Source organism: Micromonospora sp. L32 (assembly GCF_052068055.1).
GTDB classification, from domain to species: domain Bacteria; phylum Actinomycetota; class Actinomycetes; order Mycobacteriales; family Micromonosporaceae; genus Micromonospora; species Micromonospora purpureochromogenes.
The window spans coordinates 1-47,482 of sequence record NZ_JBQHDD010000020.1 but is presented as its reverse complement, the minus strand read 5'-3'; the positions used below and the strand labels follow the sequence as shown (position 1 = coordinate 47,482).

Below are 47,482 nucleotides of genomic sequence, written 5' to 3'. Positions count from 1 at the left end.
TGTACGGAGAGGGCGTTGCGGGTGGCGGCGGGGCCGCAGTAGTAGAAGTTCGGCTGGGCCTCGTAGCGCACGTTGAGTTCCCGCTCGCCGTGCGACTTACGGTCGGCCTGCATCGACGCGGTGGGGGCGGCGTGCGCGGCGAGGGCCGGGCCGGCGATCCCACCGGCGGTAGCGGCGACACCGGCGACGGTCAGGGCGGTCTTGCGGATCAGATCGGTACGCATGAGGGTGCACCTTTCGATCGGGGGATACGCGCACACCGTCGGGGGACGGCACAGGGCGAAAGGAAGTCAAGGAAGGGGATCTGCCCGGCGGCCGCACAAGGGGCTCTGCTCGGGAGTCCGGGGGGATATAACCAACCCGAGTGGCTTCGCATTCCACAAGCCCGGGGCCTGCTCTGGATGGTGCCGGGGGATGTAACCAAACGGGGTGGGCCGGCATTCCGCCGGGCCTGACTCTCCGGTTCACCGTCCGGGCCGGGGGCCACGGCGGTCTGCCATGTACAACGACCCCGCCCCGCCGGCCATTCCACCCCCGGACTGGCCCCGCCCACCCGACACCGCAGGTCAGAGCGGACATCCGGGTGGCAGCCACCGGGCCTCAATCCGGACATCCGGCACTGAACCGACGGACCGGGTGACCACCTCAGCCCAGGCGCCTACCGTCGGCCGACCGACACCCCGCGCTCACAGCTCACGGTCGGTTGTCAGCTCCCGGTCAGTTGGTGAGGTGGCGCCGATTAGTCAGCTCGCGGGCCGGTGGGTCAGATCTCCGCCGGGGAGACATGTTCGTGAGCGATATGCCTGTGAGTCATAAATATGCCTCACAGGCATATCGCTCACCGGCCCATCGACCGGCCATGCACTACTGGCAGTAGCCGATCGGCCGTGTTGCCGTTGCCGGTCGGCGAGCCCTTGGCGTGCCGGTCGCCGATTGGCCCAGCCGGTCACCCGGAAATCGGCCCTCACGCTGGTCCACCCCACCGACCAGGATCGAGGCACAACGACATTCCTGGAAGGACCGGAACGACGATGACGACGGCCGACATGTGGTTCGACCCGCGCTGCCCCTGGGCCTGGAACGCCTCCCGCTGGCTGCTGGAGGTGGAACAGGTCCGCCCGGTCGAGGTGCGTTTTCACGTGATGAGCCTCAGCGTGCTCAACGAGGGTCGCGAGGGGTTGGAGGAGTGGTACCGGGAGTGGTTGAAGCCCGGCATGGGCCCGGTGCGGGTCGCGGTGGCGGCGGAGCTGAAGGCCGGCCCGGAGGTGCTGCGAGACCTCTACACCGCCCTGGGCAACCGGATCCACCACGACCGGGCGCCGATCGGGCCCGACCTCTACCGGGCGGCGCTGGCCGAGGTGGAGCTGCCCGTGGAGTTGGCCGACGCGGCCGACTCCACCGCGTACGACGAGGCGCTGCTGGCCAGCCACCACGCCGGCCTGGAACCGGTCGGCGAGGACCTCGGCACCCCGACCATCCACGTTACCGACGACGCCGGCCGGCGCAACGCGTTCTTCGGGCCGGTGGTCGCGCCGATCCCCCGTGGCGAGGACGCCGGCCGGCTCTGGGACGGGGTGGTGCTGGTCGCCGGCACCGACGGGTTCTTCGAGCTGAAGCGGGCCCGGACCCGGCCGCCGCTCGACCGCTGACCGTTCAGCCGAACGCCGCGGCGAACGGGCCCCGGTTCGTCGGATCCGGCACCGCGAACACCACCAGGTCGAACCGGCCCGCGTACGGGCGGCCGGGCCCGAGCAGGTCGGCGAAGGCGGCGGCGACCTGGCGCGGGTCGTTGCGGAACACCCCGCAGCCCCAGGCGCCGAGCACCAGCCGCCGGTGTCCGTGTGCCAGCGCCACCCCGAGCACCCGCCCGGCGCGGCGTCGCAGCACTCCGGGCAGGTTGACCGGCTCGCGCAGCGCACCGGCGTTCGGCGCCGCCGCGGTCAGGAAGGCCACCGGGTACGGCGCGATCAGCCGCCCCGAGTCGTCCCGGAACACCGCGACGTCGGGGGAGTGGATGACCCGGTCGGAGTAGACCGGGTCCGGCCGGGCCCGGTGGTACGCGTAGAACTCTGGCGCCGTCCGCAGGCTGGCGGCCAGAGCGGAGGATCGGGCCAGGCTCTCCTCCTGGGCGTGCGCGCCGGTGGCGTACCCGCCGCCGGGTTTCTTCGCGGAGGCGAAGTTGAGGCAGGCGACCCGGCCGTCGGCGGTGCCGGCGAGCCGGCGGGTGGCGGCGAGGCTCGTCTCGTCGGTCACCTCCACCGTGGACGGTCCCGCCGGGCCGGGCTCGGGCAGCGGCTCGTCGGGCAGGTGCAGGGTGGCGGCCGGTACCGGCCCGTACCGGCCCGCGGCGACGAGCCGGTCGGTCTCGGCGGCCAGCGCCGCCCGTTCGGTACGGTCCACCGGCCCATCATGCCGGCCCGGGCCGACCCCGGCCGACCCGACCGTCGGCTCAGGTCAGCTCGACCGGCAGTGGCACCGGGCGCTTCGCCACCCGGTCGTCGCCGGAGGAGCGGCCGCGCAGGTGCCGGGCCAGCCACGGCAGCAGGTGCCGCCGGGTCCAGGCCAACTCGGTGCGGAGCACCTCGTGCCCGCGTCGCCGGGGTGCGACCGCCAGGGGTCGGGTCCACGAGTCGTCGTACCCGGGCAGGCCGGCGGTGTGCGCGAGCGCCGCGGCGATCCGCTCGTGGCCGGCGCTGTTGGCGTGCAGCCGGTCCTCGCTCCACAGCCGGGGGTCGGAGGCGACCGGGTGCGCGGCGAAGTCCAGCAGGGTGGCCCCGGTCTCGGCGGTGACCCGCCGCAGCGCCGCGTTGAGCATGACCACCCGGCCGCGCAGCGGGCGGGCCAGCGGCATCACCGGCACCGGATCGGGCAGCGTGAAGGTCAGCACGGTGGCGCCCTGGCCGACCAGCGCCCGCTGCATCGTCGCCACGTCCGCGGCGATCCGCCGCGCGTCGAACGAGGGACGCAGCACGTCGTTCATGCCGGCCACCACCGTGCACAGGTCCGGCGCCAAATCGAGGGCCACCGGCAGTTGCTCGGCGAGGATGCGGGCGGTGGTCCGCCCCCGGATCGCCAGGTTGGCGTACTCCAGACCGCCCTGCTCCCGGGCCACCGCCTCGGCGAACCGGTCCGCCCAGCCCCGGTAGCCGCCGGCGTCGTCCGGGTCGTCGAGCCCTTCGGTCGTGCTGTCGCCGATGGCGACGTACCGCTGCCACATCACGGTGGACAGCCTATGGGCGGCGGTGCCGCCGCCGTCCGCCGGGCGCGGCCGGTACGGGGGCGTGTGCCTGGTTGTTCTCGCTGGACCGGGAGCTGGCCGCGCTCGCCGAGCCGTGAGCCAGCCCCGATCCGGCCCAGATCCGGCCCTGATCCCGCTCGTCCCGTCCGCGCCGGGTCGGGCGGAGGGCGGAGGGCTCAGAGCCAGCCGGAGCGGCGGAAGAGCCGGTGCAGGACCACCGCGGTGGTCGCCATCAGCAGCAGGGCGCCGGCGTAGCCGTACCGCCAGGTCAACTCGGGCATGTGCGTGAAGTTCATGCCGTACACGCCGGCCACGGCGGTCTGGGTGGCGGCGATCGCGGCCCACGCGGCGATCTTGCGCATGTCGTTGTTCTGGTCGACGGCGAGCTGCGCGAGCCGGGACTGGAGCACCGAGTTGAGCAGCTCGTCGTACGCGGCGACCCGCTCCACCGCGCGGCTCAGCCGGCCCTCGACGTCGACGAACCAGCGGCGCAGCCCCGGCGGCGGCCCACCGTCCCGGTCGGCGACCAGCGCGCGCACCGGCTCCTGCAACGGCAGCACCGCCCGCTTGAACTCCACCACCTCCCGCTTGAGCTGGTAGATGTGCTGGATGTCCGCGCCCCGGTCGCGGGCGAACACGCTCTCCTCGACGCGTTCCAGGTCCTTCTCCAGGTGGGCCGCGACCTCCAGGTACAGGTCGACCATCCGGGCGGCCACCGCGTACCCCACCGCCCACGGCCCCTCGGCCAGCATCGCCGGGCGGCTCTCGATGTCGTGCCGGACCGGGGTCAGGGCGCCGGAGGCGCCGTGCCGGACGGTGATGACGAACCGGTCGCCCAGGAAGACCATCACGTCCCCGGTGTCGATCACCTCGGAGGTCGCGGTCAGCTCGGCGTGCTCGACGTAGCTGGCGGTGCGCAGCACCAGCAGGGTCACCCCGTCGTGCCGCTGCACGGTGGGCCGGTGCCCGTCGGCGAGCGCCTGCTCCACGACGAGTTCGTCGAGGCCGAAGGTGCGCCCGACCGCCGCCATCACCGCCGCGCCCGGGTCGTGCAGCCCCAGCCAGACGAAGGCGTTGCGGCCGCGCCGGGAGCGGGCGTACGCGTCGGCGTAGTGCGGGCGGCCGGACTCCCGGCGGCCGTTGACGTACACCGCGCAGTCGACCACGGCGTCCGGATTGGACCGCCGCGGGGCCGGCGCGGACGCCTCGGCCTCGCGGCCGAGCACCCGGCCGACCAACGACCCCAGTCGCGGAATGAGCCGTGCCGCCACCGTCCACCTCCGCCGCCCTCGATCCGGGGGCCCACCGTAGTACGGCGGTGCTCCCGCCCGTGGTGGTGGGTCAGGCCACGGCGGTGGCCCGCACGACGATGTTGTCGGAGTAGTCGCGGGAGCGCTCGTCGAAGCGTCCGCCGCAGGTCACCAGTCGCAGCCCCGCGCCCGGCCCGCCCGGTCCGTAGACCAGCCCGGTGGGAAAGCTCCGCTTCGGGTACGCCCCGACGCCGTCCACCGCGAACGTCACCGCCCGGCCGTCGGCGCGGGTGACCCGTACGGTGTCGCCGGGCCGCAGCCGCCCCAGGTTGAAGAAGACCGCCGGGCCGTCGCGGGTGTCGACGTGGCCGACGATCACGGCGTTGCCGGCCTCACCGGGGCTGACGCCCGGCCGGTACCAGCCGGCGACGGTGGGGCGGTCCAGCGGCGGCACCTCCAGGGTGCCGTTCGGGTCGCCGGCGACGGACACCAGGTCGGCGTGGACGCCGATGGCCGGGATGTCGATGCGGACCGGTTCCGAGCGGGGCAGCACCGGCCCGGGGGATCCGCTGCGGTCGGCGCCGCGCGCGCCCACGCCGGGCTGCGGCGGCCCCGCCGGCGATGCGGTGAGCCCCACCGTGATCAGGCTGAGTCCGGCGGCGCCGGCCACCGTCACCGCCGCCACCGACGCCCGGGTACGCGTGAACCACCTGCCGAGGGCCATCGCCTCACCTCCCGCGACACGGCGATGCGGTCGGGGTGCCCGTCCCGGTCGCGCCGGTGCGGGCACCCCGTCCTAGGGATGGTGTGAGGTACGGGTCAGGCGACGGGCGCGGCCGCTCGGCGTCGGCGGCGGACCATGACGGTCGCCCCGATCGCGGCGGCTCCGGCGAGCGCGCCGCCCGCGGCCAGCAGGCCGGTTGTGGTGCCGTCGTCGCCGCCGCCACCGGCCGGCGCCGCGCCGATCGGGGTGACGGTGAAGGTGGCGCTGCCGCCGGAACTGCCGTCACCGCACGTGGTGGTCACCGTGTAGGTGCCGAGGGTGAAGCCGGCGGTGAAGAGTTCCGCGCTCAGCCCGCCGCCGGCGGCGGCGGTGGTGGAGCGGACGTTCTGGTCCCGGTTCGGGCCGGTGACACGGAAGATCGCGTCGCCCGCCTTCGGGTTGCAGGTGGTCGCGGTGAGTACGACCGTCCCGCCGACCGGTGTGGTGGCCGGTGACACGATGGTCTGCGCGAGCGCGGCGGCCGGGAGCAGAAGCGTGCCGAGTCCCACGCCGAGCGCCGTCGATACGAGAACTGACTGTGCCTTCATACGCGTCTTCCCTCACTTTTCGTCCGCTGTCTGCGTGGGACGTCGTTCGGGTGGCCAACTCCGTAACTAGCACCGGTGTGGCCAACACTAGGAGGGTTGGGCGTCGCGCCCGACGTAAATGAGAAATCTTCGTTGCCGTCCCGAGTTTTCCCTCGCGCCGGGGAGCTGCGGAAATGCCCGTACAGGATCGCCCACAACGCCCTTTCGGTCGTACCTGCTCGTGCCGGTCGTCCCGTTGCGGCGGGAAGCATCCTTCCGCGCGGCCCGTCCCCTTGTGGGAAGAGCTGCCCGGGTCGACCGGTTTCTCGGCGGGCGGCGGTCGCGGCGCTGGAAGCGGTCCTTGGGTTCACGACGGAGCCAAGGGTGCCTTACCGGACGGCCGGGCACTGTTGCTGAGGTCCAGACCCATGTCGCTCCACTGTGGTCGACGATTCGGTGCGGCCGGATGGACGGCGGACGTGTGCCGCAGCCGGGCCCGACAGCGCTGGGCGGCGGGCACTGCATCCGTTGACGCTCCAATGCGGTCTTCAGGGCGGCGAGGGGGATGTCCGGTCGCAGAGGCCGCCCAGGCTCCGTCCCTTGCGGACAGCGAGGCCGTCGAGCGGTCCGCGCCCCGACCGATACCCAGCAATCAGCTAGCCTCCTAGGATGCCCTACGGGTTGTGAGGGATCGCGCGACGGGCAGCCGGACCGGTCCGACCAGGGAAGTGCTGCGGGGGAGCAGGGTGGCGTGGCCGGTCGAGCTGCCCGGCCGGCGTCGCGGGAACTACTGCGGTGCGCGTCGCCAGAACTGGCGTGGGGCGTACCCGTCGCGGCGCAGCCAGTGTTCGGTGTAGACGATCCGGTCGGCCTCGATGACGACCAGCGGCCCGCTCGGTGGCTCGTCCAGCGACCGTCCCCGCTCCGCGTGATCGGACTGCCAGCGCACCGCCGGCCACCAGTGCGCGAAGTCCGCGTCGCCCTCGTGCAACACCCGGGCCCGGCCGAACAGTTGCGCGCCTCGGCTGCTGGCCTGCCCGACGAGCGGGGCGAACACCCCGACCGACACCCGTGGGTCGGCCGCGATGTTGCGCATCTTCGGCGAGGTGGCCGCGGCGGTGAACATGACCGCGAAGTCGAGGTGGAAGTAGCGGACCGGGGTGGCCAGCGGGCCGTCCGGGCCGGCGGTGGCGAGCACGCACATGTTCTGCGACGACAGCAGGTTGAGGATCCGCTCGCCGAGGCGTTCGGGGTCCAGGCGGGCGGTGGGGGCGGGGCCGGCGAGCCAGGGGTTCGTGACGGGCATGGTGGATCGTCCCATGCCCGTCCCGGGTCCTCAGATCCGGTCGCGGACCCGCCCCGGTGCGGGACGAATCACCGCTTGCGCGCCTGGAGCGTGTACGTCTGCGCCAGCCGCCACGGCCGGTCGGCCAACCGCCACTCGCCGTCGGCGTCCTTGGTCTGCCGGCCGGGCAGCGCGTCCCAGGGCGCGCTGTCGTGCTCCTGGAGCATGGTGAGGTCCAGGCCGGCGTCGAGCAGGGCGGTGACCACCTCGCCGAGGCCGTGGTTCCACTCGTGGGTGGTGTTGTGCCGGAACGTGGCCTCGGTGCTGACGTAGGTGCCCGGCTCCTCCCAGACCAGCGGTTCCGCCCGCTCGAAGTAGGGGTGCTCCACCACCAGCAGCCCGTCCGGGTGGGTCTCGTCCAGCGCCCACAGCATCGGGTGGCCCTCGCGCAGGAAGAGCCGGCCGCCGGGGCGTAGCAGCGCGGCGACCACGCCCGCCCAGCGGCGGATGTCGGGCAGCCAGCACAGCGCGCCGACGCCGGTGTAGACCAGGTCGAAGCCGCCCACGCCGAGCACCTCCGGGGCGTCGTAGACGTCGGCCTCGACGAAGTCGACGGCGGCGCCGGCCCGCTCGGCCAGGGCCCGGGCCTGGGCCAGCGACGCGCCGGAGAAATCCAGCCCGGTCATCCGCGCGCCGAGCCGGTGCAGCGAGACGGTGTCGGTGCCGATGTGGCACTGCAGGTGCACGCCGCGCAGACCGGCCACGTCGCCGAGACGGGACAGGTCGAAGCGGACCACCTCGCTCAGGTACGCCGGGTCGGCGGCGAAGCGCTCCACCGCGTAGTCGGGCGACGCGGCGTGGGCGGGGGCGCGCTCGTCCCAGTTGGCCCGGTTGAGGGTGCGGTAGTCGGTCACCGGCGAACCGTCGCACATCCCACCGCCGCCGCTCAACGGGGATTCGTCGCCGCCCGCAGGGCTGGTAGGTTGCCTCGCCGTGACGGCGCAGCGGTGGGACGGGCGATTCGCGAAGCTGTGGGCGGCGAGCACCCTGTCGGCGCTGGGCAGTGGCATGGCCACCGTGGCGGCGCCGCTGTACGTGGCGGCGCGCACCGACGACCCGCTGGTGGTGTCCGCGGCGTCCGGGGTGGCGTGGCTGCCCTGGCTGCTGTTCGCGTTGCCGGGCGGGGTGTTGGCGGACCGGGTCGACCGGCGGCGGCTGATGGTCGTCATCGACTGGGTACGGGTGGCCGCCCTGGCGGTGCTGACCGGCGCGATGGTGACCGGCCGAGCCGGGGTGGTGCTGCTGTACGTGGTGCTCTTCGTGATCAACACGGGCGAGATCGTGTTCCGTTCGGCCAGCCAGGCGATGCTGCCGGCGGTGGTGCCCCGGGCCCGGTTGGAGCGGGCCAACGGCTGGCTGGGCGGCGGCACCACGCTGATGAACGGGATGCTGGCCGGTCCGCTCGGCGGGTTCCTCTTTCTCGTCGCCGAGAGCATCCCGTTCCTGGTCAACGCCGGCACGTACGCGCTCAGCGCGGTGCTCGTCGCGCTGGTCGCCGGGACGTACCGGGGTGGGGAGGACGTGGGGCGCCCGGCGGCGCGGTCGGTGCGGGCGGAGATCGGGGAGGGGTTCCGCTGGCTGTTGGGGCAGCGGCTGCTGCGCACCATGGCGGTGCTGATCGGGCTGCTCAACCTGACCCTCACCGCGGCGCTGGCGGTGCTGGTGCTGCTCGCCACCGACCGGCTGGGTCTGGACTCGGTCGGCTACGGCCTGCTGTTCACCTGCATGGCGGTGGGTGGGCTGCTCGGCGCGGTGGTCGGCGACCGGCTGGTCGCGGCGATCGGCGCCACCTGGACCATCCGGGTCGGGCTGCTGGTCGAGGCGGGCCTGCACCTGGCCCTGGCGGCGTCGACGAGCGCCTGGCTGATCGGCGGGACGCTGTTCGCCTTCGGGGTGCACGGCGCGCTGTGGAACATGGTCGCGAACTCGCTGCGCCAGCGGCTGACCCCGGCGGCGTTGCAGGGGCGGGTGGGCGGCACGACGTTGTTCATCGCCGCCGGCGGTAACTGCGCGGGTGCCCTGCTCGGCGGCGTGATCGCCACGACGTTCGGACTGACCGCGCCGTACTGGGTGGGGTTCGTGGTGGCGGTGGCGGTGTCCGCGGCCACCTGGCGGGTGTTCGACCGGGCCACGGTCTCCGCCGCGTACGCCGACCCGGACGACCGGCAGCCGGTCGTCCGGGTCGGTTGAGCGGTCAGCGGGCCGGGACGGCCAGCACCTCGCCCCGCTCCGCGGAGCGGTGCGCCAGCTCGATCAGTTCCACCGTGGCGACGGCGTCGCGCGGGTCGACCGGCATCGGGGTGCCGTCCCGCAGCGCCACCGCCACCTGCGCGTAGAAGTCCTGGTAGCGGCCCGGGTCGGTGGGCACCGGGCGCAGGTCGGCGTCGACGCCGAGCCGGCCGTACCGCTCGGCGGGGACCTCACCCCAGCCCGGCGCGTCCGGGCGGCCCCCGGCGCGCAGCGCCTCCTCCTGCACGTCCAGGCCGTAGCTGGTCCAGCCGGCGCGGTCGCCGAGGACGCGCATTCGCGGACCGAGCTGCGCGGTCACGGCGCTCATCCAGAGGTGGGAGTGGACGCCGCCGGCGTGGGTGAGTGCCACGAAGGCGTCGTCGTCGACCTGGGCGTCGGGTCGCCGCCGGTCCACCTCGGCGTACACGCTGCGCACCGGCCCGAACAGCTGCACCGCCTGGTCGACCAGGTGGGCGCCGAGGTCGTAGAGGGCGCCGCCGGCCTCGCCGGGGGCTGCGCTCTCCCGCCAGCCCTCCTTGATCGCCGGCCGCCACCGCTCGAACCGGGACTCGAAGCGGAGGACGCGGCCCAGCTCACCCTCGGCGATCAGCCGGCGAGCGGTCAGGAAGTCGCCGTCCCAGCGGCGGTTCTGGAACACCGTCAGCGGCACGCCACGCCGGTCGGCCTCGTCGATGAGGCCGCGACCCTCCGCCGCCGTGACGGCCAGCGGCTTGTCCACCACGACGGCCAGCCCGGCCGTGACGGCGGCCCGGGCCATCGGCACGTGCGTGCGGTTCGGCGTCGCCACCACGACCAGGTCGAGGCTGTCCGCGGACTCCCACAGCCGGTCGGCGTCGTCGAGGACGCGGGCGTCCGGGTGGTCCTTGCGGGCCTGCTCCTGCCGCTGCGGGTTGCCGGTGACGACGGCGTCCAGCCGCAGCCCGGGGGTCGCGGCGATCAGCGGGGCGTGGAAGACCTGGCCCGCCAGCCCGTATCCGAGCAGTCCGACCCGCAGTGGTGCCGGCGTGTTCGCCATGGTGTCCCCCCGGTTTCCCGTCCGTGCCCTGGTCGTTCCAGGTTGTGCCGGTACGAACCTACGCGCCGGCCCGGACCGGTGTGCCGCCCGGTCAGTGGGGAGTCGGCTCGGTCACCCAGCCGGCGACGAGGACCAGACCGGTGGGGCGGTGCACGGCCAGGAACCCGAACGGGCGGTCGACGTCGAGGGTGACCCGCCGTGCCCGTGCGCGGTGCCGGGGTGGCGCGGACCCGGGTGCCATGGCGATGGCGGTGACCGCGGCGGTGCGGAAGCCGGTGGCGCTGAACTCGGCCGTGACGGTCTGCCGGGCCTGGGAGACGTAGAGCAGCGGGGCGATGCCGGGGAAGTTGTCCGCGTCGCGGCGGGTGGCGGCGGCGAGCCCGTACAGGTCGGCGCGGTCGAGCAGGTCGTGGTCGGCGTCGACGCGGAACGCGACGGTGTGCACGGCCAGTTGCGGCCGGTCGTCGAACGCCTCGACGGTCTCCTCGGTGACGCCGGGCCCGGCGGTGTCGGGGAGCGTCGGGCCGCCGGTGAGGGCGCGGATCGCGGCCGGCAGCACGGCACCGGCCGGGCGCCCGGGTTCGCCGAGGGCCAGCACCACGTCGACGTCCGCCTCACCGGCGACGGTCAGCAGGCTCACCGGTCCGGCCGGGGTGTCGGCCACCCGCAACGCCCGGGGGTCGCCGCCGTACCGGTGCAGACCGATCAGCCGCCGCCCCTGCCAGCGACCCTGCCGGGGCTCGCACCAGCCCTCCTGGAAGGGCGCCGCCCAGCCGGTCAGCACCGACAGGGCGCTGGCCAGCACCAGCGCCGTGTCCGGGGTGACCGTGATCGGCATCTGCTGGATCTGCCCGTCGGTGTGGGTGGACGCCCAGCGGTCCAGCACGGGCTGATCCACGGCCCGGTCGCCGGTCAGCTCACCCCGCGTCGACGCGGGGACCGCGCGCAGCCAGGCCGGGTTCAGTCGCAGGTCGCGTCGGGCCCAGAAGCCCAGCGCCAGCCGGGTGGTGGGGGAGGCGGCCAGGTCGTAGGGGGTGGCGTCGGGGGCGACGGCGGACAGCTCGTCGCGGGCCGGACCCGCCGCGTGCCGGGCGAGCAGGGCCAGCAGCGGGTACGCCCCGGCGCCGGACAGGACGGTCTGCCGGTCGTCGATCAGGGCGGCCCAGCGGGCGGTGAGGGCGTTGGCGGGCGTGCTGCTCATGCCGAGGCACCGTACCGGCCGGGCGGCGCGCCGTGGGGGCTCCGCCCGGCGGGGGCCGGGGGCTGCCAACTGTTGCGGCCGGGTGGTGGCGTATGCCCGGGTGTCGTCGGCTGACCAGCGTGATGACCTGGAGCGGCAGGCCGGGCGGGTGGTGACTGGCGCGACCGAGCGGGGCCTGTCGGTCGACCAGGTGGTCACGGAGGTCGGGTCCGGGATGAACGGACACCGCCGCAAGCTGACCGGTCTGTTGTCGGACCCGGCCGTTAGTGTGCTGGTCGTGGAGCACCGCGATTGGCTGATCCGGTTCGACGTGACCGAGGTCCTCACCTCGTTGTGCGCACGGCGGTACGGGCGACGGTCGGCGGCACGCCGGGCGGCGATGGCGGTGGCGGTGGCCACCGCAAGCGAGCAGCCGTGAGCCTCACGGTTACTCAGGCGTACCGGTTCGCCCTCGACCCCACTCCCGCACAGGAGCGGGAGGTGTTGCGGCACGCCGGGGCGGCCCGGGTGGCGTTCAACTGGGGCCTGGCCCGGGTCAAGGCCGTCATGGACCAGCGCGCGGCCGAACGCTCCTACGGCATCGCAGACGAGAAGCTGACCCAGTCGATCGGTTGGAACCTGCCGGCTCTGCGCCGGGCTTGGAACGCCGCCAAGGGCGAGGTGGCGCCGTGGTGGGCGCAGTGTTCCAAGGAGGCGTACAACACCGGCCTGGACGCACTGGCCCGCGCGTTGACCAACTGGTTGGATTCGCGATCCGGCAACGTCCTGGTCGCCCGGTCGGCTTCCCCCGGTTCCGGTCGAAGCGGCGCACGACGCCGAGCGTTCGCTTCACCACCGGCACCATCCGCGTCGAAGCCGACCGCATGCATGTCACGCTGCCCCGTCTGGGCCGAATCAAGCTGCACGAGTCGGCCCGAAAGCTCGCCCGTCGCCTCGAAGCCGGCACCGCCCGGATCCTATCCGCGACCCTGCGCCCGCAGGCCGGTCGCTGGTTCGTGGCCTTCACCTGCGAAGTCAAGCGCGCCGAACGCGCCCCGGCCCGCCCGGACGCGGTGCTCGGCGTCGACGTCGGCGTGCGCCACCTAGCAGTGTTGTCCACCGGCGAACTGTTCGCCAACCCACGCCACCTGGGTAGCGCCACACGCCGGCTGCGGCGCATGGCCCGCGCGGTGTCCCGCAAGGTCGGCCCGGACCGGCGCACCGGACAGCGGCCGTCGAAGCGGTGGGACCACGCCCGCGCCGATCTGGCCCGCACACACGCCCGCGTGGCGAATCAGCGCCGCGACGCGCTGCACAAGCTCACCACCGGACTGGCCGCCCAGTACGGCACCATCGTGGTGGAAGACCTGCACGTCGCGGGCATGCTCCGCAATCGGCGCCTCGCAAAGGCGGTCTCCGACTGCGGGTTCGGCGAGATCCGCCGACAGCTCGCCTACAAGACCACCTGGAACGGCGGACGGCTCGTGACCGCCGACCGGTGGTACCCATCCAGCAAGACCTGCTCGGGCTGCGGCGCGGTGAAAGCCAAGCTGCCGCTGCACGCCCACAGATTCACCTGCGACCCGTGCGGCCTCGTCCTGGATCGGGACGTCAACGCCGCCCGCAACCTCGCCCAGCTCGTGGTCGCCGGGAGTGGCCCGGAGACCGTAAACGGACGTGGAGCCGACCGTAAGACCCGCCTCGGTGGGCCGGTGGCGACGAAGTGTCAACCCGGCACCGCCCCGGCGGGCAAGACCGGGACCGTCGTCCGGCAACGGACGACTGCGAGGCGTGAGCTTACTCATGCTCACTGACTCGCAACGGTGTGACAGCGTGGTCGGGTGGACAACGTCGACCTAGCGGTCGTCGGCGGTGGCGGCGCCGGTTCCCTGGTCCTCGCCGCGCTGGACCGGCACGACCTGCGTGGGCTGCGGATCGCCGTGGTGGACCCGGTGCGCAAGCGCGGCCAGGACCGCACCTGGGCGTTCTGGGGTACGCCCGGCACCGACCTGGAGCCGATGCTCAGCGCGAGCTGGCGGCAGGTGGAGGTGACCACGCCGGCCGGGCGGCGCCGGCTCGACCTCGCCCCGCTGCGGTACGCGATGCTGCGCTCCGCGCCGGTCTACGAGCGGGCCGCCGAGGCGGAGCGGCGCCTCGGCGCCACCCGGGTCGACGCGGCGGTCGGCGCCCTCGACGACGACGGCGGGTCGGTGACCGTCCGGGACGCCGACGGCGCGGCGCTGCTGCGGGCCCGGTGGGTGCTGGACTCCCGCCCCCGGCCACCCCGGCGGGCGGGGCGGACGAGCTGGTTGCAGCACTTCCGGGGCTGGTGGCTGGAGTCGCCCGGGCCGGTGTTCGACCCGGGCCGGGCGGTGCTGATGGACTTCCGCACTCCGCAGCCGGCGCGGGGTGTCTCCTTCGGCTATGTGCTGCCGGTCAGCGACCGGTACGCCCTGGTCGAGTACACCGAGTTCTCCCCGCGACGGCTGCCCGATGCCGGCTACGACGCCGCGTTGCGCGGCTACGCCGACCTGCTCGGCCTCGACCTTTCCGCGCTGACCGTGCGGGAGGTGGAGGACGGGGTGATCCCGATGACCGACGCCCCGTTCGACAGCCGGCCGTCGCTTAGGGTGGTGCGGCTGGGCACTGCCGGCGGGGCCACTCGGCCGTCGACCGGGTTCACCTTCTCTGCCATGCACCGACAGGCCGAGGACGTGGCCCGGGCGCTGGCCGCCGGCCGGGCCCCCGTGCCCCGGCCGGCGTACCCGCGTCGGCACCGGTGGATGGACGCCGTCGCGCTGCGGGCGTTGGACCGCGGGGCGGTCGGCGGCCCGGAGTTCTTCGACCGGCTCTTCGACCGCAACCCGGCGCCGCGGGTGCTGCGTTTCCTCGACGGCGCCACCAGCCCGGCGGAGGACCTGGCGGTGATGCGGTCCAGTCCGCTGCTGCCGATGACCTCGGCAGTGGTCGGTGACGCCGTCGGCCGGCTGCGCGCCCGGCTGCGGCCCCAGCCGGGACCCGTCGGTACGGCCCCGGACCGGGCGGGTCAGACCGGCTCGTAGGTCGCGATCACCACCCGGGTGACGGTGGTGAGGCTGCCCAGCGGGCGCGCTTCCGCCACCGGTCTTCGGCCGGCCCGGTCACCCGGGCGCGACCGGCCGGGACGGTCGGGAACGGGGACGGACATGCGGCGTGGACACCTGATCGGGCTGGTCGCCGCGACGGTGGCCGTCGCGCTGCTCTGCTGCGGCGGACTCGTGGCCGGCAGCGCGTTCCTGCTGCTGCGCCCGGAGAACGCCCACGCCGTCGCCTACGCCGACCAGCTGACCGTCGGCCAGGGCTACCGGCAACTCGCCGACTCTGACTGGAGCGACGGGACCTGCGGCTGCAACCTGCTCCGGTCGTTCGTCGGCCCTGTCGACGTCGACCCGGTGGCCGTCTTCACCGGCGGGGGACTGGTCCTCGTGCCCGACACGCGTGTGGTCGACCGGTTCTGGGAAGACTTCGCCGCTGGCGAGGGCCGCAGCCCGGAGTCCGGCACCTGTCGGGTCATCGTCACGCGGCTGCGGCACGGGGAGACCCTGGGCCACCACGAGGAGGGGCTCTCCCGGGCCGAGGTCGACGGCTGGTACGCCGGGTCGCTCGATGTGCTCCAACTCTTCGTCGACTGCGAACAGGACCACGGCGGGATGTGGTGACGCAGAGGGCCGGGACCGGCCGCCCGGGTCGCCGCCCGCCCGTACCCGGTAGGTTCTGCGGCATGGTGGAGGCGGCGGACGGCAGGGTCGTGGAGATCTGGACCGACGGGGCGTGCAGCGGCAACCCCGGCCCGGGCGGCTGGGGCGCGCTGCTGCGCTACGGCAGCCACGAGCGGGAGATCTGCGGCGGCGAGGCCACCCCCACCACCAACAACCGGATGGAGCTGACCGCCGCCATCGAGGCGCTGGAGAGCCTGACCCGACCGGTCACCGTGCGGCTGCACACCGACAGCACCTACGTGCGCAACGGCATCACCGGGTGGCTGGCGTCGTGGAAGCGCAACGGCTGGCTGACGGCGGCGAAGCAGCCGGTCAAGAACGCCGACCTGTGGCAGCGGCTGGAGGCGGCCTGCGCCCGGCACGAGGTGACCTGGCTGTGGGTCAAGGGGCACAACGGCCACCCGGAGAACGAGCGGGCGGACGCGCTGGCCAACAAGGGGATGACCGAGGCGCGGGCGGCTGCGCCGCTCAGCGCTCCGGCGGGCGCTCGCGCAGGGCGCTGACCAGGGCGGGTTCGTCGCCGAGCGCGTCGCCGGCGTAGCCGCGTACCGAGCCGTGCGCGGCGGTCGGGTCGGCCAGGAAGAGCTCGATGATCCGCGGGCGTCTCGCGCCGTCCCGCTACGTCGTCGGGCCCGGCCGGACGCCGCCGGCCGGGCCCGACCCGGGTCGGGGCGCCGTCACCGCTCGGTGGGGGGATTGACCGCCTCCTCCTGGGAGGGGTCGGCCGTGCCGGATACCGCGTCCACGTCGTAGCCGGCACGGCTGGTGTCCCGAGCCGAGAGGTGCTCCTCGGCGGGCAGGTCCGCGAAGTCGTCGCCGGTGTCGTCCGTGCTGCGCAGCGAGTCGCCCGGCGGGCGCAGGGACGCCTCGTACGCGGGGGTGCCGTCCGGTTCGTCGGAGTCGGCCCGGTCGGTGCGCTGTTCATCCGTCATACCGACCTACCTGCCCGTCTGGCCGGCCGGCAAACGCGCCGGTCAGCGGCGGGGGTCGCGCTTGCGCCGGGCGGTCGGGCGGCCCGCGGCGCGGGTCCCGCCCGGGCGGGGACGGCCGACCGGGGTGATGCCCAGCCCCGACCAGTGCGGCGGGTGGTGCAGCGCGGGCGGCAGCACGGTGCGCCGGTCGCCGCGGGCCGCGTCGAGCTGCGACTGGTGCAGGAACAGCGCGCCGGACAGGTCCGCGCCGCGCAGGTCGGCGCCGCGCAGGTCCGCGCCCGTGAGGTCGGCCAGCCGCAGCCGCACCCCCCGCAGGTCCGCGCCGATCAGGCACGCGCCGCGCAGGTTCGCTCCCACCAGGTCCGCCCCGCGCAGGTCGACGCCGAGCAGCGCCGCGCCCCGCCGGTCGACGCCGTCGTGGCCGGCCCGGGCCAACTCGCTGGCCCGCACCAGCAGCGGGTTCATCCGCCCCCGGTACGCGTCGACGTCCACGTCGCGCAGCGCGTCGGCGCCGCCGGCGCTGAGGCCGCGGGTCTCGTCCACGGCCGCCCGCAGCTCGTCGCGCAGCGCCCCCGCCGGGGTCAGCGCCAGCGCCTCGGTGAGATACCAGAGCAGCTCGTGCAGCGGGCGCACCACGGCGAAGGTGGCGAACATGGCCGACGCCGTCGCCGGGTGGTCCCGCCAGTCCCGCCCGCCGAAGGTGACCTGGGTGACGTGCTGGCCGGCGCCGAAGCAGTCGAAGACGGTGCAGCCGGGGAAGCCCCGCTCGCGCAGCTGCGGGTGGATGCCGCAGCGCGAGTCGGCGCCCAGGTTCGGGCAGGGCTGCCCGGCGGGCTTGTCCAGCGCGAAGTCCGCGGAGGCGGCGAAGGCCGGCGCGACGCAGCACAACCCGACGCAGCGGGCGCAGTCGGCGCGCAGCTCGGTGCCGCCTCGGGGTGTTTCGGACACGCTGACCGGTCTCCCACTGGTTGGTTCGTCTGCCGCCCGGGTCGCCCGGGCCGGCGTACCCATTGTCCGCCAGCGGGGTGCCCGGGCCGCCCGGGGGAGGGCTCTGATCGGTCTCGGCTTCGTCTCGTGACCGAAAGGCGCGGCGCCCGTTCCCCAGGGACGGGCGCCGCGCCGATCCGGTCAGAAGGCGAACAAGGCGCCGGTGCCGCGCAGCAGCAGGCACCGGTTCTCGTACGACTTCGACCAGGTCACCGGCCGGTCCTGCCAGAACCCCCAGGCGTGGACCGTGACCGGCGCGTAGTCGAAGGTGCAGGGGCCCGGGTCGGCCGACAGGGCGGAGAGGTCGCCGTCGACGCTGGCCAGGGTGCGGCAGGCGGCGACCGCGTCGGGGTGGGTGCCGCCGGTCGGTCCGCAGACCAGCACGGCCGAGCGGTCCTCGGCGGTGCCGGGCCGGTCGATGTCGAGCAGCAGCACCGACGGGGTCTCCGGGCCGGATCGGGGTGCGGCCTGGGCGGCCTGGGGGAGCAGGGCCGCCTGGGCGGTCATTACGGCGACGGCGAGGGCGGCCGCCGTGGCGGCGGCGCGTCGGGCGAAGGGCATCGTGACGTCCTTCCGTTGCGGGACCCCGGGTCGGGGCCGGTGGACGGCCCGTCCGTCGTGTGGCCGGGCCGTCGAGAACCCTAGGTGGACGGTGTGAACGCGAAGCGTCACGATTTGTTACACCGCCTGCGCTCCGGAGGACGTCAGGTGTGACAACCTGGGCCGGCGTGCGCCGGGAGGGCGGTGGTCCGCCGCGACATGGTCTCCGGCCCGACCCATGAGTTGCCGCGGTGTTGCCGACCACCCGCCGGCGCCGGCCGCACGTCGTCGTTCGCCCCGGCCGGGCACCCCCGGACGATTCAGACCGAGCGCCAGTCGTCCGAGCGCAGGTGCGAGCCGGCCTGCGGGCCCATCAGCAGCATGCCGCCGTCCACCGGCCAGGACGCGCCGGTCACGTACGCCGCCGCGGGCGAGGCGAGCAGCGCCACCACCGCGGCGACCTCCCGCGCGTCGCCGGGCCGGCCCACCGGTACGCCCGGACGGTCCTCGGTGAACGGGTCGACGTCCTCCTGGCCGGTCATCGGGGTGGAGATCTCGCCGGGGGCCACCGCGTTGACGGTGATCCCGTCGGCGGCCAGCTCCTGCGCCATGACGCGGGTGAGCAGGCCCAGCCCGCCCTTCGCCGCGCAGTACGCGGCCGACCCGACCCGGGGCGCGTGCTCGTGCACGCTGGTGATGTTGACGATCCGACCGCCCCGCCCGGCGGCGCGCATCCGCCGGGCCGCCCGCTGCGAGCAGAGGAACGGGCCGTCCAGGTCCACCGAGAGCACCTCGCGCCATTGCTCCCAGCCGGTGTCGACGAACGGGGCGGACGCCCCGGTGCCGGCGTTGTTCACCAGCACGCCGATCCCGTCGAGCCGGTCGGCCAGCTCGTCCACGACGGCGGCGGCCTCCGGCAGCCTGGTCAGGTCCAGCTCGGCGACCTCGCAGCGGCGGCCCAGGGCGCCGACCTCTGCGGCGGTGCGCTGCGCGCCCGCGCGGTCCCGGTGCCAGGTGATGCCGATGTCGAAGCCGGCCTCGGCGAGGGCGACGGCGCAGGCCTTGCCGATGCCGGAGTCCGCGCCGGTGACGATGGCGACCTTCGGGTAGTTCTCGTATCGCTGCGGCATGCTCGCGCACTACCCCGCCCGGGTCGGCCCAATCCCGGCAGGTGTGCCGCGCCGCGCGACGGGTAGGCGGCGGGTCATGGACCTGGTCGAGGAGTCGCCGTACCGGTTCCGCATCGACCGGCACGACCCGATGCGGGTACCGGGAGTGGTGTTCGCGTCCCGGCCTCTGCTCCCGGACGCCGGGGCGGACAAGTCGCTGGAGCAGGTGGCGAACGTGGCCACCCTGCCCGGCATCGTCGGCGCCTCCTACGCCATGCCGGACGTGCACTGGGGCTACGGCTTCCCGATCGGCGGGGTCGCCGCCACCGCCGTCGAGGACGGGGGAGTGGTCTCGCCCGGCGGGGTCGGCTTCGACATCTCCTGCGGGGTGCGGCTGCTCACCGCCGACCTGGACCGGGCCGCGCTGCGCCCGCGGCTGGACGCCGTGATGGACGGCCTGAGCGAGTCCACCCCGCGCGGCATGGGCAAGGGCGCCGTGTGGCACCTGACCGACCGGGCCGAGCTCGACGCCGTGCTCCGCGGCGGCTCCCGGTACGCCGTCGAGCGCGGCTTCGGCGTCCAGCGGGACCTGGACCGCTGCGAGGACTACGGCGCGGTGGGCGACGCGAACCCGGCCCAGGTGAGCGAGCGGGCGGTGGAGCGCGGCGCCCGCCAGGTGGGCAGCCTCGGCTCCGGCAACCACTTCCTCGAGGTGCAGGCGGTGGAGGAGGTCTACGACGAGGCCGTGGCGGGGGCCTTCGGGCTGCGCGCCGGCCAGATCTGCGTCATGATCCACTCCGGCTCGCGCGGACTGGGCCACCAGATCTGCACGGACTACGTCCGGGAGATGGAGAAGGTGATGCCCGGGCACGGCATCCACGTGCCCGACCGGCAGCTGGCCTGCGCGCCGGTCTCGTCCCACGAGGGCCGGGCCTACCTGGGGGCGATGGCCGCCGCGGCCAACTACGCCCGGGCCAACCGGCAGCTGCTCGCCCACGCCGCCCGGCAGGTCTTCGCCCGGGTCACCGGCTGCGACCTCGACCTGGTGTACGACATCTCGCACAACCTCGCCAAGATCGAGACGCACGGGGTGGACGGGACGCCCCGGCCGCTCTGCGTGCACCGCAAGGGCGCCACCCGGGCTCTCCCGCCGGGACACCCCGAGCTGCCCGACGACCTGCGCCCGGCCGGGCAGCCGGTCCTCATCCCCGGCTCGATGGGCACCGGCTCGTACGTGCTCACCGGCGTGGCCGGCTCGCCGGCTTGGGCGTCCACCTGCCACGGCGCTGGCCGGGTGCAGAGCCGCAAGCAGGCCACCAAGGCGGTCCGCGGGCACGACCCGCGCCGGGAGCTGGAGGCGCAGGACATCGCGGTGCGGGGCGCCAGCCGGCGCGGGCTGGCCGAGGAGATGCCGGCCGCATACAAGGACGTCACCGCCGTGGTGGCGGCGGCCGAGGGGGCCGGCCTGTGCCGGAAGGTGGCCCGGCTGGTGCCGCTCGGCGTGGTGAAGGGCTGAGCCGGTCAGACGTCCACGGTCACCGCGCAGCGCCAGCCGGAGTCGGTGCCGGCGAACCGCAGCTCGTGCAGCGAGACCGCCTTCGGCACCGCGCCGACCAGCTCCACCGCGTCGGTGCCGACGGTGTGCCAGCACACCCGCAGGCCGTCGGGGCTCGGCTGTGCCTCGGTGACCAGCGGCACCGTGCCCTCGGTCTCCAACCGGAAGATCACCTCGTCGAGGATCCCCACCAGCAGGTCCTCGTCCCGGTCGGCCGGCAGCTCGACCGTCGTCTCGCCGTCCGGGTGGGCGCCGGTGGTGTCGACGAAGGTCTGCACCAGCGCGGCGACCGCCTCGGCCAGGCAGCCCTCCCGGTCCGGCGCCCACGCCTCGATCCGCACGTCGGCGGTGTGCGGGACGGCGCGGTGTCCTCGGTCCATGCCCCCGATCATGCCCCCGCCACGGCTGTCCGGCGGCCGGAACTGTCGCACCGGGACGCTAGGTTGCTCCCATGATCGCCGATGACGCGGACGCCCTGGCCGTCACGTTCCACCGCATGATGCGGACCGTTCTCGCCGCCGAACGGCCCGGTGCCGACACCCTCGGCCGCACCGTCGAGCTGGCCCGCGACTGGGGCACCGGCCCGGCCGCCGACGCCCGGCTGGCCGACGCGCTGCGCCGGCTGCACGGCGAGCCCGACGAAGCTCCGGCGACGCCGGAGTCCGCCCGGGGCGCGGCGATCGGCAAGTTCGCCGCCAACGCCCGGCGGCTGCGCGAGGGGGAGATCACCCCGGCGGAGTTCCACGAGATCATGGACGACGACGGGGGCACGACCCGAGGCTGACCCCCCCGGGGGGGCCTGCGGCGTGGGTCCGCGCTACCGCCGGCCCCACCGCCGTCACGGGTTGACGAAGTCGCGCACCTGGCCGTAGATGGTGGCGTTGCTCTGCAGGCTGTTGTGTGCCACGCAGCCCGCCAGCGTGTTGCTCGCCCCGGCAAGCACCGTGCTGTCCACGGGGTTGATCACGCCGTCGCAGTTCGACCGCCAGGTGCCGTACGTCGGGACGCCGGGGGTCTCGTCGACCGAGTTGAGGTTGGCCAGGAAGGTCGAGCCGACCCGCATCTCGGTGCAGGCGGTGCTGTAGCAGGCGTTGGCGGAGCTGGTGCCGTGGTTGGGGCCGCCGAGGGAGACCCAGCGGTCCACCTTGCCCCCGCCGCCCAGGTTCTTCAGGTAGTAGCGGGAGGAGAGTCCGCCCATCGAGTGGGTGACGATGTCCACCGTCGTCGCGCCGGTGCTGGCGAGCAGCTTGTCGACCTCCTGGCCGACCTGCTGCGCGGTGGTGGCGTTGGACTGGCTGGTGTTGTAGGAGAAGGCGCGCAGCCGGCTCGACGGCCAGCCGTCGGCCTGGAACCGGCTGATCATCGTGTTCCAGGTGCTGGCACTGCTGTTCCAGCCGTGCACGAACAGGATCGGGTTGCTCGACGGGGTGTACGCGGCGGCCTGTGCGGGGGTGGGTGCGACGGCGACGGCGGCGACCGCCACGGCCACCGCGAACAGCCACCTGCTGATGTACGTCCTCATGGTCGTCTGTCTTTCTCGGATGCCCGCGCGGGAAGGGGGGTGTGCGCGGACCGACGCCCAACTGGTGGTCGGACGTCGGTCGACGGGGGTCTCGGTACTCCGATGTGACAGATGTTACTGACGGGTTGCCTTTTGATGTCAATACATCAATCTGTGCTGCTCGGGGCACGGACAGCGACGTCGAGCAGGGCTGCGGTAGCGTCCGTCCGATGCGGATCACCAAGTACACCCACGCCTGCGTACGCCTGGAACGCGACGGTCGCGTGCTCGTCGTCGACCCGGGCACCTGGAGCGAGCCGGCCGCTCTCGTGGGCGCGGACGCCGTCCTGGTCACCCACGAACACGCCGACCACATCGACGTGCTGCGGCTGGCCGGCCTCGGCGTACCGGTCTTCGCACCCGAGGGCGCCGAGCTTCCCGCCCTGCCCACGCTGCCGGTCCAGCGGGTACGGGCCGGACAGCGGTTCACCGCCGCCGGCTTCGCGGTCGCCGCGGTGGGTGGCCGGCACGCCAGCATCCACGACGGCCAGCCCGACTGCGCCAACCTCGGGTACGTCGTGGACGACGAGGTCTACCACCCGGGTGACTCCCTGCACCTGCCCGGGCAGCCGGTGCGGACGCTGCTGGTGCCGGCCCAGGCCTCCTGGCTGAAGCTGACCGAGGCGATCGGGTTCGCCCGTGCGGTCGCCGCGGCGCGCACCCACCCGATCCACGACGCGCAGCTCAACGAGCGGGGCCTGGCCAGCGTGAACGGCTGGTTCGCCGAGACGCTCGGCGACGGTTACCGCTACCTCGCGCCCGGCGAGACGGCCTGACCCGAGCGTGGCCGGCCGTGGCGTCCTCGCGGCGTCGCCGCCGGCTCCCGGCGTCGGTGCGCCCCGACCGCGCTGCCGGGTCCCCATCCGGCCCTGCCCGAGTTGCGGTGTGTCGCGGTGTCGCTGTCCCGGCTCTACGCGGATTGCGGCGTGTCGCGGTGTCGCGGGGGCCGGATACCGCGACACGCCGCAAGGGCGCACGGGGCGGTGCCGGCCACGGCGGACGGCGGCACGGGCACGTGCCGGGTCGCGGCCTGGCCGTGGCGACCCTGTTCGCGGCGCCGTGGCCGGCTCCGTCGTCGGATGACGCGCCGTCCTGGTCCGGGCCGAGGCCCGCTCCCCGCGGCGCTCCGCTGCCGGATGTCGCCGCGGGGCGGCGGACGCCGGTCCCCGCCGGGAACGCCGGGGGACCTCAGCCGGGTACGTCGACGGTCGGTGCGGCGGCCGTCAGCACCGCGCCCCGCGTGTCGACCTGCCAGCCGGCGGCCAGCTCCGCGGTCAGCGTGTCCAGCAGCGCCGGCACGTCCCGGCCGGCCGAATCGTGCAGCGCCTCGGCCACGATGAGCACGGTCCCGGTCGTGTCGCGCACCGCCGACCAGCCGCTCTGCCGGTGGGTCCACCGCCGGGAGTGCGCCCGTCCCGCCCCGTCGGCGAAGACCACCTCCCCGGGCTCCGGACGCTCGACGTCCCCGCTGAGGGTCACGTACTCCTCCTCGCCGGTGGCGGGCCGGACGGCCAGGTCGCCGTCGACCCGCGTCACGTCCAGCGCCGCGACGGGGATCGCGTACGCGAGCGACACCGCGTTGCAGAGGTCGACCAGCGGGTGGAGCCGGGGCAGCTCGCCGTCCCGGCGGAACCGGCGCAGCAGCGACTCGGCGGCGCACCGGTAGCGGGTCGGCGGCAGTCCCATCGCGGCGAAGGCGCGCCGCCAGGCCCGGATCTCGGGGAATCCGCTCTCGGCGCCGGCGGCCAACCGCTGCCGCGCCAGGCCGGCGAAGTGCGCGACCCGCCCGTCCACCGCGACGTCCGGGGTGACGCCGTCGGCGGTCAGTACGCCGGCGACCAGCGTCGGATGCGCCGACCGGACGCCAGGGGCGTGGTGGAAACGCATGGAACTCCTATCTCTCGGCGAGCAGCAGGGAGACGCCGAGCGCGACGAACGACCCGGCGAAGGCGCGGCGCAGCCAGTCGGTCAGCCGGGGCCGGGCCAGCACCCGGTCGCGGACCGTGCCGGCGAAGCCGCCGTAGGCGGCGAACACCCCGAAGGTGACCAGCATGAACACCGCCCCGTGGGTCAGCATCCGGCCGGTCGCGCCGGGCCCACCGGCCGGCACGAACTGCGGCAGGAACGCCACGAAGAAGAGGGTCGGCTTGGGATTGAGCAGGTTGACCAGTACCGCCGACAGGATCACCCGGTGCGCCGGGCGGGCGGCGGCGTCGCCGGCCGCGAAGCCGGAGCGGTCCCGCCAGGTCGACCATGCCAGGTACAGCAGGTAGCCGACGCCGAGGTACTGGACCAGGCGGAACGCCGGGGCGCTGGCGTGCAGCAGCGCGGCGAGCCCGGTGCACGCGGCGGCCAGGTGCGGCACCACGGCCACCGTGCAGCCGAACGCGGCGATCACCCCGGCGCGGCGTCCCCGGGACAGCCCGGCGGAGAGGGTGTAGACGACCCCGGTGCCCGGGGTGGCGACCACGACCAGCGTGGCCAGGAGGAACGCGATACTCACGGGTTCCACCCTGCGGCCACAATGGTCCGGTGGACAGGGCCAAAGCCAGCGCATCCGACGAGTCCATAACCGCCGGATCGGACTTCCTCCAGCTCGACGTCGGCGCCGCCCCACCCGGTGGCCGGGCCGACTGGCTGGCCGGGCGGCTGCGCGCCGCCATCGCCGACGGCCGCCTCCCACTGGGCGGGCGACTGCCGGCCAGCCGGGTGCTCGCCGACGAGCTCGGCGTGTCCCGGGGCGTGGTCACCGAGGCGTACCAGCGGCTGGCCGAGGAGGGGAAGGTCGCCGGGCGGGGGCGGGCCGGCACGGTCGTGGTCGCCGCCCCGGCCACCCCGTCGGCGGCACCGGCCAGGGCGGCAGTGCCACCGCCCGAGGCGCTGTTCGGGCCGGCCCCCGGCACCGAGATCTTCGAGGCGCTGCGGGCCGCCCCCGCGCGGATCGACCTGACGCCCGGCGTACCCGATCTGGCGGCCTTCCCGCGCGCGGCCTGGCTGCGCGCCGAACGGGCGGTGCTGCGCCGCCTCGACGCCGCCGCCCTCGGGTACGGCGACCCGCGCGGCGCTCCCGCGCTGCGGCTCGCGGTGGCGCAGCGGCTGGCCCGGACCCGGGGCATCCGCGCCGAACCCGAGGAGGTGGTCGTGGTGGCCGGGGTGTCCCAGGCCCTCGGCCTGCTCGCCCAGGTCCTGCACGCCGACGGCGTGCACACCGTCGCGGTCGAGGACCCGGGCTCGCTCGGTGTCCGCCAGCACCTGCGCAACTGGCGGCTGGACACCCCGCCGGTCGCGGTCGACGCGCACGGGCTACGGGTCGGGGAACTGGCCGCCGCCGGTCATCCCGCCGTCCTGCTCACCCCGGCCCACCAGTTCCCGACGGGCGTGGTGCTGCACGGCGACCGCCGGCGCCAGCTCCTCGACTGGGCGCGGCGCGGCGGGTTGGTCCTGGAGGACGACTACGACGCCGAGCACCGGTACGACCGCCCGCCCGTGCCCGCCCTGCGCGGCGCGCTGCCCGAGCGCGTCTGCTACACCGGCAGCGTCTCCAAGCTGCTCGCCCCCGCCCTGCGGGTGGGCTGGGTGCTGGTGCCCCCGCGCCACCTCGACGCCCTGGTGGCGGCGAAGCGGATGGCGGACCTCGGCAACGCCGTCCTGCCGCAACTGGTGCTGGCCGAGCTGATGACCTCCGGCGACCTGGACCGGCACCTGCGGCTGCTGCGCCGCCGGCACGTGCGCCGCCGGGACGCGATGATCCGGGCGATCGGGGCGTACCTGCCCGGGGCCACGGTGCACGGGGCGGCGGCCGGGCTGCACCTGACCGTCACCTTCGCCGGCGACCTGCCCGACGCCGACCTCGCCGCCGCCACGCTGCGCCAGGGGGTGAAGACCCAGCCGCTGTCCTGGCACGCGCAGCGCCCGTACCCGCCCGGACTGGTCCTCGGCTACGCGGCGAACACCGCGAGCGAGATCGACGAGGGCGTCGCCACGATCGGCGCGGTGCTGCGCGGCCGTCAGGGTCCCGCGTGACGTCAGGGACGTGGTCGCTGGCCCGGCGTCGAGGCCGCCACTTCCGGGAAGCAGGGCCCCGATGACGGGGCGGTCGCGGTCCGGTAGAGGGCGGCGAGCCCGGCCGCCGTCTCCGCCAGCAGGTCGCGCAGCTCGGTCGGGGCGAGAACCTCCACCTGGGCGCCGAGCCGCAGCAGGTCGCCGTGGGCGTGGGTCAGCGACTCGATCGGCACCACGGTGGTGACCCATCCATCGGCGTCGGGGGCGCCCGCGCCCGCCTCGGCCGTCGCGACCACCACCGCACTGCCGATGTCCCGGAGTCGTTCCCGGCCGGCGGGGGAGAGCCGGATCACCGCCTCGTCCCGGTGCAGGCGGGCACGGAAATCCATGACGTGGGCCCGCCACCAGGCCGGCAGGTCGAAGCCGGCCGGCCGCTCGAAGGTCTCCGGCAGGGCGGTCAGGTCGAGGATCTGGTTGACCCGGTAGCTGGCTGGACCATTTCCCCCGTCGGCGACCACGTACCATCGACCGCCCTTGAGCACCAGCCCGTACGGCGCCAGCACCGTCGTCCGCTCACCGCGCCAGCTGCGGTAGTGCACGCGCAGCCGGTGCTGCCGCCACACCGCGTCCGCCGTGGACGCCAGGTACGGCGAGGCGTCGCCGTCGGAGTACCAGCCCGGGGTGTCCAGGTGGAATCGCTGGCGGAGCGCCTCGGCCCGGTCCCGCAGCGCCGCCGGCAGCGCGGCGTCCAGCTTCAGTTGCAGCGCGGCGACCACGGCGCCGTAGCCGAGTTCGGCGGCCGGACCGGGCAGCCCGGCGAGGAAGAGCCGCTCGGCCTCCTCGGTGGTCAGCCCGGTCAGCCGGGTGCGGTAGCCGTCGAGCAGTTGGTAACCGCCGGCGTGCCCGGCCTCGCCGTAGAGCGGAATGCCGGCGGCGTGCAGCGACTCGACGTCCCGGTAGATGGTGCGGGTGGAGACCTCCAACCGTTCGGCGAGCGCCGCGGCGGTCATCCGGCCGTGCGTCTGGAGCAGGAGCAGGACCGAGAGCAGGCGACTGGCGCGCATTCCGCTGACACTAGTTGTCAGCAGATCGGGTCTACCGTCCCGGCATGGCTTTCCGAGACAAGGAGCTGCGGACGCCGGGACCGGTCACGGTCGCCGGGCGGCAGCTCAAGCGCTACCACATCGACCAGCCGGAGCCGCGCCTCACGCCGGAGGTGGAGCGCGCCGCGTACGCCTTCCTGCCCCGCCTGCTGCCTCCGCCCGACGGCGGCACCCCGCCGGCCGGTTGGGTGGTGCTGCACCGGGGCGCGGACACCGGCGCCTACCTGCTGGCGTACACCTGGTTCTGGGACAACGTGGTGGAGTGCCGGATCGCGGTGGCCGGGCAGCCGGCGCTGCGCTGCCCGGACGACGACCCGGCGCATTTCGTGCCGCTGGACCGGCCCGGGGTCGGCTGCGTCTGGGAACTCGGCGTGCTCGAGCACGAGCGGGCCGCCTGGGTCCGCCACGTGCTGGCCCCGGACCTGCCGGACCTGGCCGGGTACCTGGCCGACAGTCGGGCGGAAGGACCGGTGGGCCGGTGAGCGGGGACTTCGACTTCCTGGCCGGCCGGTGGGACGTCGCCAACCGTCGCCTCACCCGGCGGCACGTCGGCAGCGACGACTGGGACGAGTTCCCCGCCACCATGGTCGCCCACCGGTTCTTCGCCGGCGCGGGCAGCTTCGACGAGATGACCTGCCCGACCAGGGGCTTCTCCGGTGCCACCGTGCGGATCTTCGACCCGGTCTCCGCGCAGTGGTCGATCTACTGGATGCACAGCCAGCGCGGCCAGCTGGAACTGCCCCCGGTCGTTGGCGGGTTCACCGATCAGGTGGGCACCTTCTACGCCGACGACAGCGACGAGGGTCGCCCGATCCGGTGCCGGTTCGTCTGGTCCGGGATCACCGCCACCTCCTGCCGGTGGGAACAGGCATTCTCCATCGACGACGGGACGACCTGGGAGACCAACTGGATCATGGACTTCACCCGGGCCGGCTGAGGGGTCGGGGGCGTGGCGGCAGGGCCGCCACGCCGTCAGCCCGGATCGGTGGTGCGGTAGATGCCGGTCAGCCAGACGTCGAGCAGCACGTCCACCACGTCCCGCTCGGCCACCGCCGGCCCGTCGCCGGCGAAGGTCGCGTACCAGACCCGCTCGTTCATCGAGTTCAGCGCGATCGCCAGGTCCCGCGCGGGCAGGCCGGGTGGGGCGGCGCCCCGGCGGCGTTCCGCCTCGATGGCGGCCTCCACCGCCTGCACCCACCGCTCCAGCACCCGGGCCCAGAGGCGACGCACCTCGGCGTTGGTGCCGCGCACCTCGGCGCAGGCCAGCACCACGGCCCGGTGGCCGCCGAAGGTGGCGTGGAATCGGCTGATCAGTTCCCGCCACCGGGCCCGGGGGTTCTCGGCGAGGTGGACCAGCACGTCACCGGCGGCGGTGTCGGCCTCCTCGGTGACCCGGTCCAGCAGGGTCAGCAGCACCGCGTCCTTGGAGGGGAAGTAGAAGTAGAAGGTCGGCCGGGAGATGCCCGCGCCCCGGGCCAGGTCGTCGATGGAGATCTCGCCGAACGCGCGCTGCTCCAGCAGCCGCTCGGCGGTGGCCAGGATGGCCAGCTCGCGGTCGTCGCCCGCGGACCGTCCGGCCCGTCGTCCGCGCCCGGCTGCGGCGCCGGTGGAGGTACGGACGGTCGTCATGAACGCCGATGTTACACGCGCTCGACAGGGTGTCGGTTGCTCTCGACAGAGTGTTGACGGGCGTCGACGGTGGTGGATAGGGTCCGTCCACCGCCTCAGCCAGGGAGTTGCCATGGCCTCCGACCACGTCGACGTGCTCATCGTCGGAGCCGGCCTGTCCGGCGTCGGCGCGGCCTGCCATCTGCGGCGCAACTGTCCGGACAAGACGTACGCGGTGCTCGAGGCCCGCGACGCGATCGGCGGCACCTGGGATCTGTTCCGCTACCCGGGCATCCGCTCCGATTCGGACATGTTCACCCTCGGCTACGCCTTCAAGCCGTGGACCGACCCGAAGGCCATCGCCGACGGCGACGCGATCCGCAGCTACGTGCGCGAGACCGCCCGCGAGTACGGCGTCGAGGAGCACGTCCGCTTCCGCCACCGGGTCCTGCGCGCCGAGTGGGACAGCGCGAGCGCCCGGTGGACCGTCCACGCGCACCGCGACGACACCGGCGAGGACGTCGTCCTCACCTGCGCGTTCCTCTTCGCCTGCTCCGGCTACTACCGCTACGACGCCGGCTACACGCCCGAGTTCCCCGGGGCCGAGCGGTTCAGTGGGGAGCTGGTGCACCCGCAGCACTGGCCGGAGGACCTCGACTACACCGGCAAGCGGGTGGTGGTGATCGGCAGTGGCGCCACGGCGGTCACCCTGGTCCCCGCGATGGCCGAACGCGCCGGCCACGTCACCATGCTCCAGCGCTCACCCACGTACGTCATGTCGCTGCCCTCCCGGGACGTGGTCGCCGACGCGCTGCGGCGCTGGCTGCCGGCGAAGGCCGCGTACCCGGTGGTGCGCTGGAAGAACGTGCTGCTCGGCACGGCCAACTTCCAGCTCAGCCGGCGCGCGCCGAAACTGGTCAGGTCGTTGCTGCGCCGGGCCGCCAAGGGCCGGCTGCCGGTCGGCTACGACGTGGACCGGCACTTCTCGCCCCGCTACAACCCCTGGGACCAGCGGCTCTGCATCGTCCCGGACGGCGACCTGTTCCAGGCGGTGCGGGCGGGCCGGGCATCGGTGGTCACCGACACCGTCGACACGTTCACCGAGCGCGGCGTCCGGCTCGGCTCCGGCGAGGAGCTGCCGGCCGACGTCATCGTCACCGCCACCGGGCTCAACCTGCTCGCCCTGGGCGGGATGACCCTCGCCGTGGACGGCGTCGACGTCGACCTGGGGCAGACCGTGGCGTACAAGGGGATGATGATCTCCGGCGTGCCCAACTTCGCGTTCACGATCGGCTACACCAACGCCTCCTGGACCCTGAAGGCCGACCTGGTCGCCACCTACGTCTGCCGGCTGCTGCGCCACCTCGACGCCACCGGGCAGCAGGTCGTCACCCCGGTCCCGCCGGACTCCGGCGAGCTGGAGCCGATCATCGACCTGAAGTCCGGCTACGTGCTGCGCAGCGTCGACTCGCTGCCCAAGCAGGGTCCCCGCGCCCCCTGGCGGCTCTACCAGAACTACGCCCGCGACGTGCTGCTGATGAAGCGCGGCCGGCTCGTCGATGAGGGGATCCGGTTCTCCCGGGCCGCGCCGGCCGCCGCCGGCGCCCGTACCGCCGACGCGGTCGCCTGACCCGGGCTCCGCCACCCGCACCGCAGAAGGAGAACGCCGTGCGAAGGTTCGTCTTCCCCGCCGGAACCGCCGTGATCACCGGCGCCGCCAGCGGGATCGGTGAGGCGCTCGCCCACGGGCTGGCCCGGCGCGGCACCGACCTGGTGCTGCTCGACCGGGACGCCGACCGGCTCGACACCGTGGCGGCGGCGATCCACGCCGCGCACCCCGACCGGCAGGTCGACACGCACCTGGTCGACCTGGCCGACCCGGCCGCCACCGACCGGGTCGCCGAGGAGATCCGGGCCCGGCACCCCCGGATCCGGCTGCTGGTCAACAACGCCGGGGTCGCCCTCGGCGGGCGGTTCGACCAGGTCACCCTCGACGAGTTCAACTGGGTGGTCGACATCAACTTCCGGGCGGTGGTGCGGCTGACCCACGCCCTGCTGCCGGCGCTGAAGGCCGAGCCCGGCGCCCACCTGGTCAACGTCTCCAGCCTCTTCGGACTGATCGCCCCCGCCGGCCAGGCCGCCTACTCGGCCAGCAAGTTCGCCGTGCGCGGCTTCACCGAGGCGCTGCGCCACGAGCTGGCCGACGACGGCATCGGGGTGACCTCGGTGCACCCCGGCGGCATCGCCACCCGGATCGCCCGCAACGCCCGGATCGGCAGCGGCGTGGCGCCCGAGGAGTACGAGGCCGGGCTGCGGCAGTTCGAGAAACTGCTCTCCATCCCGCCCGCGAAGGCCGCCGAGGTGATCCTGCGCGGCGTCGAGCGGCGGCGCGGCCGGGTGCTGATCGGCTGGTCGGCGAAGCTGCCCGACCTGCTGGCCCGGGTCGCCCCCGCGTCGTACCACCGGGTGCTGGTGGCCGGGCTCAACCGGGGCGCCGCCGACCCGGCGCGCCAGGCCGGCCGAACGCCCACGGCGACCGCGCCGGAGCTGTCCACGGGGGAGCGGGCATGACCGCCACGACCGACCCGCGCCCCCGGCACGTCACGGTGAACGGGCGCCGGGTGCGCCACCGGGTCGACGGCGACGGGCCGCCGGTGGTGCTGCTGCACGGCATCGGGCGCACCCTGCGCGACTTCACCGAGCAGCACGAGCTGCTCGCCCGCGGCTTCCGGGTGCACAGCGTCGACCTGCCCGGGTACGGCGGCTCGCTGCCGATGGCCGAGCCGTGCACCCTGCCGGCGCTGGGCCGCTTCGTCGGGCACTACCTCGACGCGGTCGGCGTAGACGAGCCCGCGCATCTGGTCGGCAACTCGCTCGGCGGGGCCGTCGCGATGCGCTTCGCCGTGACCGAGCCGGCCCGGGTGGCCAGCCTCGCGCTGGTCAACAGCGCCGGGTTCGGCCAGGAGGTCGCCGTCGTCCTGCGGGTGCTCGCGCTGCGCCCGTTCGGCCGGTTGCTGCTGCACCCCAACCGGTCCATGGCCCGCCGCGTCGAGCGTTCCCTCTTTCACGACCCGTCGTTCGCCACCGAGGAGCGGATCGCCTACGCGCTGGAGGTGGCCCGCCAGCCGTACGCCGCCCGGGTGATGCTGGAGACGTGTCGCAGCCTGGGCACCTTCCGGGGCGTCCGCCCGCAGTGGCGCGAGGAGCTGCTGACCGAGGTCTCCCGGCTCGACGTGCCGACCCTGATCGTCTGGGGCGACCGGGACCTGATCCTCCCCGCCGGGCACCTTGATGCCGCGCGGGCCCGGCTGCCCCGGGCCCGGACCCACCTGTTCGCCGAGTGCGGGCACATGCCGCAGATCGAACGGGCCGAGGAGTTCCACCGACTGCTGGTCGACTTCTGGGCCGCGGCCGAGGCGGGCGACCTCGCCGACGAGGCCGCCGCGCAGCGGCCGGCGGTGACCGAGGCCGGCTGACCGAGGCCGGCTGACCGAGGCCGGCTGACCGTGTCCGGCGCCGGCCGGAGCGGAGGCTATCCGAGCTCCGTGCCGGCCGGCGCCGGCACCGTGCGCGCCACCGGTGCGCCCTGGGCGGGCACCCGCGGCGGGGCGGCGCCTTCCAGCACCGCCAGGTCCGCCTCGACGGCGGCCGGCAACCGCCGGCGCTCCCGCAGCACCCAGCCGAGCTGTCGCGCCGCGTCGAGCAGGCCGACCCGGCGCTCCGGGTGCCGCCAGGTCTGGCGGACCACCCCGGCGACCACCCGCGCCGGCCGGCGCAGCGCCGCGGTCAGCACCCGGTTGCGCGCCTCCTGCCGGTGCCGGGCCAGCAGGTCCCGACCGGCCGGCAGCGGCAGGTGGTGCACGACCAGCTCGTCCACGTACGCCAGGTGCCAGCCGGCGGCGGCCAGGTCCATCGCCAGCAGCGCCTCCTCGCCGTACGTCCCCAGCCGGTCGGCGAACCCGCCGACCTGGGCGAACGCGGCGCGGCGCAGCACCACCGCGCAGGCCAGGAAGCCCAGCACCGCCGGACCCGGCGCGCCCGCCGGGGTGCCCAGCGGCGCCCGCGCCATCCCGGCGGAGACCGGGTCGAGCCGACACTGGGCGCCGACCCGCACCTGGGCGGTCAGCAGCCCGGTACGCGGGTGCGCCCGCAGGAGCTCCGCCGCCCGGTCCAGCGCCCCCGGCGCCCAGTAGGAGTCGTCGTCGGCGAAGGCCACGAACGGGGTACGGGCCAGCGCCACCCCGGCGTTGCGGGCGGCGCCGGCGCCCAGGTTGGTGCCGAGCGGCACCACCCGTACCTCGGGGAAGGCCGCCGCGACCGCCTCCGGGGTGCCGTCGTCGGAGTTGTTGTCCACCACGATCACCGGCCCGGAGTGCCGGCGCAGCACGTCGAGCAGCTGCTCGCGCCGGTTCCGGGTGGCCACCACCACCGTCACGTCCACCGTCATGGCGGCCCTGGTACCCCGATCCGGGTGACTCACGCAATCGTGGGTGCAATTCCCACCATGGTCGGGGTACGACGCCGCCGGTGCGGGGAAGCTGGCGTCATGCCCGGCGACCAGGTGACCCTGTTTCTCAGTGGCGACGTGATGACCGGTCGCGGCGTCGACCAGATCCTGCCCCGACCGGGACCGCCGGAGCTGCGGGAGCCGATGGTGGGCGACGCCCGCGGGTACGTGGAGCTGGCCGAGCGGGCGTCCGGGCCCATCCCACGCCCGGTGCCGCCGGACTGGCCGTGGGGGGAGGCGTTGCGGCTGCTCGACGACCTGCGACCGGACGTGCGGATCGTCAACCTGGAGACCTCGGTGACCGGCCGGGGCGAGTTCGCCGCCGGCAAGCAGATCCACTACCGGATGCACCCGGACAACCTGGCCTGCCTCAGCGCCGCCCGGCTGGACGTCTGCGCACTGGCCAACAACCACGTGCTCGACTTCGGCCCGGACGGGCTCACCGACACCCTCGACGGGCTGCGCCGGGTCGGCATCACGCCGGCAGGTGCGGGCCGGGACGCGGCGGAGGCCTGGCGGCCGGCCCGGATCGACCTGGCGGGCGGCCGCCGGCTGCTGCTCTGGTCGGTGGGCGCCCCGTCCGCCGGGGTCCCGCCACAGTGGGCGGCGACCGAGGGGCGACCGGGGGTGGCGTACCTGCCGGAGACGACCGAGGCCTCCGCCGACGCGCTCGCCGAGCGGGTGGCCGGCGAGGCCGGGCCGGGCGACCTGGTGGTGGTCTCCGTGCACTGGGGATCGAACTGGGGTTACCAGGTGCCGGCGGAGCAGGTGAGCTTTGCCCGCCGGCTGGTGGCGGCCGGGGTGCACCTGGTGCACGGCCACTCCTCGCACCACCCCCGACCGATCGAGGCGTACCGGGGCGGGCTGATCCTGTACGGCTGCGGTGACCTGATCGACGACTACGAGGGGATCGGCGGGCAGGAGTCGTTCCGCCCGGAACTGCGGACGCTGTACCTGCCCACCTTCGACACCGACGGTCTGGCCGGGCTGCGCCTGGTGCCGGTCCGGGTCCGCCGGATGCGGCTGGAGCGGGCGGCGCCCGACGAGGCCCGCTGGCTCGCCGAGCTGGCCGACCGCCTCGGCACGCCGTACCGGACCCGGTTCCGCCTCGGCGACGACGGCCTGATCGCACTCGACCCGGCCGGCGGCGGCACCGCCTGATCCGGCCGGCCCGGCCGCCGGCGGTGTGGCGGGCCCCACCCCCGCCCCTCCCGCCACAGCGACCCCACGAGTCAGGGACGCATCATAGATGCATGACGCATCCCAGCTCGCCGCCGCGCGCCGCCGTGCCGTCGGCCGCGGAACGGGCCTACCGCCACCTCAAGCGGGCCATCCTGGAGCAGGTCCACCCGGGCGGGTCGCTGATCAGCGAGGGCGAGATCGCCGAGGCGGCCGGGGTCTCCCGCACCCCGGTCCGCGAGGCGCTGCTCCGGCTCGAGGCCGAGGGCCTGGTCGCGCTCTACCCCAAGCGTGGCGCGCTGGTCCGGCCGGTCTCCGCCCGCGAGATCACCGACGTCGTCGAGGCCCGGCGGCTGGTCGAGCTGCACGCCGCCGAGCGGGTCTGGCCGCAGCGGCACGCCCTGCGCCCGGTGCTCGCCGACTGGCTCGACCGGATGCGCGCGGCCCACGCCGCCGGTGACCTGCGCGCGCTGATGGAGGCCGACCGGGCCTTCCACGCCAGCGTGGTGGAGGCGGCCGGCAACGAGATCCTCGCCGAGCTGTACCACCGGCTGCGCGACCGCCAGCTGCGGATGGGGGAGGCCAGCTTCCGGCTCTCGCCCGGCTGGGCCCGGGTGGCGCTCACCGAGCACGCCGGCCAGCTCGCCGCCCTCGACGGCGACGACCCGCACGCCTGGCTCGACGCCGTGGGCGCGCACATCGACAGCGCCGCCACCGTCTTCCGGTCCCTGCGGTGAGCGCCGCCCCGGCCATCCCGCGCCGGTCCGCCGCGCTGGTCTGGGCGGTCGCGCTCAGCGCGTACGTGGCGGCCGTGTTCCACCGCAGCTCGCTCGGGGTGACCGGGGTCGACGCCGCGCACCGGTTCGACATCAACGCCGCCGCCCTGGCCACCTTCTCGGTGGCGCAGCTGGCCGTGTACGCGGCCATGCAGGTGCCGGTCGGGGTGCTGCTCGACCGGTACGGCTCCCGCCGGCTGCTGCTCGTCGGCGGCGCGCTGATGGTCGCCGGGCAGCTCTGTTTCGCCGTCGCCACCGACGTACGCCTGGCCGTGGCCGCCCGGGTGCTGGTCGGCCTCGGCGACGCGATGACCTTCATCAGCGTGCTGCGGATCGTCGCGTTCTGGTTCCCCGGCCGGCGCAACCCGCTGATGGTGCAGCTCACCGGCACCCTCGGCCAGCTCGGGGCGATCCTCGGCGCGGTGCCGCTGGTGGCGCTGCTGCACCAGGCCGGCTGGACCCCGGCCTTCCTCACCGCCGCCGCGCTCGGCGCGACGGTGCTGCTGATGGTGGCCGCCGGCGTCCGGGACACCCCGCACCGGGAACACGCCGGCGCCCTCGCCCCCGACCTCGCCACCGTACGCCGGCAGCTCGCCGCCGCCTGGGCGCAGCCGGGCACCCGGCTGGGCCTGTGGACGCACTTCGTCACCCAGTTCTCCGGGGCGGTCTTCGCGCTGCTCTGGGGCTACCCGTTCCTGGTGCAGGGGCAGGGTCTGTCACCCACCGCGGCGGCCGGCCTGCTCACCCTGATGACCGTGGCGACGCTGCTCAGCGGCCCGGTCGTCGCGCACCTGTGCGCGCGGCACCCGTTCCGCCGCTCGGTCGTGGTCTTCGCCATCACCGCCGGGACCGCCGCGGTCTGGGCCGTGGTGCTGGCCTGGCCGGGTCGCGCGCCGCACTGGCTGCTGGTGGTCCTGGTGCTGGTCCTGGCGATGAACGGTCCCGGTTCGGTGATCGGGTTCGACTACGCGCGCACCTTCAACCCGGTGCACCGGATCGGCAGCGCCACCGGCATCGTCAACGTCGGCGGGTTCGTCGCCTCGATCCTGCTGATCCTCGCGGTCGGCGTGGTGCTGGACCTGGCCGGCCCGGCCGGACAGGCGGCCCCGACGCTGGACGCCTACCGCTGGGCCTTCGCCGTGCAGTACCTGCTCTGGGCGCTCGGCGCGGTCCAGGTGCTGCGCTACCGCAACGCCGCCCGCCGCCGGCTCGCCGCCGAGGCCGTACCCGTCGACGTCGTGGCCGGCCGCTGACCGTGCGCGGCGGTCAGCGGACCAACCGGCGGTGGGTGAGCGAGTCCAGGACGAGGGTGAGGCCGGCGCCGACCAGCCACGAGTCCTTGGCGATGCCGATGCCCGCCTGGGTGGGCTTGAGGCTGCCCGGCTCGCGCAGGCCGGGCGTACGCACGTAGAGCTGGACCAGTCCGGCCCCGAACGCGGTCAGCCCCAGCCCGCCCAGCAGGGACGGCACGAACGGGGTGAGCAGGGCGGCGCCCAGCGCGATCTCGCTGGCGGACAGCAGCCGGGCGAAGCGGGCCGCGTCGATCTGCCGCAGCTGGGGGAGCGCCCCGGCGGCCATGCCGTGCAGCTGTTCGGCGGCCTCACCCTCCAGCGTCCGCTTGCCGAGCCCCGAATTGAGGAAGAACGCGCCGATGATGAGCCGCAACGGCGCATGCGTGAGCTTCATGTCCACTCCCGTCCCGCGGAGAATCGTGCCGCCGCCTACCCCGTACCGGTCCGCGATAACCCGCCGCGCGGGGCTGGGTCCGCGAGCCTGCGCGGCGGTAGGTTCGCGGGAGGCATGATCGTGGGCGCAGCCGGGAGGACACCGTGAGCCAGGAAGTCCGGGGAGTCGTGTCGCGGCGCAAGGGCGCGCCGGTCGAGGTCACCACCATCGTGGTGCCCGACCCGGGGCCCGGCGAGGCGGTGGTGCAGGTGCGCTCCTGCGGGGTCTGCCACACCGACCTGCACTACCGGGAGGGCGGGATCAACGACGAGTACCCGTTCCTGCTCGGCCACGAGGCGGCCGGCGTGGTCGAGCAGGTGGGGGAGGGGGTCACCGGCGTCGCGCCGGGCGACTTCGTGGTGCTCAACTGGCGGGCGGTCTGCGGCGTGTGCCGGGCCTGCCGGCGCGGGCGGCCCTGGTACTGCTTCAACACCCACAACGCCGCCCAGAAGATGACCCTCGCCGACGGCACCGAGCTCGCCCCGGCGCTGGGCATCGGCGCCTTCGCGGAGAAGACGCTGGTCCACGCCGGGCAGTGCACGAAGGTCGACCCCGCCGCCCGGCCCGCCGCCGTGGGGCTGCTCGGCTGCGGAGTGATGGCCGGGCTCGGCGCGGCGATGAACACCGGCCAGGTCACCCGGGGCGACTCGGTCGCCGTGATCGGCTGTGGCGGGGTCGGCGACGCCGCGGTGGCCGGCGCGGCCCTCGCCGGCGCGACCACGATCATCGCGGTGGACACCGACGCCCGCAAGCTCGAGTGGGCGCGCAGGTTCGGCGCCACCCACACCGTCAACGCCTCCGCGGACGACCCGGTCGAGGCGATCCGCGCCGCCACCGGCGGGTTCGGCGCCGACGTGGTGATCGACGCGGTCGGCCGCCCGGAGACCTGGAAGCAGGCGTTCTACGCCCGCGACCTGGCCGGCACGGTGGTGCTGGTCGGGGTGCCCACCCCGGAGATGACCGTCGAGCTGCCCCTGCTGGACGTCTTCGGCCGGGGCGGCGCACTCAAGTCCAGCTGGTACGGCGACTGCCTGCCCAGCCGGGACTTCCCCCTGCTCACCGAGCTCTACCTGCAGGGCCGCCTCGACCTGGACGCCTTCGTCACCGAGGAGATCGCCCTGGACCAGGTCGAGGAGGCGTTCCGCCGGATGCACCACGGCGACGTGCTGCGCTCGGTGGTGGTGTTCCCGTGACCGCCCGCGTCGACCATGCCGTCACCTCCGGCACCTTCTCCCTCGACGGCCAGAGCTTCGACGTCGACAACAACGTCTGGGTGGTCGGTGACGACACCGAGTGCGTGGTGATCGACGCCCCGCACGACGTGGACGCCATCCGGCGCGCGGTCGCCGGCCGCCGGGTCGTCGCCGTCCTGGCCACCCACGCCCACGACGACCACGTACGGGTCGCTCCCGAGCTGGCGAAGGCCACCGGAGCGCCGGTGCTGCTGCACCCCGCCGACCGGGTGCTGTGGGACCTGGTCCACCCCGACCTGCCGCCCGACGGGACACTCACCGACGGGCAGGGGATCGACGTCGCCGGCACCACCCTGCGGGTGCTGCACACCCCCGGGCACAGTCCCGGCGCGTGCAGCTTCCACGCCCCCGACCTCGGCGCGGTCTTCACCGGCGACACCCTGTTCGCCGGCGGTCCCGGCGCCACCGGCCGCTCGTACAGCGACTTCGGCACCATCGTCGCGTCGATCCGCGACCGGTTGCTCACCCTGCCGCCGCAGACCGTGGTGCACACCGGGCACGGCGACGACACCACCATCGGCGCGGAAGCCCCGCACCTTCCGGACTGGCTGGCCCGGGGGCACTGACCGACGCCGGTACCTGAGTCGGCTCAGCGTTCCCCAAGCCCCGCCAGCACCGGCTTGACGTCCAGCACCGGCGTGCCGTCCAGGGCCTCCAGGTCGGCCACCCGCACCCGCAGGCCGTCGACCACCAGCACCCGCACCCGGTGCAGCCCGATCGGATTGGGCCGGTCCGGGGATCGGGTGTTGAACACCCCGGTCTCCGGCCGGCTCCGATCGCCACGCGGATGCACCGCGAGGACGTCCCGGCGGGCGCGGTCCAGCCAGGTCAGCACCAGCACCTCCGCGCCCGGCCGCAGGTCGCGCAGGGCCGCGCCGACGGCGGGTGAGAAGACCAGCCACGCCTCCGGCGCGCCCTCGTCCCCCTGCTTCGGCGCGAGATCCGCCTCGGTCAGCGGGGACTCCACCCACCCGACCGGCCGCAGCTCGTACGCCCCGCTCACGCGCCCGCCAGGCGCAGGTGCAGCCGGACGGTGGTGCCGGCCGGGGTGGTGTGCACCAGCACCAGGTCGCAGAGCGCCTGCACGATGACCAGGCCGCGCCCGCCGATGCCGTCGTGCCGGGGCACCAGCCGGCCGGTGAGCGGATCGCTCAGCCAGCCGCCGTCGTGGATCTCGCACACCAGGTGTTCAGCGGTGCGCCACACGTGGAGCACACCGCCGCCACCGGCGTGGGCGATGCTGTTGGTGGCCAGCTCGGTCACCGCGATCTGCAGGTCGGCCACCCGATCCGGGTGCAGGTCGGCGGCCTGCGCGTGCCCGGTGACGAAGCGGCGCACGTCGGCCAGCGTGTCGAGGTCGTAGCGGAGCACGGCGACCGGTTCGGCCGGGACCGGCAGCGGCGTGTTGTGCCCGGCGACGACCTGCTCCGGCGCGAAGGTGGGGCTGGGCCGCCGACCGGCCCCGTCGACCAGCACGGGGTGGGTGCGGTACGCGTCCGCGAGCACCGCGGGGGCGAGCCGCGACACGTCGTACGGGCAGAGGATCGCGACGTCCCGCTCGGCGAACGCCACGTTGATCAAGGCGTCGTGCTGCGCGCAGGCCGGCTGCTCCAGCTCGGTACGCTCCGCCCACACCGGCTCGCCGACGATCCGCACCCGGCGGTCGGGGTGCCGGTCGACGAAGGCCTGCAACACCCACGGGATGATCCGCCCCGGGTTGCGCCCCTGCACGGTCAGGTCGGCGTACCGGACCCGGTCGTCGTCCGCGCCGACGGCGGCCCGGATCAGCGCCAGCCGGTCCTCCGGGGCGGCTACCAGGACCGGTTCCCCCCGGGTCAGACCGTCCCCGACGAAGGGCACCGTCAGCGCCAGCAACTCCGCGGCGTCCCGGTAGAACGCTCCCTCGTGGACCAGGCCCCCGGGTATCGGCCCGGTCGCCGCCGCGGCCGTCACGCCGGTGGCTCCGGGTCGGCGCCGTCGACCAGGTCGAGCAGCCGCGTCAACGCCGGGCGGCAGCCGACCAGGCGTACCTGCGAGGGGGCGTTGCGGCGGACGCGGGCCAGCGCGCTCGCGGCGCCGACGTCGGCGAAGCGCAGCTCGGAGACGTCGAGCACCGCCGTCCGCTGGTTGGTGCCCGGACCGGTCACGTGGTCGAGCATGGCGGCGAAGGCCCCCCGGTTGCTCTGATCGACCTCGCCCACCAGGCGCAGTCCGTGCGGTTCCCGCGTCCGGTACGCCCGCAGCATCGGCGCCCAGGCCCGGCCGGCGTTGCGTCCCACGGTGGCGGGGTGGGCGGCGGTGGCCGGCAGCAGGTACTCAGCGGGGAAGAGCCGCCGGTCGTACAGGCACATCGCGGCGGCCTCGCCGTCGAGGAAGAGCCGGTTGACCTCGGCCTCGTACCGGACCAGGTCGGCGACGGAGATGCCCTGGCGGATCGCCCAGCCCATGTCGCCGACGACGCGTACCCCCGCCCGGTCCTCGCGCCGGGCCCGCAGGATTTCGGTGGTGAGGTTGCCGATCATCTCGTCCGGCGTGAACCGACCCCCGGCGGCGTAGCCCTCCACCGCCGGCGCGATCCGCAGCTGGCCGCCGGCCAGCGCGGCCTCCGTGGGCACGCCCGCACCGTCGAGGTGGGCCCGGACGGCGGTCGGGGAGACCCCGTCGGTGAACCAGACGACCTTCTGACCGAGGCGGAGACCGCTGGCGACGAAGCGGCCGGCGGCGTGCAGGCTGCCGGTCTCGTCGTCGTCCACCCAGCAGACGTGGTCACCCAGGTGCAGCTGGTCGACCACCGCGCTTGCAGTCACCCTCATCGCCTTCCGGTCGCCGCGCGCCCCCACTCTAGCCCGCACCCCGGCACCGCCCAACGCCGACGGACGCCTGGTGCCCGCCGGTCCGCCCCCGTCCGCGCTGCCGCCGAACCTGCCTGGCCGTCCTAGGTGGATAGTCAAAGGACTGCGGCCCTGCCGACGACCGGACAGCCGCGGTTCTAGGATCGACCGGATGAGCACCGACGACCGACCGCCGACCGTACGACAGCTGCGCCTGGTGGTGGAGGCCGAGGACTACGACGCCGCGGTCGCCTTCTTCCGCGACGCCCTGGGCCTGCCGGAGCAGGCCGCGTTCTCCGGTGCCGGCGACGCCCGCGTGGTGATCCTCGACGCCGGCCGGGCCACCCTCGAGATCGCCAACCCGGCCCAGAAGCGCATGATCGACGAGGTTGAGGTGGGCCGGCAGGTGGCCCCGAAGATCCGGGTGGCGTTCGAGGTGGACGACGCGCCGGCCGCCACTGCCCGGCTGGTGGCCGCCGGCGCGACCGAGATCGCCCCGCCCACCGTGACGCCCTGGCACTCGCTCAACTCACGCCTCGACGCGCCGGCCGGGTTGCAGCTCACCCTCTTCGAGGAGCTGCGAGACCTCGACGACCGCGCCACCCTCGACGGCTTCGGCACCGATCGCGAGCGCTGACGCCGCCCCGAAACCGGTCGACTGGCCGCGGGCCGCCGCCGATACTGCTGCCCATGCCGGCCGCCACCCGCCCCGTCGTCCTCACCCCGGCGCAGTCCGCCGCGCTGCGCCACGTGCGCACCGTCGCGCTGCGGGACCGCTCGACCGCGCTGGCCACCATCGCCCGACACCTCGCCGGGTCCGGCGCCGGCCACCACCCCGAGCAGCTGATCGCCGCGATCACCGCCGGGGGAGGGCTGACGGTCAACTTCCACCCCGACCGGCTGATCGCCGACGGTCGCACCGTGGCCGAGGTGCTCGCCGAGGAGGGGAGCTACCGCAGCCAGTTCGTCACCGGCATCTCCAACGGCGGGCTCACCGCGTACCCGGGCGGGGACCGGGACCGCTGGGAGGAGGCGATGTTCGGCGGTGCGTACCAGGCCCGCGGCGTAGGCCCCGCCAAGCGACCGGTCTACGGCGGGTTGAACCTGCTCGACCACCCCGACGGCGCCTGCCCCCGCTTCGGCTCCTGCCACCTGCGGCTGCGTCCCGAGGTACTGGCCCGGACCACGCTCTGCTTCGGCGACAGCCACCTGGGGCCGAAGGACTTCGGCACGGTCGACGTCGCCGAGCCGGTGCTGGCCGCCCTGCTGGAGGTGACCGCCGGCACCGGTGTCAGCCTGGGCGTCGCCGGCATGGACATCGCCCGCCTCGTCGCGACGCTGCTGCGCCGGCGGGAGCGGCAGGCGTGGACGCCCGGGTCCGCCGGCCGCGCCCTGGACGACTACGTCGAGGCGCAGGTCCACGGCGGCGTCGAACTGGCCCGGGACGTCGAGGCCATCGTCGTCGACCCCTCGTTCCACGACACGGACACCGGGCGCGTACTGGCCCGGATCGCCCACCGGTGCGGCATCGAGCTGCTGTTCCACCCCGGCTTCGCGCTGCCCGTCGAGGACGTCGACCCGGACTTCCGGGGACCGGCCATCCCGGTGCTGGCCGCCCGGGTGCACGCCGAGTTCGGTACGCCGGGGGCGCCGGTCGACGCCGCACTGATCGGCCGGGCGGCGGCCTCGGTGGTCCGCGAGCCGCAGCGCTGGGCGGACCGGGGGTCGACCGCCGCCGACACCCTCCAGCACCTCAAGCAGCTCTGGCACGTCCTCGTCCGGTTCGGGGCGCCTCGCGCCTGACGTCCGGTTCGGCACGCTCGCGGTTGGCGTCCGGTTCGGCACGCTCGTGGCCGGCGTCCGGTTCGGTCGCGGCCGTCCGATCCTCGGGGTGACCCGCGCCGCAGCCCCCGGGGGCCCTGGCATTTCCGGAATGCCCGACAGGTGAACCTGGTTGTGTCCCCAGAACCGCCGGTAGGCAAACCCCGGCGGGCCAGGCAGTTCCCCCGAAGGGGCGCTCACTGAGCGAGCGCGTCGACACGACGAAAGGGCAACCATCGTGAGGGCCGACTTCACTCGATGGCTCCCCGCCATCGCGAAGAACCGCACCACCGCACTGAAGGTCGCCGGCGTCGCCTGTCTCGGCGGCCTGGCGTTCGGACCCGCCGCTGTGGCCGCCCCCGTCACCAGCGGACCGCACGCCGGGGCCGTGGCCGCCATCGACCTCGCCACCGGCAAGAGCCGGCAGGGCGCCACGGTCGAGTCGGGCCTGACCACCGGCAGCGCGACCGGCAAGGTCCCGACCGGCAAGCCGGGCAAGGACAAGCTCATCCCGCACGGCGTGGAGGGCGCGCAGTCCCGCATCCCGCTGGACGACGAGCAGCTCGCCAACGCCAAGGCCATCGTCAAGACGGCCAAGAAGACCGGCGTGGGGGAGCGCGGCGCGGTGATCGGCATCGCCACCTCGCTGCAGGAGTCGAAGCTCTACAACCTGGGGCACCTCGGCGCGTACAACGACCACGACTCGCAGGGGCTGTTCCAGCAGCGCCCGTCGTCGGGTTGGGGCACGCCGGAGGAGATCACCGACCCCGAGTACTCGTCGCGGGCGTTCTTCGAGGCACTGAAGAACGTGCACGGCTGGGAGGACCTGCCGCTGACCACCGCGGCGCAGACCGTCCAGATCTCGGCCTTCCCGTACGCGTACGCGCAGTGGGAGGAGCAGGCTGCGGACATCGTCCAGCAGCTCTGGTGACCTCCTGAACGAGCAGCACGACCGGCCGGTCCCCGTCACGGGGGTCGGCCGGTCGTCGTTCGCGGGCGTACCCCCGGCTCAGAGCGTCGGGGCGGTCTCCCGGCGCAGCTTCGCCGACCCCGCGCCCACCGAGAATCCGGCCACCCACCGGCTCGCGCTGCCCGCCCGGGTCCGGTCGGCCAGGTGGTACCAGTCCATCCGGCACTGCTGCGGCGTCACCTCCAGCACGCCGTACCCGTGCCCGTCCAACTCCGTCCACCTGACGTGCGGATTCGTCGACCGGATCAGCCCGGCGCCGAGGGCGCTCAGCGGATTGCCGGCCGGCAGCTTGAGGAAGTCGTTGACGTTGTCGCTGGTCACCGACGGCACCACGAACTCGGCCGCGGCCGGGTTGGACAACCCCGTCGACTTCGTGGTCACCTCGTTCGCCCACGACGTGTGGATGTCACCGGTGAGGAAGACGACGTCGCGGGTCCCGGTCGCCCGCAGGTGGTCGACCAGCTCGTTGCGGTCGGCGTTGTAGCCGTCCCACTGGTCGGCGTTGAGCACCGCGCCGTTCTGCGGGATGCCGAGCAGCGTGCCGAGCGGCCCGAGCAGCCACGCCGGCAGTGAGCCGACGTCGACCCGCGCCATCATCACCGGGTTGCCGACCAGCTTCCAGCGCGCCGTCGACGTCGCCAGGCCGGCCTTGAGCCAGGTCATCTGGGCGTCGCCGGTGACGGTGCGACGCGGGTCGTCCACCGCCGTGCCCGAGGCCTGCTGCGAACGGTACGTCCGCAGGTCCAGCATGGACAGCTCGGCGAGCTGCCCGTACCGGAACCGCCGGTAGATCGCGCCGTCCTCGCCCATCCGTACCGGCATCCACTCCTGGTACGCCCGCCGCGCGGCGGCCACCCGGTCCGCCCAGGCGCCCTCCGTGGACGGGGTGTGGTTCTCCGCCCCACCCGACCAGGCGTCGTTGGCCACCTCGTGGTCGTCCCAGGTGATTACCCAGGGCAGCGCGGCGTGCAGCGCCACCAGGTCCGGGTCGGACTTGTAGAGCCCGTGCCGGATCCGGTAGTCCGCCAGGGTCAGCACCTCGTGCGCCGGCTCGACCTTGCGCACCACCGTGCCCCCCGCGTCGAACTGGCCGGTGCCGTACTCGTACAGGTAGTCGCCGAGGTGCACCACCAGGTTCAGGTCGCCCCGGTCGGCCAGCCGCCGGTACGCCGCGAAGTAGCCGGCCTCCCAGTTCGAGCAGGACACCACGCCCATCCGCAACCGGTCGATGGCCGCATCGGTGGCCGGGGCGGTCATGGTCCGGCCCGTCGGCGACCATCCGCCGGCGTACCCGAACCGGTACCAGTACGTCGTCGCCGGCACCAGACCGGAGACCGCCACCTTCACCGTGTGGTCGCGGGCGGTGCCGGTCGTCAGCTGGCCCTGTGCGGTCACCGTGGCGAAGTCAGGGTCGGTGGCGACCTGCCAGCTCACCTCCACATCGGGGCCGACGCCGGAGCCGGGCGTCGCGTCAGGGGTCGGGGTGATCCGGGTCCAGAGCAGGATGCCGTCCGGCAGCGGATCGCCCGAGGCGACGCCGTGCAGGAAGGCGCCACCGGCGGCGTGGGCGGCACCGGCGCCGGCAAGGGTGGCGCCGGCGAGGACGGCCGTGCCGGCGGATGCGCCGGCCATGCGCAGGAGGGTGCGGCGGTCGAGGGTGTTGGTCATGGTCTATGTGTTTACCGGTACCCACCGCGTTCCCGCTGCCCCCTGGGGCGACTGTTCGCCAGTCTTTCCATTGTGTTTCGCTTTCCCGTCCGACGATCACTTTGTTAACGGCGTCCCTTGTGGACCAACTGGCCGAGTCCCGTCCGCCTGCCCGCCGGCACCGACAAATCCGCTGCATGGTGGTGTTCACCGCCGGCCACAACCCTCCCGCCGCCGACCCGTGGGACGTCAGGGTTGTCTCCCGCCTCCGGAGACAGCCGTGGGGTTCCGCTCGTCGTGCGGCGCTCGGACATAGGCGGTCGCGACGCCTGTGCCCGCCGCCCGGATTTCGGGTGGTTGCGACGCCTGTGCCTGGGCGGTCCGCTGGGCGGCATGGCCCGAGTGTTTGGGCTCGGCAATCCCGGGCGGTCCGCTGGGGCGGTCTGGGCCGAGTGTTCGGGCTCGGCCGGTCTGTCCGGATCGCAGAGCGACGACTCGTTCAGCGCTACGGCGAATCTCGACCGACCGCTCGGGCCTGTGCCAGATGTCCGCGTCGCGCCGTGTCCCAGGTCGATACGGTGGCCGGTCCTCGCCGCCTCGCGCGTCCGATATTCGGGCGGCTTGGCGTCCGGTTGTGGGCGGATCGCTCCGGGAGTCGGGTGCTCTGGGCACCCTGGCGGTGGAATGGTGGCCGGGCCGGTGTCGTTACATCACCTGGACGATCGCAATAGCACCCCCGCTGGCCTGGCCCGATCACGTGGGCCGACCGGGGTGCCCGGGCCCCGGAATGACGACGGGCCCCGGGTCGTTACATCACCTGGACGATCGCAGCAGCACCCGCTGGCCTGGCCCGATACATAGGGCCGCCCGGGATGCCGGGCCCCGGAATGATGGTGGGCCGCCGGTCGTTACACATGGACCCGGCGCCGTGAGCCCCCGCTCGCGAAGCCCGCCGGGCGAAGACTTTCCCCCTGATCTTTGAGCGCCTTGTCGTGGTGCTTGCGCGTGTCCGATCCCCCTTTGGGCACGTCGCCAACCCCCGAATGGAGCCACTCTGATGAACACGACCATTCTGCGTAAGAGCGTTCTGGGTATTGCTGGTCTGGCTTTCGCCGGTGGCGTCTTCGCCGGCCCGGTCACCGAAGCCCACGCCAACCCGGTGGACGCCAAGGCTGTTGCTGTGGTGCAGGCGGACAAGCCGGGTGTGGACAAGGGCAAGCTGATCCCGCACGGTGTGCAGGGCAAGCAGTCCCGCATCACCCTGGACAGCGAGCAGACGGCGAACGTGAAGGCGATCATCGCGGCGACGAAGAAGTCGGGTATGGACGAGCGGGCCGCCGTGGTCGCGATCGCGACCGCGCTGCAGGAGTCGAAGTTGGAGAACCTGGGTCACCTGGGTGAGCGCAACGACCACGACTCGCAGGGCCTGTTCCAGCAGCGCCCGTCCAGCGGTTGGGGCACGGTTGAGCAGATCACCGACCCGGAGTACTCGACGATGGCGTTCCTGAAGGGTCTGAAGCAGGTCGACGGTTGGCAGGACATGCCGCTGACCAAGGCCGCGCAGACCGTGCAGGTCTCGGCCTACCCGGACCACTACGCCCAGTGGGAGAAGCAGGCCGCCGACCTCGTCGCCAAGCACTGGAACAACTGACCCCACCTGAACGATCAACGCTGGCCGGCACCCCCGAGCGGGGTGCCGGCCAGCGGCATGTCCAGACCGACCGCCGCGTGACTGGTGCGGGCGGCACCGCACACCGCATACAGCGGTGTGCGCCCGTGCTCGCCTCCGTTTGCGGCGTGTCGCGGTGTCCGAGCCCGGCGATACCACGACACGCCGCAAACGGAGGCGAGCAGCCGACGGTCGATCGAGGCGTGACAGCGGGTGGAAGACTGCACGCGGCGCCGACGCCCGAGCGCGGCGGCGGACGCTGGGCGGGGGTTCGGGCCCGTGAGGGCCGCGCGAAGGCTGCCCCCGGCGGGGGTGTGGCCCGCCGTGACCGGCGCAGGGATCAAGCCTGACCGCCCGGAGCCGGGCACGGCGGGCCACACC

50 protein-coding genes and 4 pseudogenes are annotated in these 47,482 nt (G+C 74.4%); 27 read left to right on the top strand and 27 right to left on the bottom strand.

Annotated elements, in window-relative coordinates; all coding sequences use genetic code 11:
- Positions 1 to 224 (bottom strand): annotated as a pseudogene (locus ACTMTB_RS30760) (C39 family peptidase); the annotation flags it as partial.
- Between the two features lie 807 nt (positions 225 to 1,031).
- Between ACTMTB_RS30760 and ACTMTB_RS30755 the strand changes: the two are divergent.
- On the top strand, positions 1,032 to 1,649 hold the full coding sequence (locus ACTMTB_RS30755) for a mycothiol-dependent nitroreductase Rv2466c family protein (protein ID WP_441149631.1): 618 nt from the start codon (positions 1,032 to 1,034) through the stop codon (positions 1,647 to 1,649).
- Positions 1,650 to 1,653: 4 nt separating this feature from the next.
- Here the strand turns inward: ACTMTB_RS30755 and ACTMTB_RS30750 are convergent, their stop codons facing one another.
- From ACTMTB_RS30750 to ACTMTB_RS30720, 7 genes are all read right to left on the bottom strand, one after another.
- Positions 1,654 to 2,400: a TIGR02452 family protein gene (locus tag ACTMTB_RS30750; protein WP_441149630.1), complete on the bottom strand. Its 747-nt coding sequence runs from the start codon at positions 2,398 to 2,400 to the stop codon at positions 1,654 to 1,656.
- A gap of 49 nt (positions 2,401 to 2,449) precedes the next feature.
- Positions 2,450 to 3,217: an SGNH/GDSL hydrolase family protein gene (locus ACTMTB_RS30745; protein WP_357617454.1), complete on the bottom strand. Its 768-nt coding sequence runs from the start codon at positions 3,215 to 3,217 to the stop codon at positions 2,450 to 2,452.
- 197 nt (positions 3,218 to 3,414) lie between these two features.
- A complete protein-coding gene (locus tag ACTMTB_RS30740) occupies positions 3,415 to 4,509 on the bottom strand; it encodes a magnesium and cobalt transport protein CorA (RefSeq protein ID WP_441149629.1) in 1,095 nt (364 codons plus the stop codon).
- A gap of 70 nt (positions 4,510 to 4,579) precedes the next feature.
- Positions 4,580 to 5,212 (bottom strand): class F sortase, encoded by a 633-nt coding sequence (locus tag ACTMTB_RS30735; RefSeq protein ID WP_441149628.1) that lies wholly within the window; start codon positions 5,210 to 5,212, stop codon positions 4,580 to 4,582.
- A gap of 95 nt (positions 5,213 to 5,307) precedes the next feature.
- Entirely contained in the window at positions 5,308 to 5,799 is a 492-nt protein-coding gene (locus tag ACTMTB_RS30730; protein WP_441149627.1) for a hypothetical protein, read from the bottom strand.
- Between the two features lie 766 nt (positions 5,800 to 6,565).
- Positions 6,566 to 7,084: a pyridoxamine 5'-phosphate oxidase family protein gene (locus tag ACTMTB_RS30725; protein ID WP_441149626.1), complete on the bottom strand. Its 519-nt coding sequence runs from the start codon at positions 7,082 to 7,084 to the stop codon at positions 6,566 to 6,568.
- Positions 7,085 to 7,152: 68 nt separating this feature from the next.
- On the bottom strand, positions 7,153 to 7,977 hold the full coding sequence (locus tag ACTMTB_RS30720) for a class I SAM-dependent methyltransferase (RefSeq protein ID WP_441149625.1): 825 nt from the start codon (positions 7,975 to 7,977) through the stop codon (positions 7,153 to 7,155).
- A gap of 79 nt (positions 7,978 to 8,056) precedes the next feature.
- Between ACTMTB_RS30720 and ACTMTB_RS30715 the strand changes: the two genes are divergently transcribed.
- A complete protein-coding gene (locus tag ACTMTB_RS30715) occupies positions 8,057 to 9,313 on the top strand; it encodes an MFS transporter (RefSeq protein WP_441149624.1) in 1,257 nt (418 codons plus the stop codon).
- Positions 9,314 to 9,317: 4 nt separating this feature from the next.
- Here the strand turns inward: ACTMTB_RS30715 and ACTMTB_RS30710 are convergent, their stop codons facing one another.
- Positions 9,318 to 10,388, bottom strand: a complete 1,071-nt coding sequence (locus ACTMTB_RS30710) for a Gfo/Idh/MocA family protein (RefSeq protein ID WP_441149623.1) — start codon at positions 10,386 to 10,388, stop codon at positions 9,318 to 9,320.
- Positions 10,389 to 10,479: 91 nt separating this feature from the next.
- A complete protein-coding gene (locus tag ACTMTB_RS30705; protein ID WP_441149622.1) occupies positions 10,480 to 11,589 on the bottom strand; it encodes a serpin family protein in 1,110 nt (369 codons plus the stop codon).
- Between ACTMTB_RS30705 and ACTMTB_RS30700 the strand changes: the two genes are divergently transcribed.
- The 4 genes and pseudogenes from ACTMTB_RS30700 (at position 11,588) to ACTMTB_RS30685 (ending at position 14,630) form a co-directional block, all read left to right on the top strand.
- Positions 11,588 to 12,007 (top strand): recombinase family protein, encoded by a 420-nt coding sequence (locus ACTMTB_RS30700; protein WP_441149621.1) that lies wholly within the window; start codon positions 11,588 to 11,590, stop codon positions 12,005 to 12,007. The two genes, ACTMTB_RS30705 and ACTMTB_RS30700, sit on opposite strands and share 2 nt — an antisense overlap.
- Positions 12,004 to 12,075, top strand: a pseudogene (locus tag ACTMTB_RS30695) (hypothetical protein); the annotation flags it as partial. The gene ACTMTB_RS30700 and the pseudogene ACTMTB_RS30695, both read left to right, overlap by 4 nt.
- 185 nt (positions 12,076 to 12,260) lie before the next feature.
- Positions 12,261 to 13,382 carry an IS607 family element RNA-guided endonuclease TnpB gene (gene tnpB, locus ACTMTB_RS30690; RefSeq protein WP_441149620.1) on the top strand — a complete coding sequence of 374 codons (1,122 nt, stop codon included), beginning with the start codon at positions 12,261 to 12,263 and terminating at the stop codon, positions 13,380 to 13,382.
- A 27-nt stretch (positions 13,383 to 13,409) separates the two neighbouring features.
- Positions 13,410 to 14,630: a lycopene cyclase family protein gene (locus tag ACTMTB_RS30685; RefSeq protein ID WP_441149619.1), complete on the top strand. Its 1,221-nt coding sequence runs from the start codon at positions 13,410 to 13,412 to the stop codon at positions 14,628 to 14,630.
- On the opposite strand, the gene ACTMTB_RS30680 is transcribed toward ACTMTB_RS30685, so the two are convergent.
- Complete coding sequence (locus ACTMTB_RS30680) at positions 14,615 to 14,755, bottom strand: hypothetical protein (RefSeq protein ID WP_441149618.1); 141 nt, start codon at positions 14,753 to 14,755, stop codon at positions 14,615 to 14,617. The two genes, ACTMTB_RS30685 and ACTMTB_RS30680, sit on opposite strands and share 16 nt — an antisense overlap.
- Between ACTMTB_RS30680 and ACTMTB_RS30675 the strand changes: the two genes are divergently transcribed.
- Both ACTMTB_RS30675 and rnhA read left to right on the top strand, forming a co-directional pair.
- Positions 14,754 to 15,266, top strand: coding sequence for a hypothetical protein (locus ACTMTB_RS30675; RefSeq protein WP_441149617.1), 513 nt, complete (start codon positions 14,754 to 14,756; stop codon positions 15,264 to 15,266). The two genes, ACTMTB_RS30680 and ACTMTB_RS30675, sit on opposite strands and share 2 nt — an antisense overlap.
- A gap of 62 nt (positions 15,267 to 15,328) precedes the next feature.
- The gene (rnhA, locus tag ACTMTB_RS30670) at positions 15,329 to 15,829 is read left to right on the top strand and encodes a ribonuclease HI (RefSeq protein ID WP_441149616.1); all 501 of its coding nucleotides are present in this window, start codon (positions 15,329 to 15,331) and stop codon (positions 15,827 to 15,829) included.
- Positions 15,830 to 16,003: 174 nt separating this feature from the next.
- On the opposite strand, the gene ACTMTB_RS30665 is transcribed toward rnhA, so the two are convergent.
- The 4 genes from ACTMTB_RS30665 to ACTMTB_RS30650 all read right to left on the bottom strand — a co-directional run bounded on the left by ACTMTB_RS30665 (position 16,004) and on the right by ACTMTB_RS30650 (position 18,915).
- Positions 16,004 to 16,258 carry a hypothetical protein gene (locus tag ACTMTB_RS30665; protein ID WP_280840885.1) on the bottom strand — a complete coding sequence of 85 codons (255 nt, stop codon included), beginning with the start codon at positions 16,256 to 16,258 and terminating at the stop codon, positions 16,004 to 16,006.
- Positions 16,259 to 16,300: 42 nt separating this feature from the next.
- On the bottom strand, positions 16,301 to 17,206 hold the full coding sequence (locus tag ACTMTB_RS30660) for a pentapeptide repeat-containing protein (RefSeq protein ID WP_441149615.1): 906 nt from the start codon (positions 17,204 to 17,206) through the stop codon (positions 16,301 to 16,303).
- A 180-nt stretch (positions 17,207 to 17,386) separates the two neighbouring features.
- Positions 17,387 to 17,806 (bottom strand): SSI family serine proteinase inhibitor, encoded by a 420-nt coding sequence (locus ACTMTB_RS30655; protein ID WP_441149614.1) that lies wholly within the window; start codon positions 17,804 to 17,806, stop codon positions 17,387 to 17,389.
- Positions 17,807 to 18,105: 299 nt separating this feature from the next.
- The gene (locus tag ACTMTB_RS30650; RefSeq protein ID WP_441149613.1) at positions 18,106 to 18,915 is read right to left on the bottom strand and encodes an SDR family oxidoreductase; all 810 of its coding nucleotides are present in this window, start codon (positions 18,913 to 18,915) and stop codon (positions 18,106 to 18,108) included.
- A gap of 76 nt (positions 18,916 to 18,991) precedes the next feature.
- Between ACTMTB_RS30650 and ACTMTB_RS30645 the strand changes: the two genes are divergently transcribed.
- Positions 18,992 to 20,410 (top strand): RtcB family protein, encoded by a 1,419-nt coding sequence (locus ACTMTB_RS30645; RefSeq protein WP_441149612.1) that lies wholly within the window; start codon positions 18,992 to 18,994, stop codon positions 20,408 to 20,410.
- 5 nt (positions 20,411 to 20,415) lie between these two features.
- On the opposite strand, the gene ACTMTB_RS30640 is transcribed toward ACTMTB_RS30645, so the two are convergent.
- The gene (locus ACTMTB_RS30640; protein WP_441149632.1) at positions 20,416 to 20,841 is read right to left on the bottom strand and encodes an archease; all 426 of its coding nucleotides are present in this window, start codon (positions 20,839 to 20,841) and stop codon (positions 20,416 to 20,418) included.
- A 59-nt stretch (positions 20,842 to 20,900) separates the two neighbouring features.
- On the opposite strand from ACTMTB_RS30640, the gene ACTMTB_RS30635 reads away from it, so the two are divergent.
- The gene (locus ACTMTB_RS30635; RefSeq protein ID WP_441149611.1) at positions 20,901 to 21,233 is read left to right on the top strand and encodes a hypothetical protein; all 333 of its coding nucleotides are present in this window, start codon (positions 20,901 to 20,903) and stop codon (positions 21,231 to 21,233) included.
- A 54-nt stretch (positions 21,234 to 21,287) separates the two neighbouring features.
- Here the strand turns inward: ACTMTB_RS30635 and ACTMTB_RS30630 are convergent, their stop codons facing one another.
- Complete coding sequence (locus tag ACTMTB_RS30630; RefSeq protein WP_441149610.1) at positions 21,288 to 21,971, bottom strand: esterase/lipase family protein; 684 nt, start codon at positions 21,969 to 21,971, stop codon at positions 21,288 to 21,290.
- Between the two features lie 209 nt (positions 21,972 to 22,180).
- On the opposite strand from ACTMTB_RS30630, the gene ACTMTB_RS30625 reads away from it, so the two are divergent.
- Positions 22,181 to 22,786, top strand: a complete 606-nt coding sequence (locus tag ACTMTB_RS30625; protein WP_441149609.1) for an MBL fold metallo-hydrolase — start codon at positions 22,181 to 22,183, stop codon at positions 22,784 to 22,786.
- A gap of 412 nt (positions 22,787 to 23,198) precedes the next feature.
- Here ACTMTB_RS30625 and ACTMTB_RS30620 read toward each other — a convergent pair whose 3' ends face one another.
- Positions 23,199 to 23,897: a B3/B4 domain-containing protein gene (locus ACTMTB_RS30620; RefSeq protein WP_441149608.1), complete on the bottom strand. Its 699-nt coding sequence runs from the start codon at positions 23,895 to 23,897 to the stop codon at positions 23,199 to 23,201.
- A gap of 7 nt (positions 23,898 to 23,904) precedes the next feature.
- The gene (locus ACTMTB_RS30615; protein WP_441149607.1) at positions 23,905 to 24,513 is read right to left on the bottom strand and encodes a LysE family translocator; all 609 of its coding nucleotides are present in this window, start codon (positions 24,511 to 24,513) and stop codon (positions 23,905 to 23,907) included.
- Positions 24,514 to 24,542: 29 nt separating this feature from the next.
- On the opposite strand from ACTMTB_RS30615, the gene pdxR reads away from it, so the two are divergent.
- Complete coding sequence (gene pdxR / locus ACTMTB_RS30610) at positions 24,543 to 26,033, top strand: MocR-like pyridoxine biosynthesis transcription factor PdxR (protein WP_441149606.1); 1,491 nt, start codon at positions 24,543 to 24,545, stop codon at positions 26,031 to 26,033.
- A 2-nt stretch (positions 26,034 to 26,035) separates the two neighbouring features.
- Here pdxR and ACTMTB_RS30605 read toward each other — a convergent pair whose 3' ends face one another.
- Complete coding sequence (locus tag ACTMTB_RS30605; RefSeq protein WP_441149605.1) at positions 26,036 to 27,076, bottom strand: helix-turn-helix transcriptional regulator; 1,041 nt, start codon at positions 27,074 to 27,076, stop codon at positions 26,036 to 26,038.
- Between the two features lie 44 nt (positions 27,077 to 27,120).
- Between ACTMTB_RS30605 and ACTMTB_RS30600 the strand changes: the two genes are divergently transcribed.
- Together ACTMTB_RS30600 and ACTMTB_RS30595 are read left to right on the top strand one after the other, a co-directional pair.
- Positions 27,121 to 27,597 carry a hypothetical protein gene (locus tag ACTMTB_RS30600; protein WP_346534039.1) on the top strand — a complete coding sequence of 159 codons (477 nt, stop codon included), beginning with the start codon at positions 27,121 to 27,123 and terminating at the stop codon, positions 27,595 to 27,597.
- Complete coding sequence (locus ACTMTB_RS30595) at positions 27,594 to 28,052, top strand: hypothetical protein (protein WP_441149604.1); 459 nt, start codon at positions 27,594 to 27,596, stop codon at positions 28,050 to 28,052. The genes ACTMTB_RS30600 and ACTMTB_RS30595 overlap by 4 nt, the downstream gene beginning before the upstream one ends.
- A 35-nt stretch (positions 28,053 to 28,087) precedes the next feature.
- Here the strand turns inward: ACTMTB_RS30595 and ACTMTB_RS30590 are convergent, their stop codons facing one another.
- The gene (locus ACTMTB_RS30590; protein ID WP_441149603.1) at positions 28,088 to 28,744 is read right to left on the bottom strand and encodes a TetR/AcrR family transcriptional regulator; all 657 of its coding nucleotides are present in this window, start codon (positions 28,742 to 28,744) and stop codon (positions 28,088 to 28,090) included.
- 112 nt (positions 28,745 to 28,856) lie between these two features.
- Between ACTMTB_RS30590 and ACTMTB_RS30585 the strand changes: the two genes are divergently transcribed.
- Genes ACTMTB_RS30585 through ACTMTB_RS30575 form a run of 3 tightly spaced genes read left to right on the top strand, consistent with a single transcriptional unit; the run spans position 28,857 to position 32,199 of the window.
- Positions 28,857 to 30,353 carry a flavin-containing monooxygenase gene (locus ACTMTB_RS30585; protein WP_441149602.1) on the top strand — a complete coding sequence of 499 codons (1,497 nt, stop codon included), beginning with the start codon at positions 28,857 to 28,859 and terminating at the stop codon, positions 30,351 to 30,353.
- 38 nt (positions 30,354 to 30,391) lie between these two features.
- On the top strand, positions 30,392 to 31,294 hold the full coding sequence (locus tag ACTMTB_RS30580; protein ID WP_441149601.1) for an SDR family NAD(P)-dependent oxidoreductase: 903 nt from the start codon (positions 30,392 to 30,394) through the stop codon (positions 31,292 to 31,294).
- Positions 31,291 to 32,199 carry an alpha/beta fold hydrolase gene (locus tag ACTMTB_RS30575; protein WP_441149600.1) on the top strand — a complete coding sequence of 303 codons (909 nt, stop codon included), beginning with the start codon at positions 31,291 to 31,293 and terminating at the stop codon, positions 32,197 to 32,199. The genes ACTMTB_RS30580 and ACTMTB_RS30575 overlap by 4 nt, the downstream gene beginning before the upstream one ends.
- Before the next feature lie 56 nt (positions 32,200 to 32,255).
- Here the strand turns inward: ACTMTB_RS30575 and ACTMTB_RS30570 are convergent, their stop codons facing one another.
- Positions 32,256 to 33,170: a glycosyltransferase family 2 protein gene (locus ACTMTB_RS30570; RefSeq protein ID WP_441149599.1), complete on the bottom strand. Its 915-nt coding sequence runs from the start codon at positions 33,168 to 33,170 to the stop codon at positions 32,256 to 32,258.
- Positions 33,171 to 33,269: 99 nt separating this feature from the next.
- On the opposite strand from ACTMTB_RS30570, the gene ACTMTB_RS30565 reads away from it, so the two are divergent.
- From ACTMTB_RS30565 to ACTMTB_RS30555, 3 genes are all read left to right on the top strand, one after another.
- Positions 33,270 to 34,391, top strand: coding sequence for a CapA family protein (locus ACTMTB_RS30565; RefSeq protein ID WP_441149598.1), 1,122 nt, complete (start codon positions 33,270 to 33,272; stop codon positions 34,389 to 34,391).
- Positions 34,392 to 34,483: 92 nt separating this feature from the next.
- Positions 34,484 to 35,146 (top strand): GntR family transcriptional regulator, encoded by a 663-nt coding sequence (locus ACTMTB_RS30560; protein ID WP_441149597.1) that lies wholly within the window; start codon positions 34,484 to 34,486, stop codon positions 35,144 to 35,146.
- Positions 35,143 to 36,438 (top strand): MFS transporter, encoded by a 1,296-nt coding sequence (locus ACTMTB_RS30555; RefSeq protein ID WP_441149596.1) that lies wholly within the window; start codon positions 35,143 to 35,145, stop codon positions 36,436 to 36,438. Before ACTMTB_RS30560 ends, ACTMTB_RS30555 begins: the two co-directional genes overlap by 4 nt.
- Positions 36,439 to 36,451: 13 nt before the next feature.
- On the opposite strand, the gene ACTMTB_RS30550 is transcribed toward ACTMTB_RS30555, so the two are convergent.
- The gene (locus ACTMTB_RS30550; RefSeq protein WP_154936846.1) at positions 36,452 to 36,871 is read right to left on the bottom strand and encodes a hypothetical protein; all 420 of its coding nucleotides are present in this window, start codon (positions 36,869 to 36,871) and stop codon (positions 36,452 to 36,454) included.
- Positions 36,872 to 37,014: 143 nt separating this feature from the next.
- Between ACTMTB_RS30550 and ACTMTB_RS30545 the strand changes: the two genes are divergently transcribed.
- Positions 37,015 to 38,103 carry an S-(hydroxymethyl)mycothiol dehydrogenase gene (locus ACTMTB_RS30545; RefSeq protein WP_441149595.1) on the top strand — a complete coding sequence of 363 codons (1,089 nt, stop codon included), beginning with the start codon at positions 37,015 to 37,017 and terminating at the stop codon, positions 38,101 to 38,103.
- The gene (locus ACTMTB_RS30540; RefSeq protein ID WP_441149594.1) at positions 38,100 to 38,729 is read left to right on the top strand and encodes an MBL fold metallo-hydrolase; all 630 of its coding nucleotides are present in this window, start codon (positions 38,100 to 38,102) and stop codon (positions 38,727 to 38,729) included. Before ACTMTB_RS30545 ends, ACTMTB_RS30540 begins: the two co-directional genes overlap by 4 nt.
- Positions 38,730 to 38,752: 23 nt before the next feature.
- Here ACTMTB_RS30540 and tsaA read toward each other — a convergent pair whose 3' ends face one another.
- The 3 genes from tsaA to ACTMTB_RS30525 are packed head-to-tail and all read right to left on the bottom strand — an operon-like array spanning position 38,753 to position 40,970.
- Positions 38,753 to 39,166 carry a tRNA (N6-threonylcarbamoyladenosine(37)-N6)-methyltransferase TrmO gene (tsaA, locus tag ACTMTB_RS30535; RefSeq protein WP_441149593.1) on the bottom strand — a complete coding sequence of 138 codons (414 nt, stop codon included), beginning with the start codon at positions 39,164 to 39,166 and terminating at the stop codon, positions 38,753 to 38,755.
- Positions 39,163 to 40,116 (bottom strand): anti-sigma factor RsbA family regulatory protein, encoded by a 954-nt coding sequence (locus ACTMTB_RS30530; RefSeq protein ID WP_441149592.1) that lies wholly within the window; start codon positions 40,114 to 40,116, stop codon positions 39,163 to 39,165. Before ACTMTB_RS30530 ends, tsaA begins: the two co-directional genes overlap by 4 nt.
- A complete protein-coding gene (locus ACTMTB_RS30525) occupies positions 40,113 to 40,970 on the bottom strand; it encodes an MEDS domain-containing protein (RefSeq protein ID WP_441149591.1) in 858 nt (285 codons plus the stop codon). The genes ACTMTB_RS30530 and ACTMTB_RS30525 overlap by 4 nt, the downstream gene beginning before the upstream one ends.
- A gap of 196 nt (positions 40,971 to 41,166) precedes the next feature.
- On the opposite strand from ACTMTB_RS30525, the gene ACTMTB_RS30520 reads away from it, so the two are divergent.
- The 4 genes and pseudogenes from ACTMTB_RS30520 to ACTMTB_RS30505 form a co-directional block, all read left to right on the top strand.
- Entirely contained in the window at positions 41,167 to 41,631 is a 465-nt protein-coding gene (locus tag ACTMTB_RS30520) for a VOC family protein (protein ID WP_280840859.1), read from the top strand.
- A 53-nt stretch (positions 41,632 to 41,684) separates the two neighbouring features.
- Entirely contained in the window at positions 41,685 to 42,797 is a 1,113-nt protein-coding gene (locus tag ACTMTB_RS30515; protein ID WP_441149590.1) for a DUF3626 domain-containing protein, read from the top strand.
- A gap of 256 nt (positions 42,798 to 43,053) precedes the next feature.
- A pseudogene (locus tag ACTMTB_RS30510) lies at positions 43,054 to 43,233 on the top strand (hypothetical protein); the annotation flags it as partial.
- A gap of 81 nt (positions 43,234 to 43,314) precedes the next feature.
- A pseudogene (locus ACTMTB_RS30505) lies at positions 43,315 to 43,746 on the top strand (hypothetical protein); the annotation flags it as partial.
- A gap of 78 nt (positions 43,747 to 43,824) precedes the next feature.
- On the opposite strand, the gene ACTMTB_RS30500 reads toward ACTMTB_RS30505, so the two are convergent.
- Complete coding sequence (locus ACTMTB_RS30500) at positions 43,825 to 45,453, bottom strand: alkaline phosphatase D family protein (protein WP_441149589.1); 1,629 nt, start codon at positions 45,451 to 45,453, stop codon at positions 43,825 to 43,827.
- A gap of 1,036 nt (positions 45,454 to 46,489) precedes the next feature.
- On the opposite strand from ACTMTB_RS30500, the gene ACTMTB_RS30495 reads away from it, so the two are divergent.
- On the top strand, positions 46,490 to 47,083 hold the full coding sequence (locus tag ACTMTB_RS30495) for a hypothetical protein (protein WP_441149588.1): 594 nt from the start codon (positions 46,490 to 46,492) through the stop codon (positions 47,081 to 47,083).
- Positions 47,084 to 47,482 lie beyond the last annotated feature (399 nt).

Coding starts and splice junctions, on each gene's coding strand:
- ACTMTB_RS30725 (WP_441149626.1), bottom strand. CDS start 7,084: ATGCCCGTCACGAACCCCTGGCTCGCCGGCCCCGCCCCCACCGCCCGC.
- ACTMTB_RS30710 (WP_441149623.1), bottom strand. CDS start 10,388: ATGGCGAACACGCCGGCACCACTGCGGGTCGGACTGCTCGGATACGGG.
- ACTMTB_RS30550 (WP_154936846.1), bottom strand. CDS start 36,871: ATGAAGCTCACGCATGCGCCGTTGCGGCTCATCATCGGCGCGTTCTTC.
- ACTMTB_RS30735 (WP_441149628.1), bottom strand. CDS start 5,212: ATGGCCCTCGGCAGGTGGTTCACGCGTACCCGGGCGTCGGTGGCGGCG.
- ACTMTB_RS30650 (WP_441149613.1), bottom strand. CDS start 18,915: ATGCCGCAGCGATACGAGAACTACCCGAAGGTCGCCATCGTCACCGGC.
- ACTMTB_RS30620 (WP_441149608.1), bottom strand. CDS start 23,897: ATGCGTTTCCACCACGCCCCTGGCGTCCGGTCGGCGCATCCGACGCTG.
- ACTMTB_RS30645 (WP_441149612.1), top strand. CDS start 18,992: ATGGACCTGGTCGAGGAGTCGCCGTACCGGTTCCGCATCGACCGGCAC.
- ACTMTB_RS30635 (WP_441149611.1), top strand. CDS start 20,901: ATGATCGCCGATGACGCGGACGCCCTGGCCGTCACGTTCCACCGCATG.
- ACTMTB_RS30730 (WP_441149627.1), bottom strand. CDS start 5,799: ATGAAGGCACAGTCAGTTCTCGTATCGACGGCGCTCGGCGTGGGACTC.
- ACTMTB_RS30560 (WP_441149597.1), top strand. CDS start 34,484: ATGACGCATCCCAGCTCGCCGCCGCGCGCCGCCGTGCCGTCGGCCGCG.
- ACTMTB_RS30565 (WP_441149598.1), top strand. CDS start 33,270: ATGCCCGGCGACCAGGTGACCCTGTTTCTCAGTGGCGACGTGATGACC.
- ACTMTB_RS30700 (WP_441149621.1), top strand. CDS start 11,588: ATGCCGAGGCACCGTACCGGCCGGGCGGCGCGCCGTGGGGGCTCCGCC.
- ACTMTB_RS30495 (WP_441149588.1), top strand. CDS start 46,490: ATGAACACGACCATTCTGCGTAAGAGCGTTCTGGGTATTGCTGGTCTG.
- ACTMTB_RS30570 (WP_441149599.1), bottom strand. CDS start 33,170: ATGACGGTGGACGTGACGGTGGTGGTGGCCACCCGGAACCGGCGCGAG.
- ACTMTB_RS30755 (WP_441149631.1), top strand. CDS start 1,032: ATGACGACGGCCGACATGTGGTTCGACCCGCGCTGCCCCTGGGCCTGG.
- ACTMTB_RS30665 (WP_280840885.1), bottom strand. CDS start 16,258: ATGACGGATGAACAGCGCACCGACCGGGCCGACTCCGACGAACCGGAC.
- ACTMTB_RS30680 (WP_441149618.1), bottom strand. CDS start 14,755: ATGTCCGTCCCCGTTCCCGACCGTCCCGGCCGGTCGCGCCCGGGTGAC.
- ACTMTB_RS30585 (WP_441149602.1), top strand. CDS start 28,857: ATGGCCTCCGACCACGTCGACGTGCTCATCGTCGGAGCCGGCCTGTCC.
- ACTMTB_RS30520 (WP_280840859.1), top strand. CDS start 41,167: ATGAGCACCGACGACCGACCGCCGACCGTACGACAGCTGCGCCTGGTG.
- ACTMTB_RS30640 (WP_441149632.1), bottom strand. CDS start 20,841: ATGATCGGGGGCATGGACCGAGGACACCGCGCCGTCCCGCACACCGCC.
- ACTMTB_RS30675 (WP_441149617.1), top strand. CDS start 14,754: ATGCGGCGTGGACACCTGATCGGGCTGGTCGCCGCGACGGTGGCCGTC.
- ACTMTB_RS30600 (WP_346534039.1), top strand. CDS start 27,121: ATGGCTTTCCGAGACAAGGAGCTGCGGACGCCGGGACCGGTCACGGTC.
- ACTMTB_RS30655 (WP_441149614.1), bottom strand. CDS start 17,806: ATGCCCTTCGCCCGACGCGCCGCCGCCACGGCGGCCGCCCTCGCCGTC.
- ACTMTB_RS30605 (WP_441149605.1), bottom strand. CDS start 27,076: ATGCGCGCCAGTCGCCTGCTCTCGGTCCTGCTCCTGCTCCAGACGCAC.
- ACTMTB_RS30745 (WP_357617454.1), bottom strand. CDS start 3,217: ATGTGGCAGCGGTACGTCGCCATCGGCGACAGCACGACCGAAGGGCTC.
- ACTMTB_RS30515 (WP_441149590.1), top strand. CDS start 41,685: ATGCCGGCCGCCACCCGCCCCGTCGTCCTCACCCCGGCGCAGTCCGCC.
- ACTMTB_RS30630 (WP_441149610.1), bottom strand. CDS start 21,971: ATGAGGACGTACATCAGCAGGTGGCTGTTCGCGGTGGCCGTGGCGGTC.
- ACTMTB_RS30575 (WP_441149600.1), top strand. CDS start 31,291: ATGACCGCCACGACCGACCCGCGCCCCCGGCACGTCACGGTGAACGGG.
- ACTMTB_RS30625 (WP_441149609.1), top strand. CDS start 22,181: ATGCGGATCACCAAGTACACCCACGCCTGCGTACGCCTGGAACGCGAC.
- rnhA (WP_441149616.1), top strand. CDS start 15,329: ATGGTGGAGGCGGCGGACGGCAGGGTCGTGGAGATCTGGACCGACGGG.
- ACTMTB_RS30705 (WP_441149622.1), bottom strand. CDS start 11,589: ATGAGCAGCACGCCCGCCAACGCCCTCACCGCCCGCTGGGCCGCCCTG.
- ACTMTB_RS30590 (WP_441149603.1), bottom strand. CDS start 28,744: ATGACGACCGTCCGTACCTCCACCGGCGCCGCAGCCGGGCGCGGACGA.
- ACTMTB_RS30500 (WP_441149589.1), bottom strand. CDS start 45,453: ATGACCAACACCCTCGACCGCCGCACCCTCCTGCGCATGGCCGGCGCA.